Annotated in this window: 45 protein-coding genes and 1 pseudogene (1 of these 46 cut by a window edge); 29 read left to right on the forward strand and 17 right to left on the reverse strand. The window is 64.0% G+C overall.

From position 1 onward, the window contains the following. Positions 1–550, forward strand: partial view of a glycosyltransferase family 4 protein gene (locus P5W98_RS24130; RefSeq protein WP_421025609.1) — the end only. The gene continues 620 nt to the left of window position 1, outside the view; the window shows 550 of its 1170 coding nt (coding positions 621–1170); the start codon falls outside the window, past its left edge; the stop codon is at positions 548–550. 82 nt (positions 551–632) lie between these two features. Here the strand turns inward: P5W98_RS24130 and P5W98_RS24135 are convergent, their stop codons facing one another. From P5W98_RS24135 to P5W98_RS24145, 3 genes are all read right to left on the reverse strand, one after another. Beyond that, positions 633–1589, reverse strand: coding sequence for an NAD-dependent epimerase/dehydratase family protein (locus P5W98_RS24135; protein WP_421025608.1), 957 nt, complete (start codon positions 1587–1589; stop codon positions 633–635). After that, positions 1576–2619 (reverse strand): GDP-mannose 4,6-dehydratase, encoded by a 1044-nt coding sequence (gene gmd / locus P5W98_RS24140; protein ID WP_421025607.1) that lies wholly within the window; start codon positions 2617–2619, stop codon positions 1576–1578. The genes P5W98_RS24135 and gmd overlap by 14 nt, the downstream gene beginning before the upstream one ends. Before the next feature lie 65 nt (positions 2620–2684). Then, the gene (locus P5W98_RS24145) at positions 2685–3764 is read right to left on the reverse strand and encodes an acyltransferase family protein (RefSeq protein WP_421025606.1); all 1080 of its coding nucleotides are present in this window, start codon (positions 3762–3764) and stop codon (positions 2685–2687) included. 96 nt (positions 3765–3860) lie between these two features. On the opposite strand from P5W98_RS24145, the gene P5W98_RS24150 reads away from it, so the two are divergent. From P5W98_RS24150 to P5W98_RS24165, 4 genes are all read left to right on the forward strand, one after another. After that, positions 3861–4070, forward strand: coding sequence for a hypothetical protein (locus P5W98_RS24150; protein ID WP_421025605.1), 210 nt, complete (start codon positions 3861–3863; stop codon positions 4068–4070). A 111-nt stretch (positions 4071–4181) separates the two neighbouring features. Then, entirely contained in the window at positions 4182–6392 is a 2211-nt protein-coding gene (locus tag P5W98_RS24155; protein WP_421027015.1) for a hypothetical protein, read from the forward strand. A gap of 74 nt (positions 6393–6466) precedes the next feature. After that, positions 6467–7933 carry a flippase gene (locus P5W98_RS24160; protein WP_421025604.1) on the forward strand — a complete coding sequence of 489 codons (1467 nt, stop codon included), beginning with the start codon at positions 6467–6469 and terminating at the stop codon, positions 7931–7933. Next, the gene (locus P5W98_RS24165) at positions 7930–10491 is read left to right on the forward strand and encodes a glycosyltransferase family 4 protein (protein WP_421025603.1); all 2562 of its coding nucleotides are present in this window, start codon (positions 7930–7932) and stop codon (positions 10489–10491) included. The genes P5W98_RS24160 and P5W98_RS24165 overlap by 4 nt, the downstream gene beginning before the upstream one ends. A 180-nt stretch (positions 10492–10671) precedes the next feature. Here P5W98_RS24165 and P5W98_RS24170 read toward each other — a convergent pair whose 3' ends face one another. Next, the gene (locus P5W98_RS24170) at positions 10672–11835 is read right to left on the reverse strand and encodes an acyltransferase family protein (protein ID WP_421025602.1); all 1164 of its coding nucleotides are present in this window, start codon (positions 11833–11835) and stop codon (positions 10672–10674) included. A gap of 233 nt (positions 11836–12068) precedes the next feature. On the opposite strand from P5W98_RS24170, the gene P5W98_RS24175 reads away from it, so the two are divergent. The 5 genes from P5W98_RS24175 (at position 12069) to P5W98_RS24195 (ending at position 18441) form a co-directional block, all read left to right on the forward strand. Further along, positions 12069–12212, forward strand: a complete 144-nt coding sequence (locus P5W98_RS24175) for a hypothetical protein (protein WP_165976468.1) — start codon at positions 12069–12071, stop codon at positions 12210–12212. A 323-nt stretch (positions 12213–12535) separates the two neighbouring features. Then, positions 12536–13426, forward strand: coding sequence for a UTP--glucose-1-phosphate uridylyltransferase GalU (gene galU, locus P5W98_RS24180; protein WP_421025601.1), 891 nt, complete (start codon positions 12536–12538; stop codon positions 13424–13426). Positions 13427–13618: 192 nt separating this feature from the next. Next, complete coding sequence (locus P5W98_RS24185) at positions 13619–14815, forward strand: NnrS family protein (protein WP_421025600.1); 1197 nt, start codon at positions 13619–13621, stop codon at positions 14813–14815. Positions 14816–15064: 249 nt separating this feature from the next. After that, positions 15065–16735 (forward strand): S53 family peptidase, encoded by a 1671-nt coding sequence (locus P5W98_RS24190; RefSeq protein WP_421025599.1) that lies wholly within the window; start codon positions 15065–15067, stop codon positions 16733–16735. A 29-nt stretch (positions 16736–16764) separates the two neighbouring features. Continuing rightward, entirely contained in the window at positions 16765–18441 is a 1677-nt protein-coding gene (locus P5W98_RS24195; protein WP_421025598.1) for a S10 family peptidase, read from the forward strand. A 23-nt stretch (positions 18442–18464) separates the two neighbouring features. Here P5W98_RS24195 and P5W98_RS24200 read toward each other — a convergent pair whose 3' ends face one another. After that, positions 18465–18989, reverse strand: coding sequence for a nucleoside 2-deoxyribosyltransferase (locus P5W98_RS24200; RefSeq protein ID WP_421025597.1), 525 nt, complete (start codon positions 18987–18989; stop codon positions 18465–18467). A gap of 305 nt (positions 18990–19294) precedes the next feature. Between P5W98_RS24200 and P5W98_RS24205 the strand changes: the two genes are divergently transcribed. From P5W98_RS24205 to recD, 6 genes are all read left to right on the forward strand, one after another. Beyond that, positions 19295–20614 carry an MFS transporter gene (locus tag P5W98_RS24205; RefSeq protein ID WP_421025596.1) on the forward strand — a complete coding sequence of 440 codons (1320 nt, stop codon included), beginning with the start codon at positions 19295–19297 and terminating at the stop codon, positions 20612–20614. 103 nt (positions 20615–20717) lie between these two features. Continuing rightward, a complete protein-coding gene (locus tag P5W98_RS24210; protein ID WP_421025595.1) occupies positions 20718–21659 on the forward strand; it encodes a transporter substrate-binding domain-containing protein in 942 nt (313 codons plus the stop codon). Positions 21660–21848: 189 nt separating this feature from the next. After that, positions 21849–23120 (forward strand): NAD(P)/FAD-dependent oxidoreductase, encoded by a 1272-nt coding sequence (locus P5W98_RS24215; RefSeq protein WP_421025594.1) that lies wholly within the window; start codon positions 21849–21851, stop codon positions 23118–23120. A 169-nt stretch (positions 23121–23289) separates the two neighbouring features. Beyond that, a complete protein-coding gene (gene recC, locus P5W98_RS24220; RefSeq protein WP_421025593.1) occupies positions 23290–26895 on the forward strand; it encodes an exodeoxyribonuclease V subunit gamma in 3606 nt (1201 codons plus the stop codon). Continuing rightward, positions 26892–30731: an exodeoxyribonuclease V subunit beta gene (gene recB / locus P5W98_RS24225; protein ID WP_421025592.1), complete on the forward strand. Its 3840-nt coding sequence runs from the start codon at positions 26892–26894 to the stop codon at positions 30729–30731. Before recC ends, recB begins: the two co-directional genes overlap by 4 nt. Continuing rightward, positions 30728–33010 carry an exodeoxyribonuclease V subunit alpha gene (recD, locus tag P5W98_RS24230; protein ID WP_421025591.1) on the forward strand — a complete coding sequence of 761 codons (2283 nt, stop codon included), beginning with the start codon at positions 30728–30730 and terminating at the stop codon, positions 33008–33010. The genes recB and recD overlap by 4 nt, the downstream gene beginning before the upstream one ends. Positions 33011–33136: 126 nt before the next feature. Here recD and P5W98_RS24235 read toward each other — a convergent pair whose 3' ends face one another. The 4 genes from P5W98_RS24235 to P5W98_RS24250 all read right to left on the reverse strand — a co-directional run bounded on the left by P5W98_RS24235 (position 33137) and on the right by P5W98_RS24250 (position 36035). Then, positions 33137–33562, reverse strand: coding sequence for an organic hydroperoxide resistance protein (locus P5W98_RS24235; RefSeq protein WP_421025590.1), 426 nt, complete (start codon positions 33560–33562; stop codon positions 33137–33139). Positions 33563–33807: 245 nt separating this feature from the next. Next, positions 33808–34374 (reverse strand): TetR/AcrR family transcriptional regulator, encoded by a 567-nt coding sequence (locus P5W98_RS24240; RefSeq protein WP_421025589.1) that lies wholly within the window; start codon positions 34372–34374, stop codon positions 33808–33810. 104 nt (positions 34375–34478) lie between these two features. Then, positions 34479–35114 (reverse strand): LysE family translocator, encoded by a 636-nt coding sequence (locus P5W98_RS24245; RefSeq protein ID WP_421025588.1) that lies wholly within the window; start codon positions 35112–35114, stop codon positions 34479–34481. 204 nt (positions 35115–35318) lie between these two features. Beyond that, positions 35319–36035, reverse strand: a complete 717-nt coding sequence (locus tag P5W98_RS24250; protein WP_421025587.1) for a CerR family C-terminal domain-containing protein — start codon at positions 36033–36035, stop codon at positions 35319–35321. A 112-nt stretch (positions 36036–36147) separates the two neighbouring features. Between P5W98_RS24250 and P5W98_RS24255 the strand changes: the two genes are divergently transcribed. From P5W98_RS24255 to P5W98_RS24265, 3 genes are read left to right on the forward strand one after another with little or no spacing between them, the layout of a single operon-like run. Next, positions 36148–37284: an HlyD family secretion protein gene (locus P5W98_RS24255; RefSeq protein ID WP_421025586.1), complete on the forward strand. Its 1137-nt coding sequence runs from the start codon at positions 36148–36150 to the stop codon at positions 37282–37284. Further along, the gene (locus tag P5W98_RS24260) at positions 37277–38872 is read left to right on the forward strand and encodes an MDR family MFS transporter (RefSeq protein ID WP_421025585.1); all 1596 of its coding nucleotides are present in this window, start codon (positions 37277–37279) and stop codon (positions 38870–38872) included. Before P5W98_RS24255 ends, P5W98_RS24260 begins: the two co-directional genes overlap by 8 nt. An 18-nt stretch (positions 38873–38890) precedes the next feature. Then, positions 38891–40366, forward strand: a complete 1476-nt coding sequence (locus tag P5W98_RS24265; RefSeq protein WP_421025584.1) for an efflux transporter outer membrane subunit — start codon at positions 38891–38893, stop codon at positions 40364–40366. A 22-nt stretch (positions 40367–40388) separates the two neighbouring features. Here the strand turns inward: P5W98_RS24265 and kdgR are convergent, their stop codons facing one another. From kdgR to kduI, 3 genes are all read right to left on the reverse strand, one after another. Beyond that, entirely contained in the window at positions 40389–41291 is a 903-nt protein-coding gene (gene kdgR, locus P5W98_RS24270; RefSeq protein ID WP_421025583.1) for a DNA-binding transcriptional regulator KdgR, read from the reverse strand. Positions 41292–41346: 55 nt separating this feature from the next. After that, positions 41347–42117 carry a 2-dehydro-3-deoxy-D-gluconate 5-dehydrogenase KduD gene (gene kduD / locus P5W98_RS24275; protein ID WP_421025582.1) on the reverse strand — a complete coding sequence of 257 codons (771 nt, stop codon included), beginning with the start codon at positions 42115–42117 and terminating at the stop codon, positions 41347–41349. 75 nt (positions 42118–42192) lie between these two features. Next, on the reverse strand, positions 42193–43029 hold the full coding sequence (kduI, locus tag P5W98_RS24280; protein ID WP_421025581.1) for a 5-dehydro-4-deoxy-D-glucuronate isomerase: 837 nt from the start codon (positions 43027–43029) through the stop codon (positions 42193–42195). A gap of 303 nt (positions 43030–43332) precedes the next feature. On the opposite strand from kduI, the gene kdgT reads away from it, so the two are divergent. Next, a complete protein-coding gene (gene kdgT / locus P5W98_RS24285) occupies positions 43333–44349 on the forward strand; it encodes a 2-keto-3-deoxygluconate transporter (RefSeq protein WP_421025580.1) in 1017 nt (338 codons plus the stop codon). An 88-nt stretch (positions 44350–44437) separates the two neighbouring features. On the opposite strand, the gene P5W98_RS24290 is transcribed toward kdgT, so the two are convergent. Continuing rightward, positions 44438–45880, reverse strand: a complete 1443-nt coding sequence (locus P5W98_RS24290; RefSeq protein ID WP_421025579.1) for an NAD-dependent succinate-semialdehyde dehydrogenase — start codon at positions 45878–45880, stop codon at positions 44438–44440. Positions 45881–46387: 507 nt separating this feature from the next. On the opposite strand from P5W98_RS24290, the gene P5W98_RS24295 reads away from it, so the two are divergent. Further along, entirely contained in the window at positions 46388–47197 is an 810-nt protein-coding gene (locus P5W98_RS24295; RefSeq protein ID WP_421025578.1) for a DUF2092 domain-containing protein, read from the forward strand. A gap of 42 nt (positions 47198–47239) precedes the next feature. After that, the gene (locus P5W98_RS24300) at positions 47240–47764 is read left to right on the forward strand and encodes a hypothetical protein (protein WP_421027014.1); all 525 of its coding nucleotides are present in this window, start codon (positions 47240–47242) and stop codon (positions 47762–47764) included. Between the two features lie 47 nt (positions 47765–47811). Here the strand turns inward: P5W98_RS24300 and P5W98_RS24305 are convergent, their stop codons facing one another. Beyond that, entirely contained in the window at positions 47812–48165 is a 354-nt protein-coding gene (locus P5W98_RS24305) for a DUF1330 domain-containing protein (RefSeq protein ID WP_421025577.1), read from the reverse strand. A gap of 336 nt (positions 48166–48501) precedes the next feature. Here P5W98_RS24305 and P5W98_RS24310 point away from each other — a divergent pair, with 336 nt between their 5' ends. Next, positions 48502–48723, forward strand: coding sequence for a hypothetical protein (locus P5W98_RS24310; protein WP_421025576.1), 222 nt, complete (start codon positions 48502–48504; stop codon positions 48721–48723). Positions 48724–48749: 26 nt separating this feature from the next. Here the strand turns inward: P5W98_RS24310 and P5W98_RS24315 are convergent, their stop codons facing one another. Both P5W98_RS24315 and P5W98_RS24320 read right to left on the reverse strand, forming a co-directional pair. Continuing rightward, the gene (locus P5W98_RS24315; RefSeq protein WP_421025575.1) at positions 48750–50885 is read right to left on the reverse strand and encodes a tetratricopeptide repeat protein; all 2136 of its coding nucleotides are present in this window, start codon (positions 50883–50885) and stop codon (positions 48750–48752) included. 66 nt (positions 50886–50951) lie between these two features. Next, positions 50952–51164 carry a hypothetical protein gene (locus P5W98_RS24320; RefSeq protein ID WP_421025574.1) on the reverse strand — a complete coding sequence of 71 codons (213 nt, stop codon included), beginning with the start codon at positions 51162–51164 and terminating at the stop codon, positions 50952–50954. A gap of 23 nt (positions 51165–51187) precedes the next feature. Between P5W98_RS24320 and P5W98_RS24325 the strand changes: the two genes are divergently transcribed. Further along, the gene (locus P5W98_RS24325) at positions 51188–51469 is read left to right on the forward strand and encodes an aldo/keto reductase (protein WP_421025573.1); all 282 of its coding nucleotides are present in this window, start codon (positions 51188–51190) and stop codon (positions 51467–51469) included. 109 nt (positions 51470–51578) lie between these two features. On the opposite strand, the gene P5W98_RS24330 is transcribed toward P5W98_RS24325, so the two are convergent. Next, positions 51579–52631 carry an alcohol dehydrogenase gene (locus tag P5W98_RS24330; RefSeq protein WP_421027013.1) on the reverse strand — a complete coding sequence of 351 codons (1053 nt, stop codon included), beginning with the start codon at positions 52629–52631 and terminating at the stop codon, positions 51579–51581. A 280-nt stretch (positions 52632–52911) separates the two neighbouring features. Here P5W98_RS24330 and P5W98_RS24335 point away from each other — a divergent pair, with 280 nt between their 5' ends. The 5 genes and pseudogenes from P5W98_RS24335 to P5W98_RS24355 all read left to right on the forward strand — a co-directional run bounded on the left by P5W98_RS24335 (position 52912) and on the right by P5W98_RS24355 (position 57583). After that, positions 52912–53328 carry a MarR family winged helix-turn-helix transcriptional regulator gene (locus P5W98_RS24335; protein WP_421025572.1) on the forward strand — a complete coding sequence of 139 codons (417 nt, stop codon included), beginning with the start codon at positions 52912–52914 and terminating at the stop codon, positions 53326–53328. 35 nt (positions 53329–53363) lie between these two features. Then, positions 53364–53558, forward strand: a complete 195-nt coding sequence (locus P5W98_RS24340; protein ID WP_421073366.1) for a hypothetical protein — start codon at positions 53364–53366, stop codon at positions 53556–53558. 245 nt (positions 53559–53803) lie between these two features. Next, positions 53804–55932: pseudogene (locus P5W98_RS24345) on the forward strand (hypothetical protein); the annotation flags it as partial. Positions 55933–56225: 293 nt separating this feature from the next. Beyond that, positions 56226–56567, forward strand: a complete 342-nt coding sequence (locus tag P5W98_RS24350) for a glycoside hydrolase family 19 protein (RefSeq protein ID WP_421025571.1) — start codon at positions 56226–56228, stop codon at positions 56565–56567. After that, positions 56561–57583 carry a hypothetical protein gene (locus P5W98_RS24355; protein WP_421025570.1) on the forward strand — a complete coding sequence of 341 codons (1023 nt, stop codon included), beginning with the start codon at positions 56561–56563 and terminating at the stop codon, positions 57581–57583. Before P5W98_RS24350 ends, P5W98_RS24355 begins: the two co-directional genes overlap by 7 nt. Positions 57584–57671: the final 88 nt, after the last annotated feature.

Genomic DNA, 57671 nt, shown 5'->3' on the forward strand with positions numbered 1-57671 from the left:
GCTGGCTGTGCGCCGTCTCGTGCGACGCATGGGGCTGGAGGATTTGATCGACGCGATCAAGGTGGTGAAGCAGCGTCATCCTGATGTGCTGTTGCTGATTGCCGGGCGCGGGCGTCTGGAAGCGGAGTTGCAACAGCGTATCGATGAGGCAGGGTTGACCGATAACGTCAGGTTGCTGGGGTTCGTGCCCGATGCGCAGTTGCCTTCGCTTTATCGCGCTGCGACTTTGAGCGTCGTGCCTACGGTGGCACTGGAAGGTTTTGGCTTGATCACAGTGGAGTCGCTTTCGGCTGGCACCCCCGTGCTGGTTACGCCGGTGGGCGGTTTGCCCGAAGCCGTGGCCGGGCTCTCGCAGGATCTCGTGTTGCCGGAAACTGGCGCCGCCGCGATTGCCGAAGGGATCGATGCTGCGTTCTCTGGGCGCATCAAGCTGCCCGATGAAGAGGCTTGCAAGACCTATGCGCGGGAGAATTTCGATAACGCCGTGATTGCCAGGCGTGTGGCTGATGTTTATGCGGAGGCGATTGCAGCTGCCAATGGCGTGCATTGAAGCGCAGAAATGAAACCGCCGCCCGGAAGGGCGGCGGTTATTAGCAGTGCAGGGGGAAGAAGAGTAAAGCGAATCGGCGGAATCAGGCCGTATTCAACCGCTTGCGCGCCTCCTCATACATCCATCGCAACGTCCCCTCGATAGGCGTACGCGCCGCGTCCCCCACAATCGATCGCAGCTTCGCGTTCGACCCGACCAGGTGCCGAACTTCATTCGCACGCACGAATCGCGGATCGACCTTGACCTCGATCGCATAACCCGCGATACGTGAAAGCATCGCAAGCACTTCGCCGAGCGTCCAGCCGGTGCCCGAGCAGACATTGACCGTCTCGCCGCGAGGCGCCGCCGCAATGAGCTTCGCGTAAGCATCCACCACGTCGCGCACGTCGGAGAAGTCGCGGCTGACCTCGGTGTTGCCGAGCGAGATCGAGCGGTCGCCGCGTGCGTAGTGCTCGACGATCTTGGGCAGCAGAAAGTCGGTGCTTTGGCCCACGCCCGTGTAATTGAACGGCCGCGCGATCACCAGCGGCAACTGTGCGTTCCAGCGCTTCGCGACGTATTCCATCGCGAGCTTGCTCACGGCGTAATCGTTCGCTGGCTGCGGGGGCACCGCTTCGTCGATCACGCCGGGCGTGGCGTTGCCATAGACGTTCGCACTGCTCGCGAGCAGCACGGCGCGCGGCACATGACGCTGGCGCGCGAGCACGTCGAGCAGATTGCGGGTACCCACCACATTGACGACATAGGTGCGCGCAACGTCGCCATTGGCGACGTTCGCCACGGCTGCGAGATGCACGACCGCGTCGGGCTGCACCGTTTCCACTGCGTGCGCGAGCGCTTCGGGGTCGAGCAGGTCGGCGGCGAGCGGCGTGATGCCGCCCGTCACGCCCGTGGCGTCGACGGGTTCCCCGGCCCGCACGGTGCCCCAGATGCGGTAGCCGTCCGCGGCCAGGCGTGCGGCCATGTAGCGGCCCGAGAAGCCGCCCACGCCCGTGATGAGTGCACGGCGCGCGCGAGGTTGATCGTTAGAACGTGTCATGTCGCTCGTTGCGCGTGAGATCGGCGGTGACCATCATCTGGCACAGTTGCTCGAGCGAGGTTTGCGGTTCCCAGCCGAGCTTGCTGCGCGCCTTGCTCGCGTCGCCGATCAGCAGATCGACTTCGGCGGGGCGGTAGAAGCGCGGGCTCACGCGCACCAGCGTGCGGCCCGTGGCGATGTCCACGCCGATTTCGCGCTCGGCGCGGCCCGACCATTCGAGCTGGAAGCCCGCTGCCGCGAACGCCATCGTCACGAAGTCGCGCACGGTTTCGGTGCGGCCCGTGGCGAGCACGTAGGTGTCCGGATCGTCGGCTTGCAGCATGCGCCACATGCCTTCCACGTATTCGGAGGCGTAGCCCCAGTCGCGCTTGGCGTCCATGTTGCCCAGTTCGAGCACGTTTTGTTTGCCGAGCTTGATCTTCGCGACGGCGTCGGTGATCTTGCGCGTCACGAACTCGCGGCCGCGCAGCGGCGACTCGTGATTGAAGAGAATGCCGCTGGTCGCGAAGATGTCATAGGACTCGCGGTAGTTGACCGTGGACCAGTGCGCGAACAGCTTGGCGATGCCATACGGGCTGCGCGGGTAGAACGGGGTGTCTTCGCGCTGCGGCACGGCCTGCACCTTGCCGAACATTTCGGAGGTCGAAGCTTGGTAGAAGCGCATTTTCGGGTTGATCACGCGAATGCCTTCGAGCAGGTTCAATGCGCCGACGCCGGTCACTTCGGCCGTGGTCACCGGCTGGTCGAACGACACGCCCACGAAGCTTTGCGCGGCGAGGTTGTAGACTTCGCCCGCCTGGGCACGTTCGAGCAGGCGCAGCGTCGAGCCCGCGTCGGTGAGATCGTGCTCGACGAGTTCGAGCGAAGGATGATCCGTGACGCCGAGTTCGTTCATGCGCCAGAAGTTGACCGAACTGGTGCGCCGGTAGGTGCCGACCACCTGATAGCCCTTGTCGAGCAGCAGTTTGGTCAGATAGGCGCCGTCCTGGCCGGATACGCCGGTGATGATCGCTTTGCGTCGTTCGTTCATGTGTCGGTACCTTTGAAATAGCGAACGTGGATTCGGAGCACGTTTATCGTTTATCGGATCGGGAATCAGGACTGCGAGGTCGGAGCGCTCACGCTGGCCACGGTGGCCTGGTGCGATTGCCGGCGGCGCGGGCCGCGCGTGAGACGCTTTTCGAAGAGAAACCAGCTGGCGCTCGCGTAGGCGAGCGTGAGGGCGAGTGCGATGGCGGCGCTCACGGGGCGGCTGTAATGGAGCGGCCACACCGCATAGAGAATCGTGAGGTGAATCAGGTAGATCGTATAGCTGATGGTCCCGATGTAGACCAGCACCGGATTGCAGAGCAGGCGCTTGACGAAGCCCTTGGACTGCAGCGCGAACACGACTGTGGACGTGCACAGCACGAGCGACACGCTGTAGAGCAGGGCGTTCGAGAGCGGCGTGTTGGCGGCGCGAAAACGCGGGTAATGCAGATGCAGCCACGCGAGCACGGCGAGCGCGGCAAAGAACAGAATGGCCGCCGGCACTTTGAAGGGATCGAGCGCATTGCGCTCGCGCCGCACGAGCACGGCGAGCAGCGCGCCCATTGCGAGCAGGTCCATGCGGAACGGCGTGAGGTAATAAATGGGCCAGAACGAGTCGAACCATGGCGTCGCGATGGCGCGCAGCACCGGCACGGCCAGCACGAGCGCGGCGGCCACCACGGCGAGCATGCGCTGCGGCAGCAGCAGCACTACGAAGGGCCAGAAGATGTAGAACTGCTCTTCGACCGCGAGCGACCAGAGAATGTTGAGGCTGTCGTGGCCGCTTTGGCCCAGCGCGTCACCGATATTGGTTGCGAAGAACGCGTACCACGGCCAATAGTGCGCCCAGCCGAAACCGAATAGCAGCGACGAGACAATCATCAGCAGGATGTACGGCGGCAGGATGCGGCGCACGCGGCGTGCGTAGAAGTAGCTGAAGTACGACTGGCCGCGCGCCTTGCGCTCCAGCAGGATGCCGGTGATGAGAAAGCCGCTCAGCACGAAGAACAGGTCGACACCCATCCAGAGCGGCGCGCGCAATGCATGCTGCGCGAACACGGCGAGCACGGCGAAGGCGCGCAGGCCATCGAGCTGGACGATACGGTGGGAGTGTTGCGGCGGGCTGGCGAGGCTGTTTACGGTCATCGGCTATCCGGTTGTTTCATGCATGCACAGGCCGATTCATTTTAAAAAGAATTAAATGGTCAAAAAGCCGAAATATATTGGCTGGTGATTTTTAAAATGAAAGCAATTGGATTGGTTGAATATGTTCTGGGCTATTGCGACAATGCAGCGACGATGTGGCGACAATTTCGTTGCGGCGGCATTGCGGTTTCCTTTCGGAAAACGGGACGAGATCGCGCCAGGCCCGCCGCACGGGCCTTGGCGCGCGGCGCGGCGATTTATTTCGCATCCGAACAGGCAGGCCCGGCGAATACTGAATTTTTTTGAATTATTTTCGCTTTTTGTGGAGCGATTTTTCTTCATGAATGTACGGCATGATCCAGTCGGATTCACCCGACCGGAGGAATTGCCTTGCCGTTTCCGATTCCCGACCGCCGTATGCGCAGGACGCTGGCGCTCGCAGCACTCAGTGCGTTCGTTTGCACCTCTTCGGTACAGACCCTCGCCGCGCCGCAACTCAATGTAACGACATCGTGGATCGGCAACACGTTTGGCAACGGCCAGGGTACGTGGACGCAAATCAATATCACCGCCATCGCCGTGACGCCCGAGGGCAAGGTCTACACCGACGCGCCCTGGGATGAGAGTGGCGCTGAAATCAGCGCGTATCAGGACGGCAAGATGCTGGGCTTTGCTGGCGGCACCCATGGCTGGGGCGGATACGGCGGCAACGCGGTGGCAGTGAACAGCCGCTTTTTGTACGCAGCCGTGGCCGTGGGCAACGAACGCGGGCATCTGATCGGGCCCGGTATCTGGCCGGAAAAGGGGCGCCAATGGTACGGCGTCACGCGCCGTCCGATCGACGAGCCGAAGCGCGCGGCGGCCTTCCAGCCCTCGCCCGATCCGGTCAATCCGCACGCGCAGCTCGCGGGCGCCTTCCTCAAGATTGCCGATCTGCCGGCCGTCTCGCATCCCGACCTCGGCGCGCCTGCCGAGGTGGGCGGCCTCGCGGCCACCGACTCGCTGCTTTACGTGAGCCACACCACGGCCAATCGCGTTGAGATGTACGACGCGAACGCCATGCAGCGCAAGTCGGAATTCGAGGTGCACGAGCCCGGCAAGATCGCGATCGCGGGCGACGGCTCGCTGTGGGTGATCACGGACAGCGTGACCGGTTCGAAGCCGCGCATCGCGCACTATTCGGGCGACGGCAAGCCGCTCCCGAACACGATCGAGCTGCCTGCCGATTCGGTGCCCGTGGATGTGGCCGTGGATCCTGCGCAGCGCATTCTGGTGGCGGACAACGGCCCGCGCCAGCAGATCCTCATATACTCGCGCGAGGGTGGCGGCTACAAGCCGAGCGGTACGCTCGGCGAGCGCGGCGGCATTTTCTCGGGCTCGTCGAACGATGTGGGCCGGCCGGGGCCGAGCCGCTTCAATGGCCTGACCGGCGTGGGCACCGACGCGAAGGGCAACATCTACGTGTCGACCAACGGCATCGGCCCGCGCCACGGCTCCATCGGCGCGGGACTGGGCGCGACGCTCGAAAGCTATACGCCCGCCGGCAAGCGCCTCTGGAACGTGGAGGGTTTGCTGTTCGTGGACGGCGCGTGGGTGGACCCGTCGCGGCCCAATAGCGTCTATACCGGCAACAAGCGCTTCGAGCTCGATCTTTCCAAGCCGCCGGGGCAGGACTGGAAATACGTAGGGTTCCTCTCCAATCGCTTCAAGTACCCGCAGGACCCGGTGTTCAACGGCGACATGTGGCCGGGCCTGCCGACCGCGCGCCAGCTGAACGGCCGCACGTTCCTCTATCTCACCGACATGTATGCGGATCACCTGAAGATCTACCGCTTCGATCCGCAGCGCGACGGTGAGACCGCGATTCCCTCGGGATTCATCGCAGGGCGCGCGCGGCCCGTGCAGAAGGTTCCGAACGCCCCGCCAGGCGGCGACTGGATCTGGCGCGACGCCAACGCCAACGGGGCGTTCGACTCCGGCGAGTTCACGCGGTATCCGGGCCCGGGCCACCTCGCCGGTGGTTGGGGCTGGTGGATCGACACGCGCGGCGACATCTGGCGCGCGCGCGACAACAAGGGCATCACGCGCTTTCGCTTCGGCGGCATCGACGCGAAGGGCAACCCGATCTACTCGTATGACAAGAGCGATCAGTACCCGATGCCCGCGCCGTTTACCGAGGTGCATCGCGCGATTTACGAGCCGAAAACCGATTCGCTTTATGTGGCGGGCTACACCGCCGACGCGCCGCACGACCCGGGCTTCGTGAAGGAGGCGGGCCGCGTGCTGGTGCGCTACGACAAGTGGTCGAGCGGCAACCCGCAGCAGGCCTGGCTGCTGCATCTGCCCTGGGATCCCAAGGCCAGGCCGCCGGTCACGCCGGCAGGCGTCACCGTGGAAGGACAGTACGTATTCATGGTCGAGCCCGCGGGCAAGGTCCACGTTTTCGACAAGGACAGCGCGAAAGAGATCGGCACGTTCGGTCCAGGCGCGGAAGTCGGCAATACCTCGGGCTGGGTGGACGTGCCTTTCGGCATTACCGCGAGCCGTCAGCCCAATGGCGAATACCTGATCTTCGTTGAAGAAGATGCGCGCGGCAAAGTGATGATGTACCGCTGGAAGCCGGCCTGATTGGTCTGGAGAGGCCTCGACAGGCCGCACGCGGGCAGGCCATTGCACGCCGCGCCGCACGCTACGGAACACATATGGACAAAGGAATACTGCGCAACGTCGCGATCAATCTGTTTGGCCTCGTGCTGCCGACCTTCGTGTCGCTGGTCACGGTGCCGACATACATCAAGCTGCTGGGCGTCGATCGCTACGGCGTGATTGCGCTCGTGTGGACGCTGATCGGCTATTTCAGCGTGCTCGATCTGGGCATGAGCATGGCCGCGCAGAACCATATTTCGAAGGCCTATGCATCGAAAGACACCGACGCCTGCGAGCGCGTGTTCTGGAGTGCGTTCTGGCTCAACTTCATTACCGGCGCAGTGGGCGGCCTGCTGATCTACTCGGGTGGTGCGCTCTATACCGCTTACTTCACGCACGTGACGCCGGAACTGCGCCACGAGGTCTATCTCGCGCTGCCGTGGCTCGCAGTGGCGATTCCCATTGCGAATGTCTCATGGGTGTTCGCGGGCGCCATCAACGGTGCAGAGCGCTTCGGCATCTACAACACCAACCAGACGCTGGGCACCTTCCTGTTCCAGCTGCTGCCGCTCGCGGCCGCGTGGGCGCTCGGGCCGAACCTGCAGACCGTGCTGGCCGCCGCCGTGCTCGCGCGCCTGTTCGCGGGCCTGCTGCTCGGCCGCTCGGCGCTGCGCGTGCTCGGCATCAGGCATGTGCGCGGGCCGCGCTTCGACACCTCGAAGGCACTGTTCAATTTCGGCGGCTGGATGCTGGTCTCCAGCGTCACGACGATGGTTGCCGATTCGCTCGACCGCATGATGCTGGGCGCGGGCATGGGCGCGCGCTTCGTCACCTATTACACGGTGCCGCAGAACCTCGTGACGCGCCTGAACATGGTGCCCAACGCGCTCGTGCGCACGCTGTTCCCGCGTCTTTCGGCGCTGCACCGCGAGCATGCCGATGAAATCGCGGCGCAGTCGCTGCAGTTTCTCAATGCGGTCTTCACGCCTGTGGCGATCGGCGCAATCGTGGTGCTCGAGCCCTTCCTGCGCGTGTGGGTCGGCCCCGTGATCGCGGGGCACGGCGCGCCGGTCGGCCGTTTCCTGATCGTCGCCGTCTGGCTGATCGGGCAGGCGGGCGTCACGCGCATCCTGATCCAGTCGCAGAACAATCCTGCCGCCGCCGCGCGCGTGGGCCTCATCGAACTGCCGCTTTACGCCGGCCTGCTGTGGCTGGGCATCTCGCGCTTCGGCCTGCCCGGCGCGGCGGCGGCGGTGCTGTTCCGCGCCTTGTTCGACTACGTCGTGCTGCTGTGGCTCTCGCGCATTCACAGCCGCACCATCGTGGTCGACATGTTCGCACACCTGAGCTTCCTGGCCGCCGCACTCGCGATTGCATGGTGGCTGCCCGACGCGATCTATGCGATCGGCGCGGGCGTCGTGCTGGCGCTGGCCAACTGCGTGTGGTCGGTGGCCACCACGCCGCTGCTGCGCGGCTACGCCCGTTCCCTCCTGTTTCGTCTGAACCTACGGAAAAGCGCATGAGTCACGAATTGATCGACGAAGTGGCGCCGTCCGAAAGCGCCCCCGCGCCCGCTCAACGGCGCAATGCCCACACCGATATCCACGCTGATGTCCGTGGCGAATCTACTGCGAGCGCGCGGCGTCCGCGGCACGAGGCAAGTCCCGTGCGGGCCGCGACCCGCAAGCCGCGCGTGGCCATCGTGCACGACTGGCTGGTCACCTACGCGGGCGCCGAGCGCGTGCTCGAGCAGATCATCGACTGTTTCCCCGACGCGGACCTGTTCTCGGTCGTCGATTTCGTCGAGGAGAAGGACCGCAAGTTCCTGCGCGGCAAGCGCGCCACCACGTCGTTCATCCAGCGCCTGCCGAAGGCGCGCACGAAGTACCGCGCATATCTGCCGTTCATGCCGCTCGCCATCGAGCAGCTCGACGTGTCGGACTACGACGTGGTGATTTCGAGCTCGCATGCGGTGGCCAAGGGCGTGCTGACCGGCCCCGACCAGTTTCACATCAGCTACGTGCATTCGCCGATCCGCTACGCGTGGGATCTCCAGCACCAGTATTTGCAGGAATCGCATCTCACGCGCGGGCCGAAGTCGATGCTCGCGCGCCTGATTCTTCACTACATCCGCAACTGGGACGTGCGCACAGCCAATTCGGTCGATCAGTTCGTGGCGAACTCGTCGTTCATCGCGCGGCGCATTCACAAGGTGTATCAGCGCGAGGCCGAGGTGGTGTATCCGCCCGTCGACGTCGATTCGTTCGAACTCGAGACGCACAAGGAAGATTTTTATCTGACCGCGTCGCGGCTCGTGCCATACAAGAAAATCGACCTCATCGTGGAGGCGTTCTCGCGTATGCCGGGCAAGCGCCTCGTGGTGATCGGCGATGGTCCCGACATGCAGAAGGTGCGTGCGAAAGCCGGCCCGAACGTCGAGGTGATGGGCTATCAGCCGTTCTCGGTGCTGCACGATCGCATGCGCCGCGCGAAGGCATTCGTGTTCGCGGCCGAGGAGGATTTCGGCATCTCGGTCGTGGAAGCGCAGGCCTGCGGCACCCCCGTGATCGCCTACGGCAAGGGCGGCGCGCTCGAGACCGTGCGCGATTCGGGTTCGCGCCCCACGGGGCTGTTCTTCGAGGAGCAGCGCGCCGAGTCGATCATTGCGGCCGTCGAGTCGTTCGAGCGCGATCCGAAGCAGTTTCGCGCCGAGGATTGCCGCGGGAATGCCGAGCGTTTTTCAGCGACGCATTTCCGCGAGCAATTCTTCGCGCGCGTGGCGCGGGCCGTGCCGGCTATCGCCGAGGCTGGGCTGCCGCGCGCTGGCGCGCCGAAAGTTTCCGATGCGCAACATCCATCCGATACGTCCAGCTCGGGCGGTGACGATGACGAAGGCGGACACCCCGCGGCTCAGAATGCGCCCCGCGTCCTGGCGATCGACCAGAGCGGCGTGCTGGGCGGCGCGGAGCTTTCGCTGCTGGAAGTGGTGAAGGGGCTGCGTGCGCGCATCGAAGTGCTGCTGTTCAACGATGGGCCGTTTCGCGAGGCGCTCGACGCCGCTGGCGCGCGCGTGGATGTGCTCGACTCCGGCGCGCTGCGCAACGTGCGCCGGGACGGCGGCGCGGTGCCGAAATTCGGCGTGCTCGCGGGCATTGCCGCGCTCGTGCGCGAGACGCGCAGGCGTGCACGCGGCGTCGACGTGCTCTACGCCAACACACAGCGCGCGATGGTGATCGGCGTGCTGGCGGGCAAGCTCGCGCGCAAGCCTGTGGTCTGGCATCTGCGCGATATCGTGAGCGACGAGCACTTCGGGCGCGTGCAGCGCGCGGTCATCAAGGGCTGCGCGAAGCTGGGCCTCGCGCATGTGATCGCGAACTCCCACGCTTCGGCTCAGGTGTTTTCGGAGCTCACGCATTTCGACTCGCGGCGCATCGACGTCGTGCACAACGGCGTGGACGAGTCGCCGTTCCGCGCGCTCGCGCGGGTGCCGCAGGCGCAGTTGCGCGCGCAGATCGGTTTGCCGGAAGACGCGTTTCTGGTAGGGGCGTTCAGCCGGCTTGCCCGCTGGAAGGGGCAGCACGTGCTGCTCGAAGCGCTGCTGCTCGAGCCGCGCGCACATGCTGTGTTGGTCGGCGCGCCGCTGTTCGGCGAAGACGCCTATGCGCAGGAACTGCGCGAATTCGTGGCCGCGCGCGGGCTCACCGGCCGGGTTCACTTCCTGGGCTTCCGGCACGACATTGCGGCCTGCATGCGCGCGATGGACGTGATCGCGCATACCTCGATCACACCGGAGCCGTTTGGCCGCGTCGTGGTGGAAGGCATGCTCGCGCAGCGGCCCGTGGTGGCCTCGCGCGATGGCGGCGTGAAAGAGATCGTCGAGCATGGCAAGAGCGGCTTGCTCTGCACGCCGGGCGACGCGCAAGAGCTTGCGCGCACGCTTTCCGCGCTGCGCGATGACGAGACGCTGCGCGAGCGGCTTGCGCAAAATGGCCTTGCCGTGGCGCGGGAGCGCTTCGGTAAGGAGCAGTATGTGGAGGCGGTCGGCCGCGTGCTGGATGGGGTTGTGACGCGCGCGCGATAGGTTTCGCGAAAGCGCTGCAGCGCCGTTGAAGAACGACGACAAGAGCGGGGCCATGGAAGTGGCCCCGCTATTTTTTTGAGTGTGGCTCCGGGCGTGGGTGAAAGAAAACGGGCCGCTTGTATAGCGGCCCAATATTCACGAGATGGCTATGCGCGATCTAAAGCGTGCTTTCTGCGTTCCTCATGCAGCCCGTTTGCGCAGGCGCGCAGCAACATTCAGCGCCGGCAGCTCAAAGAGCCGATAAAACACCCACGCAACCGGCAGCACGGCGAGCGTGAAGCCGAACGAAGCCCAGATTGAGGTTTGCAGGGCCGAACGGAACAGCAGCGAGCCGAGCAGCACGAAAAGCGGCAGGTGAATCAGGTAGAGCGAATAGCTGAATGCGCCGAGCTTCGAAAACACTTGCATGATCACGCCGCCCGGCGCGCCCGGCCGCGCAAGCGCTTTCACGAGGTAGCACGCGAAAGAGCAGGCCCAAAGCTGGAATGCGCCGTATTGCCCGAAGTGGAACGCCACGCAGCCCGCCACCGCGAACAGCGCCGAGGCCGCATAGGCAAAGCGAAAGCCCTCCGAACCGCGCAAACGCGCTTCGGCAATCCACGCGCCGAGCATCCACGAGAACCAGTACGACGTGAAGAAAACGATCTCACGCGGCGCGAGCGTGAGTGCCGAAACCACGTTGATCGCCGCAATGCCGATGAGCACCGCATTGAGCCCGACGCGCCGGCGCACGGCGAAAAGCAGCGGATAGAGCAGGTAGAACTGCACTTCGAGCGAAAGCGTCCAGAGCGCGCCGTTCGAGCCGTAGGTCGGGCCCGCTACGCCTTGCAGCGAGAACAGGTTGACGAGGAACGCGCGCGGCCCGATGTCGAGAATCTTGTGGCTCACGGGCGTCATCGTGAGACTGAACGAATCGGCCACGAAGGTGAGCACGAGCGCGGCGAGCAACACGGGATAGATCCGCACGAAACGGCGCAGCCAGAATTGCCCGGCGTCGAGCCGGAAGTCGGGGTTCTTCAGCAGGCGCGCCGCGCCGCTGCGGTGAATGCAATAGCCGCTGATGACGAAGAAAATCGGCACGCCGGCCGAACCCCACGCGACCGGAAGCGTGAGCCACGCGGCGATCGTGCCGGGGTTCGCCAGGCTCGCGTGGGTCTGGTGGAACGCGCCCATGCCAATCCAGGTGACCTGGCGGCAATGGAAATACGCCACCAGCAGGGCAGCAAAGCCGCGCAGCGCGTCGATCAAGTGGTCGCTCGCGGCGGCGCTGGCCACTGCTGGCCGCGCGGCGGCGGGCATGGCGGTTGCTCGGGGTACGACGGTTTCGAGTGCGGGATCGCTCATTGGGGCGTGGCGTGCGTGATAGTGGGAGGCTACCTGGCGATCATAGGGGCTTCGAAGGGGGAAATTATGCGAAATTTTTTCAAAAAGTATTCGGGGCAATTATCTGAAATGGCGTAAAAAATCTGCAATCCCGCCGAAATCGAAAAATAAAATCTTGTAACGCGAAAGCGATTTATTTGTGTGATTTGAAATGCTAGTTTGATGGGGATCGCCTTAGGTCGATGGAGATTTCGATGAACCTGCATTTGCTGGCCGGCATTGCCGTGCTGTTGATTCTCGTCGCGGTGTCGGCGTATCGCGAGGCGCTGCGCAACGAGCCTATCAGACGTTCGCGCACGCAAACGGGCGGCTTGCCGCCCGCGGACGAAGTCGAGTAGACTGCGCGGCCATGCAATATCTGAATTGCGTCGCTCATATAGCGCCATGATTGCAAATCGCTTGAATCTGCTTGCCTGGCAGATGGAAATAATGGCAACCAGGTCAGGAAATTCATGCCGATTATCCGGACTGCATGGTAATCAATCAGGCAATAATTTCCGCAAGTCTGTTTGACTTTCGCAAGCGGAATTTCGTCCGATTTTTTTCATGCTGGACGGACCCGACCCTTTTGAAAATAAAAACTGCCCCATAGACCCTCGGGGACGCCGGCTTGCCTTGCTGCGAGACCGTTACTCAAACGATCGAAGTGGGAATGAACATCATGCTCAAAGTTACCAAAGCGGTATTTCCTGTTGCGGGCCTCGGTACGCGCTTCTTGCCTGCCACCAAGGCCAGCCCCAAGGAGATGCTGCCGATCGTCGACAAGCCGCTCATTCAATACGCGGTGGAAGAGGCGATTGCCGCGGGAATCACCGAAATGATTTTCGTGACCGGCCGCAGCAAGCGCGCGATCGAGGATCATTTCGACAAGTCGTACGAGATCGAAGCCGAACTCGAAGCGCGCAACAAGCAGAAGCTGCTAGATCTGGTGCGCAGCATCAAGCCGGCCAACGTGGACTGCTTTTACGTGCGCCAGGCTGAAGCACTGGGCCTCGGCCACGCCGTCATGTGCGCCGAAAAGCTCGTGGGCGGCGCGCCGTTCGCCGTGATTCTCGCCGACGACCTGCTTTACAGCCCCAAGCCGGTCATGAAGCAGCTCGTCGACACCTTCAATCACTATCACAGCTCGATCGTGGGCGTGGAAGCGATCGCGCGTGAAAACAGCGCTTCGTACGGCATCGTCGATGGCCGCGAGTGGGAAGAAGACGTGTTCAAGCTTTCGGGCATCGTGGAAAAGCCCGCGCCGGAAGTCGCGCCGTCGAATCTGGGCGTGGTCGGCCGCTATGTGCTGATGCCGACGATCTTCAATCACCTGCGTTCGCTCAAGCCGGGCGCGGGCGGTGAGCTCCAGCTCACCGATGCGCTGCAATCGCTCCTCACGGAAGAGCAGGTTCTCGCGTATCGCTACATGGGCACGCGTTTCGACTGCGGCAGCAAGATCGGCTACCTGAAGGCCACGGTTGAATTCGCGCTGCGCCACCCCGAGGTGAAGGACGAGTTCGAAGCGTATTTGCAGAACCATCTGCCGCAGGCATTGGCTGCAGCGGCCTGAGTCACCTGTAGCTGAACGTTAGCTATCCTTAAAATGCACGCTGCGCACGTTGGAGTGCAGCGTGCTTTTTTGCGCATATTTGTACGAGTTATCACGATTTCCGGTCCGCTGCGAGGAAATGTCGCATCAGCACGAACGCTCCGGCGCATATAAGATGTAAATAAAATGCATCTTTGATGCCGGAGAGCGAACATGGATCTGTACCGGATTGGTGGGCCGCCCGCGCGTGCGCCGCGTGGCTTTGCGTTGTGGGCGCTCGGTTTTCGTCCGTTCTATCTGGGCGGCGCGCTGTTCGGCACGGCGGCCATGCTGGTCTGGCTGGCCGAACTCGGCGGGCATCCGCTGCCGGGTTTGCATCCGTATTTACCGGGCATGCTTTGGCATGTCCATGAAATGATCTTCGGCTTCGCCGCCGCGATCGTCGCGGGTTTTCTGCTGACCGCGGTGCGCGCATGGACCGCCATTACGCCCGCGCAGGGCAAGTCGCTCGCGGCGTTGTGGCTGTTGTGGCTCGCCGGGCGCCTGGCCGTGGGGTATGCGCCGCTGGCGGTCGCCATGGCCGTCGACGTGGCGTTCTTGCCGATTTGCGCACTCGTGTTGCTGCGCGTGCTCGTGCATGCGAAAAACCGCCACAACAACTTTCTGCCCGTTGCGTTGGGGCTGCTTGCGCTGACCAACCTGGTCTTTCATCTGGCCGCAATTCTGGAGCGCCCCGACTGGGCCCTGCATGGCGCGTATATCGCGGTCGGCTTGCTCGTGATGTTCGTCACGATCATCGGCGGGCGCATCATTCCGTCCTTTACCGTAAACGCCGTTCCCGGTTATGCGTTCCGCCGCTGGCGTTTTGTTGAGGCGGCCGTGCTGCCGTTGACCGCGCTCGCGTTCGTGCTCGATGGGTTCGGCGCGCCGGGTCCTGCCATTGCTATCGCCGCCGCGCTCGCCGCGTGTGCGCAAGGCGCGCGCATTTTGGGCTGGCGTTCGTGGCGCGTCGGCAATCGTCCCATTCTTGCCATCCTGCATATCGCCTACGCGTGGATACCGCTTGGCTTTGCGATGCTCGCGCTCGCGGCGCTGGACCTGGTCGGTCATTCGCTAGCGATTCATGCGTTCACGGTGGGCGCGGTCGGTTGCGCCATCGTGGCGATGATCACGCGCACCGCGCGCGGCCATACGGGCCGGCCGCTGAAAGCGGGACACGCCGAGCACGTGTGTTACGGCTTGCTCGTGCTTGCTGCGATCCTGCGCGTGCTGGTTCCGGCGCTGTGGCCGCAGCAGATGCTGCTGGCGATCGAAGTTTCGGGTGCTTGCTGGATCGCCGCATTTGCCGTGTATTGCGGGCGCTACGCTGGCTGGCTTTGGAGTCCTCGCCTGGACGGTAAGGAAGGCTAATAAAATTCGATTTGAAGAGCATGGTCTGGTCAAGGCTAGCCAATCGCGAGTGACGGGCATGGGCACGCGGCATGCTTGACGGCGTGCTTTCCCATGCGTGCCGCATGTGCGCTCGACGCGCTGCAAAGGATGCTCGATGCATCGGTAACCATGGGATGGAGGTCGGCGATGCACGCCGCGCGTGGAACTCGCATAATCGATTGCGTGTCCGAACGCGAACGGTTACGTGTTCATCGAGGAGATCCGTCCATGACCAGGCATCCCGTATCAGATTCCGGCGCAGGCAGTGAACATCCGGTGCCCGCCGGCGCGCAATGCATGGGTGCGTGTGATCCCACGGAGCATTTCAACGTCGTTGTGATCGTGCGTCGCCAGTCCGAGCGTGCATTTCGCGAGCTGGTCGAACGGATCGCGACGGGTGCGCCCGGCGCGCAGCCGATTTCCCGCGAGCAATACGAGCAGCGCTTCAGCGCCGATGCCGCCGACGTCGCGCGCGTGGAGGCATTCGCAAAGACGCATGGCCTCGCGGTCGTGAAGGCCGATCGCGATACGCGTCGCGTCGTGCTCTCCGGGACTGTGCAGCAGTACAACGCGGCGTTCGGCGTGGACTTGCAGCGCTTCGAGCATCAGGTCGGCACGCTCAAGCAGCACTTTCGCCAGCCCACCGGCCCCGTGCATCTTCCCGAAGACCTGCATGGGGTGGTCACGGCCGTGGTCGGTCTCGACAGCCGTGCCAAGGTGCAGCCGCATTTTCGCATCGATTCCCAACCGCCCGCGACGAACCCCGAGAAGGCCTTGCAACCGGACGATGGCGCCGTGCATGCGCCGATCCGCGCCGCGCGCGCGGTGAGTCGTTCGTTCACGCCGCTGCAACTCGCTGAGCTCTACGATTTTCCGCCCGGCAACGGCAAGGGCCAATGCATCGCGCTGATCGAGATGGGCGGCGGCTATGCGCAATCCGATCTCGACGCCTATTTCGGCGCGCTGGGTGTGACGCCGCCGCGCGTGGAGGCCGTGTCGGTGGATCAGGCCACCAATGCGCCGAGCGGCGACCCCAATGGACCCGATGCCGAGGTCACGCTCGACGTGGAGATCGCCGGCGCGCTCGCGCCAGGGGCGCTGATTGCCGTCTACTTCGCGCCGAACAGTGAAGCCGGTTTCGTCGATGCCGTAAGCGCGGCCCTGCACGACAGCCAGCGCAAGGCATCGGTCATTTCGATCAGCTGGGGCGCGCCCGAATCGGTATGGTCGCAGCAGACCCTGGGCGCGCTCAACGATGCGCTGCAAACGGCCGTGGCGCTGGGCGTGACGGTATGCTGCGCGTCGGGCGACAGCGGCTCATCGGACGGCGTGGCAGATGGCGCCGACCATGTCGACTTTCCCGCGTCCAGTCCGTATGCGCTCGGCTGCGGCGGCACGCAACTCACTGCCGCGAATGGCCAGATCACGCGCGAGACGGTGTGGGGCACCGGTACGAACGGCGCGACCGGCGGCGGCGTGAGCGCGGCCTTCGCGCTGCCGGCGTGGCAGAAGGGCTTGACAGTATCGCGCGGTGGCGGCGCGGCTCGCGCGCTCGCGCAGCGCGGCGTGCCCGACGTGGCCGCCGACGCCGATCCTTCCACCGGCTACGAGGTGCGCATCGGCGGCACGAATACCGTGGTGGGCGGCACGAGCGCCGTCGCGCCGCTCTGGGCCGCGCTCATCGCGCGCATCAATGCGGGTAACAGCGCGGGTAACAGCGCAGGCGGCGCCAAGGCGGCTGGCTTCATCAACGCGAAGCTCTACGCGCAACCTGGCGCGTTCAACGACATCACGAGCGGCAGCAACGGCGACTACTCGGCGCGGCCTGGCTGGGACGCATGCACGGGGCTGGGCACGCCCGTGGGCACCCGGGTGGCGGCCGCGCTCGGCTCGGCGTAGCATCGGCGTACCACGGGCAAGGAGACGATATGAACGACGAAGCTCAGTCCAACGGCGGTAAAAGCAAGACGGCAAGCGGTAAAAAAAACAACGGTGGCAACGGCAAGCACCGCAGCCCGAACGACCAGCCGTGTTTCGATCCCACTGCCTACGGCAACGGTCCAGACGACTTCGTGACCGACATGACCGAGAGCGCCGCGGTCACGCATCATGCAATTCAGATCGGCGGCGAGGCGATTGCCTATACCGCAACCGCGGGCCATCTCGTCACGGTCGACCCGAGCAGCTCGCAGCCCAACGCGAAGATTTTCTACGTGGCGTTCACGAAGGACGGCGTGCAGGCGCAGGACCGCGCCGTAACGTTCTTTTATAACGGCGGCCCGGGTTCTTCCTCGGTATTCGTGCTGCTCGGCTCGTTCGCGCCCAAGCGCATCAAGACTTCCATGCCAGGCTTCACGCCGCCCGCGCCGTACACGCTCGAAGACAACCCCGACAGCCTGCTCGACAAGAGCGATCTGGTGTTCATCAATCCGGTGGGGACGGGCTACTCGGCGGCCATCGCGCCGCATCACAACCGAGACTTCTGGGGCGTGGACCAGGACGCCGACTCGCTCAAGCAGTTCATCAAGCGCTACCTGAGCGCGAACGACCGCTGGAATTCCCCGAAGTTTCTTTTCGGAGAATCGTATGGCACGGCGCGCAGTTGCGTGCTCGCGTATCGGCTTCACGAGGACGGCGTGGATCTGAACGGCATCACCTTGCAGTCCTCGATTCTGGACTACACGCAAAGCGGCAATCCGGTAGGCGCGCTGCCCACGGCGGCGGCCGACGCGTGGTACCACAAGCGGCTGGACGTGAAGCCCGCACCCAGGGACTTGCAGACGTTCGTGGCCCAGGTCGCGCAGTTCGCACGCACGGACTATCGCGTGGCGCTGGAACATTTCCCCGATCCGAAAAATCGGGCGATTCCTGCCGCGCTCAAGAAACTTTCGCAATTTACGGGCATCGATACGCAGACGCTCGAAGCATGGAATCTCGATATCGCCGCCTATGACAGCCGTGGCAACTCGCTGTTTCTCACCACGCTGCTCAAGGACAAGGGCGTGGCGCTCGGCGCGTACGACGGCCGCGTGACCGCGATCGACACGGGCATTGCGGGCAACATCGACCCGAATGCGGGCGGCAACGACCCCACCATGACGGCGGTGAGCGGCGTGTACACGGCCATGTGGAACAGCTATCTGAACGAGACACTCAAGTTCCGCACCAACTCGTCGTTCACGGACCTCAACGACCAGGCGTTCAAGAACTGGAACTTCGGCCATATCGACCCGACGGGCGCGCAAAAGGGCGTCGATGCACAGGGCAACATCGTGCTCTACACGGCGGGCGATCTGGCTGCGGTAATGGCGCTGAATCCGGATTTGCGCGTGCTGTCCGCGAATGGTTATTACGATTTTGTCACGCCGTTCTACCAGACCGTGATCGATCTGCAGAAGATGCCGCTAGTGGACCAGAAGGTGCGCGACAACCTGAGCGCGCGGTTTTATCCCTCGGGACACATGGTGTATCTCGACGGCGCTTCACGCACGGCGCTCAAGGCCGACCTTGCGAAGCTCTATCAGAGCGCGGTGGCAGACCAGCCGGCGATCGCGCGCATTCGTGCGCTGCAGCGCATGAGCACGATGAGCGCCATGCACCACTGACCGGCGATGCCGGGGGCGTGCGGTTAGTCCACGCGCCCCCGCGCCATTGCCGAGAGGCATGCGCGCGCATCGCCCTGCACGATGCGCGCCGCGCACGCGATCATGAGGTTCTTCGACAGGCCGAAATCCTCGACGAGAAAGCCGCGCTCGCATAGCCGGCCCTGTGCGCCCGGTTGCGAAGGCACGCGCTCGATCAGCGTGCCGGTGTCGGCTGTGTAGGCCCAGATTTCCTTGCCAAGAGCGGCGGCAAAGCCAATCTCGAATGCGGTGCCAGAGTCGGGTTCGCCCGGGCCGCGAAAGTCGTTGACATTCGCCATCACGATGTCCGCGCTGCGGATCGCGTCGATATTGGCGCGATAAATCCACGCGGCCTGTCGCGGGCCGTCGAGGTTTTCGGGCACGTGAACGTCGAGCGGGTACAGGCCTTCGAAGCCGAATTCGCCGCAGGTGGCGACCAGATGGGCGCCATACGCGAGCGCATCCGTGCGAAACACGTCGAAGCCGGCGAGATAGACGCGCGGGCGACGAGGCGAGGCGGCATGAGTCATGGCTCCTCCATGCAATGTGTCCGATACGAAACTCACTGACGATTCTAGCCAGGTGCCTGGCCCGACCGCAGATTCGTCATGCTTACATAAAGTTGACAGTGCCGATTGCGCGCCGCTACGATTATGCGCCCTGCGGGTGTTGCATGGCGGAGGCGTGACCGATAACGTTCGAGCCGGAAACGCCCGGCATAAGGCCACCGGCATAAGGCCCGATTTTTGTCGGCCCGCCTTGGGCAGCGTTTTGGCCTGTGCCGCTTGAACGAGTGTGAACCGCCCCAGCACGCCAGACCCATGACGTGGAGACCATGAATACAACGACCAGCGCGACGACCAGCGGCCTTGCGAGCGCCGAACGACAAAATATCGAAGCACGGGCCTATGCAAAAGCCACCCTGCGCCTGTTGCCTTTTCTGTTTCTTTGCTACGTTGCGGCTTATCTGGATCGCGTCAACGTCGGCTTTGCCAAACTGCAGATGCTGAGCGACCTGCAATTCAGCGAGACTGTTTACGGTCTCGGTGCGGGCATCTTTTTCATCGGCTATTTCTTCTTCGAAGTCCCAAGCAATATCCTCATGCACCGCGTGGGAGCGCGCAGGTGGATCGCGCGCATCATGCTCACGTGGGCGGTCATCTCGGCGGCTTCGCTGCTCGTGAAGACGCCCACCCAGTTCTATATCGTGCGCTTCCTGCTGGGCGTGGCCGAAGCCGGCTTCTTCCCCGGCATCGTGCTCTATCTCACCTACTGGTTTCCCGCCGCGCGGCGCAGCCGTATGAACGCGCTCTTCATGATCGGCATTCCGGTTGCCGGCGTGTTCGGCGGCCCGCTTTCCGGGTGGATTCTCGCGGCCTTCGACGGCAAGGGCGGCTGGGCGAACTGGCAATGGCTGTTTTTCATCGAAGCGCTGCCTTCGCTCGTGCTGGGCGTGATCACGCTGTTCTATTTGCCCAACAGCATTCGTGCGGCGAAGTGGCTGTCGAATGAAGAGCGCGCCGTGCTGGAGGAAAACATCGAGCGCGACCAGGCGGGCAAGGGCCATGCGTCGATTGCCTCGGTGTTCGGCAATGGCCGCGTGTGGCTCATGTCGGTGATTTATTTCTGCTGCATGATGGGCCTCTACGGCATCAGCTTCTATTTGCCCACGCTCATCAAAGCGAGCGGCGTGAAGGACGCGCTCGACGTGGGCTTGCTGACCGCCATTCCCTACGCGTGCGCCGTCGTCAGCATGCTGTGGGTGGCCAAAAGCGCGGACCGTCACGGCGAACGCCGCTGGCATTTCGCGGTCGCCTCGCTTGCGTCCGCTCTCGGGCTTTACTTCAGCACCGTATTCGGCCATAACGTGCCGCTTGCGATGCTCGCGCTGTCGGTTGGCGCTGCCGGCATGCTCGCGACCATGCCGGTGTTCTGGACCTGGCCGAGCGCGATACTCGCGGGCGGCTCGGCTGCGGCGGCCATCGGCATGATCAATTCGATTGGCAATCTCGCGGGCTTCGTGAGCCCGACGATCATCGGCTGGATGAAGGACGTCACGCATAGCACCAACGCGGGCATGTACTGCGTGGTGGCGGCGATGGTCCTCGGCGCAGCGCTTTCGCTGCTGCAGCCGAAAGAGATCGTCAACGGCTGAACCCGGGGCGGGACATGTGGCTCGCGCACGCCGTGCCCCGCGCTTCACTTCGTTTATCATCGAAACCGCATTGGAACGGACATCGGCAATGGGGGAGCGAGTCATGAACCGGCTCAAGCGTGTGGCGCAATGGCGGGGGGCGGCGTGGTGCGTCGGTCTGGCCGGTGCAGCAACGCTCGTTTTGCCGCTGTTGCTGGCGCAAGCCGCTCGCGCCCAGGTGGCGCAGCCCACGCTCGAAAAAATCCAGGCGGCGAATGCGATGGCGATCGGCTATCGCGAGACTTCCGTGCCGTTCTCGTATGTGGATGAGAACGGCAACGTGACTGGTTTTTCGCAGGACATCTGCAACCGTGTCATCGACGCCGTGAAGGCGAGGACACATCGCCCGAATCTGGCGGTGCGCTTCATTCCCGTCACTTCGCAGAACCGCATTCCGCTCGTGCAAAACGGCACCGTCGATCTCGAATGCGGCGTCACCACCAATCTCCGGGCGCGCCACAGTCAGGTGACGTTTTCCGATACGTTCTTTGTCGCCAGCACGCGACTCCTGACGCACAAGAATTCTGGCATTCGCGATTTCCCGGACCTCGCCGGCAAGACCGTGCTCACCAATCAGGGCACGACATCCGAGCGCATCCTGCGCCGCATGAATCTCGAGAAGCATATGAACATGCGGGTGCTCAGCGCGAAGGATTACGGGGAAGGGCGCGCGATACTCGAATCGGGCCGCGCGGTCGCATACATGATGGACGACGTGCTGCTCGCGGGCACGAGATCGTTGACCGCGCATCCATCTGACTGGGTGATCGTCGGCACGCCGCAATCCTGGGAAGCCTATGCATTCATGCTGCGCAACGGCGATCCGGCTTTCCAGCGGCTCGTGAACGACACGATGAGCGCACTCATGAAAAGCGGCGAGATCGATGCGCTCTACACCAAGTGGTTCAACCAGCCGGTGCCGCCCAAGGGCGTGAACTTCGGGTTTCCGATGAGCGACATGCTGCGCGCGCTCTACGCGGCACCTAACGATCGTGCGTTCGACTGACGGGTGGCAGCCGCGCGGGCCGGCTGGTGGTTGGGCAGGCGCGAACGGGGCTTTGCCGTTCGACGCGCGGACGTGAGATGATTCCGGTCCCGGCGCGCAGGCCGTGTGCGGCGCAAGCCCGGGTTGGCAAGGCGCCGTGCTCAATGAGCATGGCCCATGCGCGCGGCGAATCAACGAACGGGAGCGGACATGCAGGAAGCAGGCAACACGGTAGTGATCGTCGGGGCAGGGCATGCGGGCGGCAACGCGGCAGCGCTGCTGCGGCAGTATGGTTTCGAGGGACGCGTCGTGCTGGTGGGCGAAGAGCCGGTGCCGCCGTATCATCGCCCACCCCTGAGCAAGGCCTACCTGAAGGGCGAAACGGAGCTCGAGCGGCTTTGGCTCAAGCCGCGCCAGTTTTACGACGACCAGCGCATCGAGCTGAAGCTCGGCGCGAGCGCACAGTCGCTCGACTGCGGGAACCACACACTCGCGCTCAGCGACGGCACGACGCTGCAATACAGCAAGCTCATTCTGGCAACCGGCTCGACGCCGCGTGCGTTGACGCTGCCTGGGCACGAGCTCGCGGGTGTCATGGCGCTGCGCTCGCTCGCCGACGCCGACGTGCTGCGCGAGCGCGTGAGGCCCGGCGAGCGGCTCGTGGTGATTGGCGCGGGCTATATTGGTCTCGAGGCCGCCGCCGCGGCGCGCCAGCTCGGACACGAGGTGACCGTGCTGGAGGCCGCGCCGCGCGTACTCGGGCGCGTGACCGGCGAGACCGTTTCCACCTTCTACGAGAACGAGCATCGTGCGCAAGGCGTCGATCTGCGCCTGAACGCGAAGATCGAGGCGTTCGTGGGCGAACAGGGCAAGCTTACGGGCGTGAAGCTCGCAGGTGGCGAAATCGTGCCGGCCACGCTCGCGTTGATCGGCATCGGCATTACGCCGAATGTCGGGCTGGCGCAGGCGGCGGGCATTGCGTGCGTGAACGGCATTCAGGTCGATGAAGATGCGCGCAGCTCCGACGCCGACGTGTTCGCCGTTGGCGACTGCGCGAGCCGGCCGCTCGCACACTACCGCCGCACGGGGCGTCTCGAGAGCGTGCACAACGCGGTCGAGCAGGCGAAGCTCGCCGCATCGGCCATCGTCGGCAAGGCGCGTCCCGCGTGCGATGCGCCGTGGTTCTGGTCCGATCAGTACGACCTCAAGCTCCAGACCGTGGGCCTGAACGAAGGCTATGACGAGACGGTCGTGCGCGGCGACCCGGCTGCGCGCCGCTTCGCGGTCTACTACCTGAAAAACGGCGCGCTGCTGGCGGTCGACGCGGTGAGCTCGATGCCGGATTTCCTGTTCGGCAAGAAGCTCGTGGGTTCGGGCAAGCGGCTCGACGTGGGCGCGCTGCGGGATCCGGCCACGGACCTCGGCAAGTTCGCGGCGGCGGCGCTGGCATTGCGCGCTTCGACTGAAATGCCAATGTCGTAACATGTTGCCTCGGGCCGGCTCACAGAGCCGGCCTGCACAGTGTTTCTTATCGGCAACAAACACCATCAGGCGACATGGCCGCATTTTTCACGCTTCTCACGCTTCGACTCCGCCCCGGACCCTGCTCGTCTCCTGCTGCAATTTCCTCCACGGCTCGCGGAGGCCGCGTTTGAGCGCGCGCGAATTGCCCGCGGGGCTGATGCTCGTCCACGGCAACGAGCCGGAGCGGCTTCGCGACCTGATCGTGCAATGGATCAGCCAGCACCCGATCGCACCGCTCGAAAAGGAAATGCTGCTGGTGCAGAGCAACGGCATTGCGCAATGGCTCAAGCTCGCCTTTGCGGCCGATCCCGAGGACGGTGGCTGCGGCATTGCGGCCGCGCTCGAAATGTCGCTGCCGTCGCGCTTTCTCTGGGCGGTCTACCGCGCCGTGCTGGGCGAGGACGCGGTACCGCCGGTTTCGCCGTTCGACAAGTCGCGCCTCGTCTGGCGCCTCATGCGTATGTTGCCCGCGTTGCTCGATACGCCCGGCTATGAACCGCTCAAACGTTTCATGGCGAGCGACGAAGAGCAGCGCAAGTGCTTCCAGCTCGCGCAGCGCGTGGCCGATCTGTTCGACCAGTACCAGGTTTATCGCGCCGACTGGCTCGCCGCATGGGCCGCGCACGACGATGTGGTGATCGACGCGCGCAACAACCGCATTCCGCTGACTGACGACGCGCGCTGGCAGGCTGCGCTCTGGCGCGCGCTGCTCGACGACGTGAGCGCGAATGCGCCGCAAGGCAGCGCGGCGGCGCTCACGGGCCGCGCCGCCGTGCACGAGCTTTTCATGCAGCGCGCGCAGGCGTGGCAGGAGGGCGATGGGCGCCCGCGCGGGCTGCCGCGCCGCCTCGTCGTGTTCGGCATTTCGAGCCTGCCGCGCCAGTCGCTCGAAGTGCTCGCGGCGCTCGCGCGCTGGAGTCAGGTGCTGCTGTGCGTGCACAACCCGTGTATGCATTACTGGGCCGATATCGTCGCCGACCAGGATCTGCTGCGCGCGCGGCACGCGCGCCAGCGCCGTCGTGCGGGCACGCCCGTGGTGCTCGACGAGTCGCAACTGCATCTGCACGCACAGCCCTTGCTGGCGGCGTGGGGCAAGCAGGGGCGCGACTTCATCGGCCTGCTCGACGAATACGACAGCGACGAAGCGCGCGAGACCTACGCGCCGCATTTCACGCGCATCGGCCAGCGCATCGACTTGTTCGACGGCGGCGACGCGCACACGTTGCTTCAGCAATTGCAGGACGACATACGCGATCTGCGGCCGCTGGCGGAGACACGCGAGCACTGGCCCGCCGTCGATCCGCAAATGGACGAATCGATTCGTTTCCATGTCGCGCACAGCGCCCAGCGCGAAGTAGAAATCCTGCACGACCGGCTGCTTGCGGCGTTTGCGGAGGACCCCGCTTTGCGGCCGCGCGACGTGATCGTCATGGTGCCCGATATCGAGGTCTACACGCCGCATATTCAGGCCGTGTTCGGGCTCGTCGATAGCGACGACCCGCGCTATATCCCCTTCAGCATCGCGGACCGCGCGCAGCGTACGTTCGACCCGCTGATCGGCGCACTGGAGATGCTGCTTTCGCTGCCGCACGCGCGCGTGACGGTCAGCGACGTGCTCGACCTGCTCGAAGTGCCGGCCGTGCGTGCGCGCTTCGACATCGACGCCGAGGACGTGCCCACGCTGCGCAACTGGATCGATGGCGCGAACATCCGTTGGGGCCTGCATGGCGAGCAGCGCGCGAGCCTCGGCTTGCCGCAGGGTGAAGACGCGAGCGCGCCCAATAGCTGGGCCTTCGGGCTGCGGCGCATGCTGCTCGGCTATGCAGCGGGCGATCGCTCGGGCACGTGGCGCGGCATCGAGCCGTATGCGGAAATCGGCGGGCTCGACGCCGCGCTGCTCGGGCCACTCACGCGTCTTGTCGATGCACTCGATCACGCGTGGCGTTCGCTGCGCGAGCCGGCCACCGTGGACGTCTGGTGCGAGCGCCTGCGCGAATTGAAGACGACGTTCTTTGCGGCGGGCGAAGGCGAGGACGCCTATACGCTCGAACGCCTCGACAACGCCCTGGAAACGTGGCGCGAAGCGTGCAGCGAGGCGGCGCTTGCGAATGCGCTGCCGCTCGCGATCGTCGCGGAGAACTGGCTCGGGCAACTCGACGGCGGCGGCCTTGCGCAGCGCTTTTTCGCGGGCGCGGTGACGTTCGCGACGCTTATGCCGATGCGTGCGATTCCGTTTCGTCACGTCTGTCTGCTCGGCATGAACGACGGCGACTATCCGCGCAGCCGCACGCCGCTCGATTTCGATCTGATGCGGCGCGACTATCGGCCTGGAGACCGCTCGCGCCGCGAAGACGACCGTTATCTGTTTCTCGAAGCGCTGCTTTCCGCGCGCGATCATCTGCATATTTCGTGGGTGGGCCGCAGCGTGACCGATAACACGCCGCGTCCGCCCTCGGTGCTCGTCGGCCAGTTGCGCGACCATCTGAAGACCGGCTGGCGCCTCGAACACGACGAGAACGATGTGCATCGCGCACCGCAGGCGTTGCTCGATGCGCTGACGATCGAGCATCGTTTGCAGCCATTCAGCGCGGACTATTTTCCCGCCGACCAGAACGGCGCAACGCTCTACACCTACGCGCATGAATGGAGCCGCCCCGCGCCGCTGGCCGGTGCGGCGCAAGCGGATGCGCCATTGCCCCCGTCCGAGCGCGACGAGCCGCTTTCCGTGCGCGAACTCGGCGAATTCCTGCGCGATCCGGTGCGCAGCTTCTTTCGTCAACGCCTGCGCGTAGGACTCGAAATGCAGGACGAGGCGAGCGAGAACCACGAGCCCTTCGAAGTGGATGCCTTGCAGGCGTGGCAATTGCAGGGCGAATTGATTCGCGCGCAGATGACGGCCATGGAGCGCGGCGAGGAGAATCTCGATGCCGTGGCGCGCGCGCGGCTCGATCGCATGCATCGCAGCGGTGATTTGGCGGCTGGCGGCTTTGGCGAAGTCATCGGCGAGGAACTGCTCGCGCCGATGCAGGACCTGTTCGACGCGTGGCGCAAGGCGCTTGCGCGCTGGAGCACGCCGCTCGCGCGCCAATACGAAATTCGTCTCGATGCGCAGATCGATGGCCGCGCGTTAGTGCTTCAGGACTGGATCGACGACGTGCGCGAAGGCGAAGGCGGCGCACTGGGGCGCGTCATTCTCGATGCCGGCACGCTGGTGAAGGACAACAAGTATCGCGGTGATCGTCTCGTCGCCTATTGGGTCGCGCATATCGCCGCGCAACTTGCGGCGGGTGCCGTGACCACGGTGATCGTGAGCAAGGTGGGCGTGGTGGAGTTCGCGCCCGTCGCGCCGGAAATCGCGCGCCCGTGGCTGCTCGCGTTGCTTGCAGCGTGGGACGAAGGTGGGCGCAGGCCATTGCCGCTTGCCGTGAAGACCGCGTTTGCCTGGCTGCGCAAGCTGCCGGTGGATTTCGATCCGGCGTCCTCGATGGTGCCGCCGCAAGCGTGGGACGCTGCGCGCACGGCGTATGAGGGCGCGGCGCGCCTGGCGGGCGAGCGCGATACCAATCCCTATTTGCGCAGGGCGTTTGCCGATTTCGACCGGCTAGTGGATGGCGGAGAATTCGTTGCGCTGGCAACGTCATTGTTGCTGCCGGTACAGCGCGCTCCGCTTGCTTCATCGAAGCCGGGGCGCGTCGCGCCGGATGTTGCCGATACCGCTGGAGAAGCCGAATGACCCCGCACACGACCCCGCCGGACGACATGGTCGCCGACGTGCTGGAGCCGTTGCGCTTCCCGCTTCATGGCAGCCGCCTGATCGAGGCGAGCGCGGGCACCGGCAAGACGTTCACGATTGCGATGCTGTACGTGCGGCTGGTGCTCGGCCATGGCGGGCAAGACGCGGACGCCGAGCAGAACGAAGCGATGAGCGCGCCCGAGGGGATGCGCCCTTTGACGCCACCCGAGATTCTCGTGGTGACCTTCACGGATGCCGCCACGAAGGAACTGCGCGAGCGCATTCGCGCGCGGTTGATCGAAGCGGCCGAGTATTTTCGCGCGCTGCCCGAAGACATTGCGCGGTGTTCGCCCGGTGCTGATCTGTTGCATGATCTGCGGGAAGAGTACGCGCCAGAGCAGTGGCCCGCATGCGCCCGACGCTTGCAGCTTGCCGCCGAATGGATGGACGAGGCCGCCGTTTCGACGATCCACGGCTGGTGCAATCGCATGCTCAGTGAGCATGCGTTCGACAGCGACAGCCTCTTCTCGCAGACGTTGGAAACCGACCAGACCGAATTGCGTGCCGAGGTGGTGCGAGACTATTGGCGCACCTTTATGGCTGCGCTCGATGCACAGAGCGCTGGAGAAGTGCGCGCATGGTTCGCGAGCCCCGATGACTTGCATGGCGCGATTCGCGGCTTGCTTGCGCACACGGAGCTGCTGCCCGACGCGCCGGCGCCCGAGGTGGCATTGCGCGATGCCCGCGAGCGGGCCCAGCAGGCGCTCGAAGCACTCAAGGAACCATGGCGGGCCGGCGTCGACGAAGCGCAGGCGCTGATCGCCGCCGCGCGCGCAAAGAAGCAGTTCGACGCGAAGAAGCTGAATACGCGGCACAGCGAAATGTGGTTCGACAAGCTGCGCGAATGGGCAAACGATCCGTTGGGCACGCATCCCGGCTTCAAGGACGACGCGGCAGTGTGGACTCGTCTCACGCCAGCCGGGCTTGCCGAAATCTGGAAGGACGGCGAGCCGCCCGCTCACGCGTGTTTCTCCGCGATGGAGGCGTTGCGCGAAGCGCTCGCCGCGCGCCCCGAGGCGAAGCTGCCCATTCTGTGCCACGCCGCGCGCTGGATCGCGCAGCGCTTCGAGCAGGAGGAAGCCCGCCGCTCGCAAATGGGTTTCGACGACTTGCTCACGCGTTTGCTTGCTGCGTTGAAGAAACCCAACGGACCGCGTCTTGCCGAGATCATTCGCAAGCAATATCCGGTTGCGCTGATCGACGAGTTTCAGGACACCGATCCAGTGCAGTATCGGATCTTCGATTCCATCTACGACATCGAAGCGAATCGCAGCGAGACGGCAATCGTCTTGATCGGCGATCCCAAGCAAGCGATCTATGCGTTTCGCGGCGCCGACATTTATACCTATCTGCGTGCGCGGCGCGCGTGCACGGGGCGTCTTTATACGCTGAAGAAAAATTTCCGCTCCACGCGAGCGATGGTCGATGCGGTTAATCGTTGCTTCGAAGCCGCGGAGTCGCGACCGGAAGGCAGTGGTGCGTTTTTGTTTCGCGGCGGGCAAGGCAAGACGAACGCGTTGCCGTTTGTCGCGGCGGACGCGCATGGTCGCGCCGACGAACTGGTTGCGGACGACCGCGCACTCGCGGCGCTCAATATATGGTGGCTGCCCGCCACGGAAGACGGCAAACCGTTGAGCAAGACTGCATATTTCGCCAGCATGGCTGCGAGTTGCGCGAGCGAAATGGTGCGGCTGCTGAATCTGGGGCAGACGCAGGCAGCGGGCTTCGATGGTGAACATGGCATGAAGCCCTTGCGGCCGGCTGATATGGCCGTGCTCGTGAACAATCGCGACGAGGCGCGGGCCATTCGTGAGGCGCTTGCGCAGCGTGGCGTGCGCAGCGTTTATCTGTCCGATCGCGATTCCGTTTACCAGACGCCGCAGGCGGAGGAGTTGCGCTACTGGCTGGGCGCTTGCGCGGAACCCGACGACGGCCGCCTCGTGCGCAGCGCGCTTGCAACGGCAACGCTGGGCCTCGCGTGGGGCGAGCTCGATGCGCTCGGTCGCGACGAAATCGCCTGGGAGGCGCGCGTGCTGCAGTTCCGCGGCTATCGCGAGGTGTGGCGCAAGAAGGGCGTCCTGCCGATGCTGAGGCGTTTGCTCAACGACTTTCATGTGCCGCAGCGTTTGCTCAGGCAGAGTGCGGCCTCGGGTCTCAACGGCGAACGCGCGCTCACAAATCTGCTGCATCTGGCCGAACTGCTCCAGCAGGCCAGCACGCAACTCGATGGCGAGCATGCGCTGATTCGCTATCTCGACGAGCAGCGCGAGGACGAAAGCGCGGGCGGCGGAGGCGACGCTCGCCAACTGCGCCTCGAAAGCGATGCGGGGCTCGTGCAGGTGGTGACGATACACAAGTCGAAGGGGCTTGAATACCCGCTCGTGTTTCTGCCCTTCGCATGCGCCCATCGCGCCGTGAAGGACGACGACGTGCCGCTCAAATGGCACGACGAGAACGGCGATCTGCATGTCACGCTCGAAGCGGACCCGCACGTGCTCGTGCAGGCCGACCGTGAGCGGCTTGGCGAGGACCTGCGCAAGCTGTACGTCGCGCTCACGCGCGCGCGTTACGCGACGTGGATCGGCTATGCACCTGTGCAAAGCGTGGAGGCGAGCGCGTTCGGCTACCTCGTCGGGGGCGGGGCGACGTTGCCGGTGGACCAGAGCGAGACGCTGCTCGAGACATTGCGTGGATCGTGCGCCGACATTGCCGTGACGCAGGCACCGAAGCCAGGCAACGAAATATTCGCCTTGCAAGCGCCGGACGAGGCGCGCGGACAAGCTCGCGTGTTCCCGCGGCGCGCGCGCATGCCGTGGTGGATCGCGAGCTATTCGAGCCTGAAGACGGTGGAGGGCGCGCAGGATGCCTACGCCGCGCGCGCGGAAGAGGATGCGCGCACGGCCCCCGATACGCGTGGCGAAGACGTGTTCCTCGAACTGCTGGGCGCAAGCGCGCCCGTTGACGAAGATGCCGAGCTTGTCGTCCCCGAGGCCGCCGCAATCGCGCCGATGCACGGTTTCGAGCGCGGCGCGGATGCAGGCAGCTTCCTGCATGAACTGATGGAGTGGGTCGCAAACGAGGGCTTCGCGGAAATCGCGCAAGACCGCGACACGGCGCGTTTGCGCGACATGATCGCGCGCCGTTGCAGCGTGCGCGGCTGGGATCGCTGGATCGACACGCTCACGCTGTGGATGCTGGAATTCATCAGCATGCCTTTGCATTTGCCGCCGATCGGCGGCGAGGCCGTGTCGCCCGTCGAGCTTTCGTCGCTCGACAAGCCGTCGTATATGGCCGAAATGGAGTTTTGGGTCGCCGTGCACAAGGTGGACACGCAGGAACTCGATGCGCTCGTCACGGCAATGACATTGGATGGCGCGGCCCGTCCGCCACTCGATGCGGCGCGGCTCAATGGCATGCTCAAGGGTTTCATCGACCTCGTGTTCATCCACGAGGGCCGCTATTACGTGGCCGATTACAAGTCGAACTGGCTCGGCCCCGACGACGCTTCCTATACGCCTGCAAGAATGCGCTCGCAAATTCTCCACTCGCGCTATGAATTGCAATACGTGCTGTACCTGTTCGCGCTCCACCGCCTGCTCAAATCGCGCCTGCCCGAGTACGATTACGATCGCCACGTGGGCGGCGCGGTCTACCTGTTCCTGCGCGGCGGCCACTCGCCGAGTCAGGGCCTGCATTGCGAACGCCCGCCGCGCGAACTGATCGAGCGACTCGATGCGTTGTTCGCGCATCGCGGCATGTTGGAGGGCGCAGCATGACGAAGCGGCGTACCACGGCGGCGCGCGGGCCGAAGGACGGCATCGGCGTGACTGGGGATCTGTTCGCGCAGTTCGACGAGCCACTCGATGCCGGCCAGGACGGGAGGGCGAATGAGCCGGCACCAATCGCTGGTCAGGTCGATATGGTTGCGCATGCAACGTCATATGAGTCGTCCGCGCGGATGCTCGGCACGCTCGGCCGTTGGGTTGAGCGCGGCTGGCTGCGCACGCTCGATGGCGCCTTTTCCCGTTTTCTGCTCGACGAAGCGCCCGGCGCGCCGCCGCTCTTGTTGCTGGCGGCAGCGCTTGCGAGTCATCAATTGGGACGCGGACATGTTTGTCTCGACTTGCAGGCGACGCTCGACGATCCGGCGTTCGCGCTGTCCTTGCCACCCGACGGTCCGCAGTTGCCCGCCGACGAGCCGCCGCTGCCGCCTGCCGAAGTGCTGGCTGGCGTGACGCTCACGCAGTGGCTGGCCGCACTCGACGTACCCGACCTGGTCGGACGCGAGCAGGGCACCACGCCGCTCGTGCTTGCCGGCACGCGCCTCTATTTGCGGCGCTACTGGCAGTACGAGCAGGACGTGCGCGCGGGCATCGAGGCGCGGCTTGCACTGGGCACACGGCTCGAGGCCGGGTTGCCGGCGTCGCGCGCGCGCGACGCGCTCGACATCCTGTTCGAGCCGCGCCGCGCCAATGCGAAAGGCGCGGACTGGCAGAAACTCGCCTGTGCGCTCGCGGCGCGCAGCGCCTTCGGCATCATCACCGGTGGTCCCGGCACGGGCAAGACCACCACAGTTGTGAAATTGCTCGCGCTATTGCAGACGCTTGCGCTCGGTCAGGCCGCAGAGGGCGGGCGGCCGCTGCGGATTCGTCTCGCCGCCCCCACCGGCAAGGCGGCGGCGCGGCTGAACGAATCGATTGCCAGCGCCGTCGCGCGGTTGCCATTCGAGGCGCTCGCGCAGCAGCTTGGCTCGCATCAGATGGACGCCGCCATGCTGCGCGGCACAATCCCCACCACGGTGACCACCTTGCATCGCGTGCTCGGCACGCGGCCGGGCAGCCGGCGCTTTCGTCACGATGCGGGTAATCCGCTGCCCGTGGACGTGCTCGTGATCGACGAGGCCTCCATGGTCGACCTCGAGATGATGGCGGCCGTGCTCGACGCCTTGCCGCCCACGGCGCGTCTCGTGCTGCTCGGCGACAAGGACCAACTGGCCTCGGTGGAGGCCGGCGCGGTGCTGGGCGAACTTTGCAACCGCGCGCGTGAAGGCCACTACACGCAAGCGTCGCGTGCGTGGCTCGAAGCCGCGACGGGCGAACGAATCGATGCCGGGATGCTCGACGCGCACGGCACGCCGCTCGATCAGGCGGTGGCCATGTTGCGCGAGAGCCACCGTTTCGCATCGCAAAGCGGGATCGGCGCGCTTGCCGAACTCGTCAACGTGGGCGACGCCACAGGCGTGGCGAAGATCTGGCGACACGGGTACGCGGATCTTGCACGGCTCATCTGCCCCGCGCACGACGATGCGCCGCTGCGCGCGCTGATCGTCGATGGCATCGTGAGCGAGACACTGGATGAAGGTGCACGTGAGCGGCACGAGAACGCTGCACAGCGGCGCGGCTACCGGCATTACCTGCTCACCATGGGCGTCTTGCGTCCCGCGCCGGGTGCATCGCCCGAGGCTTTGTCCGTCTGGGCGGCCGAGGTGCTGAAGGCGCACACCGAGTTCCAACTGCTGTGCGCGCTGCGGCGCGGGGCGTGGGGCGTGGAAGGGCTCAACCGGCGCATCGCGCGGATTCTGCAGGAGGAGGGGCTGATCGAGCCGCTCGGCGACTGGTATGCAGGCCGGCCAGTGCTCGTCACGCATAACGACTACGAACTGGGCTTGATGAATGGCGATATTGGCATCGCGCTGGATTTGCCGGTGGCGGCCGGCACGCCCCCAGTGTTGCGGGTGGCATTTCCGGCCGGCGACGGCACGGGCGGCGTGAAATGGGTGTCGCCGAGCCGCTTGCAGGGGGTCGAAACCGTGTTCGCGCTGACCGTCCACAAGTCGCAGGGCTCCGAGTTTACGCATGCAGCCCTCGTGCTGCCCGATACCTACAGTCCGATTCTCACGCGCGAACTCGTCTACACCGGCATCACCCGGGCGCGCGCGTTTCTCACACTGGCGCTTCCCGAAGGGCGTTCAGTGCTCGACCGCGCAGTGCAGGCCAAGGTTCAGCGTGCGAGCGGCTTGATGGCGGGTCTTGCCCACAATGTAGCGGCCGCCTGAAGCTGAAGCGCCGGATCGCCGGGCCGGAGTTTCTCATCCGATAACGGGAAAATAAAAGGTCGAGCCGCGCAGGCCTGCGCGGCTCGACCGTTCCGATCGGAAATCGAGAAAATAACCGGCGCGTCGTTAGACGATCGTCAGCGTGACGTCGATGTTGTTGCGCGTGGCGTTCGAGTACGGGCACACGATATGGGCCTTGTCGACGAGTGCCTGGGCAGCGGCACGGTCCATGCCGGGCAGGGAGATGCGCAGTTCGACTTCGATGCCGAAGCCGTTGGGAATCGCGCCGATGCCCACACGGCCAGTAATGGAGGCGTCGGCCGGAATGGCGATCTTGTCGCGTGCAGCGACGAACTTCATCGCACCGATGAAGCAGGCGCTATAGCCAGCGGCAAACAGTTGTTCGGGGTTGGCGCCATCGCCGCCCGCGCCGCCCAGTTCGCGCGGCGTGGTGAGCTTGAACTCGAGATGGCTTGCGGGCACCACTGCGCTGCCATCGCGGCCCCCGGTGGCGGTTGCTTCTGCAGTGTAGAGAACTTTTTCGATCGACATGGCTGACTCTCCTTGGTGAGCTTTGCAGCAAATGGCGCTGCGGGTGTGAATCGGCTGAATCATTAGTCGTCCAGACCGAGGGCGGTCTTCGCGACGAACTGCGCTACAACGTTACAGCGACAATATCGACCATTCGTGGCGTTCGCATGATCATAGTCGCCTACTCGCTATCTATTGATAGATAGATAAATACTGCCATAAAAAGGCGGCACGCCGCCTTCGTTCAAACATTTCCGATCGTCCCATCAGGGAACGGCTTTCCACATTGCTTCCACGTCTTCGAGCCGCGCCTTCGTATGAAACAGGCGGCTCGCCAGCACGCTGCCCTGCAGCGCCGCGAACAACGTGCGTGCCGCGCTTTCCGGCTTGCCGCGCGCAACTAGCGTGCCTTCCTTTACGCCTTGCGCCAGTACTTTTGCCAGCCACGCTTCGTTGGCGCGGAAGAATGCTTGCACGGCCTCGCGCACCGTCTCTGGCAGTGTGCCGATGTCGGCGGCCAGCATGCCGCACAGACAGATCTGGTCACCGTCGCCAAGCGTCTTGCCGAACATCCGCGTGTACCTTGTGAGCTTCTCGTTCGCGGGTAGCGCCGGGTCTACTGCCTGCAGGGCGCGCATGACTTCGCCGCTGTACTGATTCACCGCTTCGAGCACCAGGTCGTCTTTCGACGGAAAGTAATAGTGGATGCTGGACGTTTTCACGCCCACGAGTTCCGAAAGGTCGCGATAGCTGAAGCCGTTGTAGCCGCGCAGCATCATCAACGTGATGGCGTGGTCCAACACCTGCTCGCGTACTGTCAACTTCGTTTCCATGGGTTGGAATTTATCTACTGGAAGATAGGTTGTCAAGTGCGGAAACGAAATTTTGTTTCCTTCGCTCATCTTCGCTCCTTGTTGCTCCGCGGATCAACCGTGCTTCAGAGCCCTCGCCGGCCCGCGCTGAGGATCAGCCGCAAGCCGAGTGCGGCGATCGCGCCCGCCGCGATGCGGTCGATCCAATGCTTCGCGCGCAGATAAATATCGCGCGGGCGCTGGCTCGAAAAGCAAAGCGCGACTACGGTGTACCAGCCGGTTTCGATCGCGAACACGAGCGGCGGCAGCGCGAAATAGCACCAGAGCGGCGGATGCTGCGGGAGCAGCGCCACGAAGATGCTGCCGTAAGCCACGGCCGTTTTCGGGTTGCTCAATTGGGTCGTCAGGCCGGTCCAGAACGATTTGCCCGGACAGGCTCCCTGCGCTTCGCCCTTGCTCATGATCACAGGCTGGCCCGCGCCGCGCCAGATGCGCGAGGCAATGTAGAGGAGGTAGAGGCCGCCAGCGATCTTGAGTCCGGCGTAGAGCCACTCGACGGTGGAGAGGAGTGTATAGAGACCCGCCAGCGCAACGCCGGCAAAGCAGATCGCGCCGATGCCCATGCCGAAAGCAGTCGCGACACCGTCCCGGCGCGACAGGCCGATCGCGTTGCGCGCGACCATCACGAAGCTGGGGCCGGGGCTCATTGCGCCGAGCAGGACGGCGGCGAGAATGCTGACGACAGCAGTAGTGGGAGACATGGCGGGGCCGAAAGCACGGAATAAGTTTTTAACACTAGCACGCGCATAGACGCTTCGCACGAGCCAATTGGCGATGTTCGAATGTCAAAGTGTCCATGCCGATCGGGGTTTCCGAAGCGAATCCAAATGCTGGTTTGGTTCCGGATTGGAAACTCACGCGGGCGTCCGCTGCCTTTCGAGCCTCAAGCCGGCGTCAAGCAGGCTTCAAGCCCCGTGCGCGTCACGCTCCCGGCTCCAGTGTTCGAGCAGCACGCGCGTTTGTTCGCCGATGTTCGCCTTGAGGAACTCGGCTTTTGCGGCATCGATGTCTTTCCATTCGAGCATCGTGAGCGTCGAGCGACGCGCGACGTAGAAGAGCAGAAATTGCCCGTAAAGACTGAACATGCGCACGATGGTGAGCGGATCATCGGCGGCGAGGCCCGTGATGCGGGCCAGCAGCGCCGAGTTCACTACGTTCAGCGGCATGCGCACACGCTCGCGCAGCACCTCGGTGCCGATTTCGGGCTCGCCGCCGCCTTGCTCGCGCGCGAAAAAAAGCCGCTGGTCCGGCTCGCAGTGCTTTACGAAGGTGCGGTCGGCCACGCTGCGCTGAATGTCGAGAAACGCTTCGATGAGCACGGCGGTGTCGGCGTAGCGCTCGAGCGCCGTGCGGGCGCGCAGCACGGCGGGCTCGAAGGCCTCCCACGAAGCGTCGGCGAGTGACTCGGCACACGCGCGGTAAAGCCCTTCCTTGTTCTCGAAGTAGTACTGCAGCGCCGGTGCGTTGACGCCGGCGCGCGCTGCGATGTCCCGCGTCGAGGCGCCCTCGAAGCCGTGCTGCCCGAACAGGCTGATGGCGGCTTCGATGATCTTGCGGCGCGTTTCGTCTCCGCGCGCATAGCCGCCCGCCGCCGGGCGGCGCAGTCGTTTCGGTTCGTTCATAAGCATCCGGTTAGCACCCAGGTTTTCAGAAATATATCACTTGACACAATTTTTCCGAATGGAATAATTTTGCCAGCTGGAATAATTCCGATCATTTAAGGTTCAGGCAAACATGTCTACGACTGCGGGGGCATCGGGGCGCGAAGCGTCGAGCGATGCCGTTTCGGCTGAAAAGCGTGGCACCCGGCGCATCGTGCTGGCGGGGCTCGGGCTCGTGGCGCTCGTTGCTTCGGTGGCATGGGGCGGCCACTGGTGGCTCGTCGGGCGCTTCATCGAGAGCACCGACGACGCTTATCTGAAGGCCGATAGCGTGACAATCGCGCCGAAGGTGAACGGCTATGTCACGGATGTTTATGTGGCCGACAACCAGGGAGTGAAGGCCGGCGACCCGCTCGTGAAACTCGACGCACGCCAGTACCAGGTCGCGCTCGATCAGGCGAACGCGACTGTGGACGCACGCAACGCGGACATCCAGCATGCCGAGGCGCAACTCGCGCAACAGCATGCCAACATTGCCCAGACCCAAGCGCAGCAGGAAGTGGCGCGCGTGGGCCTGCACCACGCTCAAGACGAAGTCGCGCGCTATGCGCCCCTTACCGCAATAGGCGCGGAAACCGCCGATCGTCTCGCGGAACTCAAGAGCCAGCGCGAACAGGCTCAGGCCAAGCTGGCCGCCGACACCGCCGCCGTGGAAGCCGCGCGCTCACAGATTGCCGCGCTCACCGCACAGATCGCACAGGCCCGCGCGCAACTCGAGGCGGCGCGCGCCAATGCTGCACAGGCGCAACTCGATCTGGACAACACCGTGGTGAGGAGCGCGCTCGCGGGGCGCGTGGGCGACCGCACGGTTCGCGTGGGCCAGTATGTGCAGCCCGGCACGCGCATGCTCACCGTGGTGCCTGTGCAGCAGACTTACCTCACCGCGAATTTCAAGGAAACGCAGATTGGCCGCATGCGCGTGGGCCAACCTGTGGAGATGCATGTCGACGCACTGCCGGGCCATACGCTGCATGGGGTGGTGGACAGCTTTTCGCCGGGCACCGGCGCGCAATTCGCGCTGCTGCCGCCAGAAAATGCCACTGGCAATTTCACCAAGATCGTGCAGCGCGTGCCGGTGCGCATCCGTGTCGAGACCGGTCCCGAAACGCGCGGCGTGCTGCTGCCCGGCATGTCCGTGACCGTGGACGTCGACACCCGTTCCGCTCGCGAGGACGACCGCCGCATCGACGCCGAGAACCATCGTGGCTGAGCACGCCACTGGACAGGCGGGCGCCGCGCATCCGCCCGGCGAGCGCGCGAGCGTGGCCGACTGGATCGCGGTGGCGGCCGGCGCGCTTGGCGCGCTGATGGCGACGCTCGACATTTCCATTACGAACTCGGCGCTGCCGCAGATTCAAGGCGAGATTGGCGCGACCGGCACCGAGGGCACGTGGATCTCCACGGGCTACCTGATGTCCGAGATCGTGATGATTCCGCTTGCTGCGTGGCTCACGCGGGTCTTCGGACTGCGAAATTTTCTGCTCGTCAATTCCGCGCTTTTTATCGGCTTTTCGATGATGTGCGGCTGGTCGAACTCGCTCGGTCTGATGATTGCAGGGCGCATCGGCCAGGGCTTCACGGGCGGCGCGATGATTCCCACCGGCCAGACCATCATCCGCACGCGTCTGCCACTCTCGCAGTTGCCGATCGGCATGACGGTGTTCGGCCTCATTGTGCTGCTCGGGCCGCTGCTTGGTCCGGTCGTGGGCGGCTGGCTTGCGGAAAACATCAGCTGGAGCTGGTGCTTCTTCATCAACCTGCCCGTGTGTCTCGCGCTCATCACGCTGCTGATCGTCGGTCTCGAGCCCGATCGCCCGCATTGGGAAGCATTTTTCAAGGCTGACTGGCTCGGCATCGCCGGGCTGGCGGTGGGACTGAGTTCGCTCACCGTCGTGCTCGAAGAGGGGCAGCGCGAGCGCTGGTTCGAATCGAACATGATCGTCACGCTCTCGTGGGTGACGATTGCAGGCATGGTGCTTATCGCGCTTTCGCAGTTCATGGCCAAAAAGCCGATCCTGCGCCTTTCGCTCATGCGCAATCCGCGCTATGCGAGTGTGATCGTGATCGTGTTTGCAGTGGGTGCGGGGCTCTACGGCATTTCGTATTTGCTGCCGCAGTTTCTCTCGCTGGTCGCGGGCTATAACGCGGAGCAATCGGGCGCGATCATGCTGCTTTCCGGCTTGCCCGCGTTCGCGATGATGCCCGTGTTGCCGCGCCTGCTGGGCAAGGTGGATTTTCGCGTGCTGGTGGTGAGCGGGCTGTTGCTGTTCACGCTCAGTTGCATGCTCGATATTTCGCTTACCGCACAGAGCGTGGGTCACGATTTCGTGTGGTCGCAACTGGTGCGCGGCACGGCGCAGATGCTCGCGATGATGCCGCTCAATCAGGCCTCGATGGCCGCCGTTTCGCGCGAAGACTCGGGCGATGCGGCAGGGCTCTATAACATGGCGCGCAATCTGGGTGGGTCGGTGGGGCTTGCGATCATCGGCACGCTCATCGACCGCCGCGAGACGTATCACACCGCCGTGCTGCGCGAGTCGATCAGCGCCAACTCGCTGATCGGACAGGAGCGCCTGGCGGCGGGCGCGGCGAACTGGTTCACGCAAACGGGCGACATGGCTTATTCGCAGATGCGCTCGCTCGGTCAGATCGCCCTGCAGATCCAGCAGCAAGCGCTGGTTATCACGTTTTCCGAAACATTCTGGGTGCTCGGCATCGCACTGGCGGCATGCGTCCCGCTGGCGCTTCTGCTCAAGAAACCGCAGCCCGGCGTGGATACGTCGTCGGCCGGCCACTGACGCTTCAACTTCTGACTCATGACGGCAATTCGCTCTTCCCGATCCGCAATCGCGCCGCTTACGGTACTGACGGTGCTGGCTGCCGCGTGTGCGCTCGCAGCTTGCACCGTGGGCCCCGACTATCGCGGTGCTCCGGCGGTCGAGCCGGAGGCGGTCAGCGCCGCCACCTTCGTTCGCATGCCTGCGCGGGGCGTGACGCCCGAACGCGCGCCTAGTGAATGGTGGCTCTCGTTCGACGACCCTCAGTTGAATGCGCTGGTTGCCGCTGCCTTCGAGCACAATCCCGATCTGCGCGCCGCCCAGGCGCGGCTGCGCCAATCGCGCGCGCAGTTGCAGCAGCAGCGCGCTGCGGAGCTGCCCAAGATCTCGGCCAACGCCGCCGCGCCGCGCTTGCGCGAACCCAATCTCAACGCATTCTCGCCGCAGCCCGGGAGCTCCGGGGCGGGGCGCGGCCCGCTGCAGTTTTACACGGCCGGCTTCGACGCATCGTGGGAGATCGATCTGTTCGGCGGCACGCGTCGTGCCGTCGAGGCGGCAAGCGACGAAGCCGATGCGGTGCAGGCCGATCTCGCCGATGTGCAAGTCTCGCTCGCGGCCGAAGTGGTTCAGGCTTACGTCGATCTGCGCGACGAACAGCAGCGCCTCGCGATTGCGCAGCGCAATGCGGATTTGCAGCAGCAGATGCTGACGTTGACCGAGCAGCGGCGCGCGGGCGGAACCGCGGCGGAGGTGGATGTCGAGCGATTGACCACCCAGGTCGAGACCACGCGCTCGACGCTCGCACCGCTTGCGGCACAGGTGGAAATGTCGCTCGACCAGTTGGCGGTGCTCACCGGCAAGGCGCCCGGCGCGCTCGATGCCGAACTGGCCGCGCCGCGTGCGCTGCCGTCGCTGCCTGCTTCGGTGCTCGTGAGCGACCCCACGACGATGCTCGCACAGCGCCCCGATATCCGCGCGGCCGAGCGCCGGCTGGCATCGAGCAATGCGCAAATCGGCGAGCACGTGGCCGACTTTTTGCCCAAACTCACGCTATTCGGCAGTCTGGGCTTCACGGCGGCCGACCCGGGCCATCTGATGCGCAAGAACAACTTCAGTTGGGCGGGGGTGCCGTATCTGCAGTGGAATGTGTTCGACTTCGGCCGCACGCTGGGCGCAGTGCATGGCGCCGAGGCCGCGCGCGACGAAGCAGAGGCGCGCTACGAAAAGGCCGTGCTCGCCGCGCTGCAGGACGCGAACGGCGCGCTTTCGCGCTATGGCTACCAGCGCGAGCATCTGCTGACGCTGCAAAAGGTGCAGAACTCGGCGCAGCGTTCGGCCACGCTGATGCGCGCGCGCTATCGTGCCGGGGCGTCGACGCTCGTCGATCTGCTCGACACGCAGCGCGCCGAATTCCTCGCGCAGCAAGATGTGATTGCGGGGCAGGCGCAGTTGCTCAAGGATTTTGTTTCGCTTCAGAAAAGCTTGGGGCTCGGCTGGCGCAGCAACGCAAGCTGAGCGCGGTGGCGCTCATCGGAAATCAGCCGGGCTCGGCGGCGGTGTGTTCGCGCGCCGCCGGCTCGTGATAGCCCAGTCGCGCCGAGATCGCCGCGCCCGCGCGTTTGAGCAGCGCGACGTAATGCGGTTTCGTATCGGCACCGCAGCGCATGGTCGGAAACGAAATCGACAGCCCTGCGGCGGCACGCCCGAACCGGTCGAACACTGGCACGGCGAGACACTGCAAGCCTTCCTCCTGTTCTTCGTTATCCTCACCAAAGCCTTGCTCGCGCACGTGCGGAAGAATGCTCAGCACCGCATCGGCACAAGAAAGCGTTTTCTGCGTCGACTTCCGGAATTCCACGTGCGAGAGGGTTTCCGCTGCCTCCTTGGGGTCCATCCAGGCGAGCAGCACCTTGCCGATCGCGGTGCTGTGCAGCGGATTGCGCCGGCCGATGCGCGATTGCATGCGCAGCCCGTAGTCGGCATCGATCTTGTGGATGTAGATGATCGCGTCCTCGTCGAACGCGCCCAAATGCACGGCTTCGCGCGTCATGGCCGCGATGCGGCGCATCTCGATGTCCGCTTCGCGCACGAGATCCACGCTCTCCAGCGCCTGCGCGCCGAGTTCGAAGAGGCGGATCGTCAGGCGGTAGCGGTCCGTTTCCACCTCTTGGGCGACATAGCCGAGTGCCTTCAAGGTTTGCAGCACCCGGTGCACCGTGGTCTTCGAGAGCGCGAGCCGTTGCGAAAGCTCGCTGATGCCGATCGGCCCGCGTTCGCCGAGCGCGCCGAGAATGGCAAAGACGCGACCGATCGACGAGGCCGATTCGCCTTTCTCGCCGCCGGCGTCGAGTTCGTTCATTGCGCCCGTCGTATTGCTGTGCGCACGCGCCGTGGCGCGCTCGCCTTGCTCGCTGCGTCGGCCTTTGCCCGTTGCTGCCATTGTTCCTGGTCCGTGTCGATGGGTGGTGCGTCAAGCATACCGCGTCCCGCGCCCGCTAGCGGGTCAGCCAACCGCCGTCCACCGCGAGCGTATGTCCGTGCACGTAGTCCGACGCGTTCGAAGCGAGAAATACCACTGGCCCCGCGAGGTCTGCGCTCGTGCCCCAGCGGCCAGCCGGAATTCGTCCGATGATTGCCTCGTTGCGCTCAGCATCTTCGCGCAGTGCCGTGGTGTTGGCGGTGGCCATGTAGCCTGGCGCGATCGCGTTCACGTTGATGCCGCGAGGCGCCCATTCGTTCGCGAGCAGGCGCGTGAGGCCGAGCACGCCGCTCTTGGCGGCCGTGTAAGAAGCCACGCGGACGCCTCCCTGAAACGACAGCATGGAAGCGATGTTGATGATCTTGCCGCCGCTTTGCTGCTTGACGAACTGACGTGCAGCGGCCTGGGCGAGGAAGAACACGCTCTTGAGGTTGACGTCCATGACGGCATCCCAGTCGTCTGGCGCGAACTCCAGTGCGTCGCAGCGGCGGATGATGCCGGCGTTGTTCACGAGCACATCGATGCGCCCGCAGGCTTCGAGCGCGGCCCGCACGATGTCCTCGACAGGCGCGATGGAGGCGAGGTCGTCACGCACGTCGATGAAGCGGCGTCCGGTTGCTGCCACGCTCGCCGGCGTGTTTCCCGGCCCGCGCCGGCTCACGCCGACGATATCGCAACCCGCCTGTGCGAGTGCGGTGGCCATGCCGGCGCCGAGGCCGGCGTTGCAGCCGGTGACGATCGCGACCTTGCCGCTGAGGTCGAATGGATTGACGGTGCTGAATACCATGGGCTCGGTGCCTTGCGAAAGACGATGCGGCGGACGAAAGTTTTCCTGATTTCCGATGAGAAAGCGTGCGTGCGATCAGCGCAGATCGCGCACGCCGATATGGTCCATGTCGCTGAATACCTGGTTTTCGCCGGCCATCCCCCAGATGAACGTATAGGCGCGCGTGCCGACACCCGAGTGAATCGACCAGCTCGGCGAAATCACGGCCTGTTCGTCGTGCACGATCAGGTGCCGCGTTTCACGCGGCTCGCCCATCATGTGAAACACAGCTGCGTCGTCGGCGAGGTTGAAATAGAAATACACTTCCATGCGCCGCTCGTGCGTGTGGCACGGCATGGTGTTCCAGAGGTTGCCGGGTTCTAGCTTCGTCACGCCCATTGAGAGCTGGCATGTGGACAGAACTTCCGGCACGAGGAATTTGTAGATCGTGCGCCGGTTGCTCGTGGCGCGGTCGCCCAGCATCTGCGGCGACGCTTGTGCAAGCGTGATCGTGCGGGTGGGGTGCGTTTCGTGCGCAGGCACGCAGTTCAGATAAAACTTCGCCGGGCGCGCGGCTTCGTCGCTGCCGAAGGCGAGATTCCGCGCGCCTTTGCCGATATAGATCGCTTCCTCGTTGCGCACGGCGTGGCGCGCGCCGTCCACGTCCACCCAGCCATTCCCGCCGATATTGATCGCGCCCAGTTCGCGCCGCTCCAGCAGATGGCCCACACCGATCGACTGGCCGAGCGACGCTGGCACTTCCACGGCGCGTGTGACGGGAAACGCTCCGCCAACGATGATGCGATCGACATGGCTGTAGGTGAGGCGCAACGCGTCGCGCTCGAAAACCCGCTCGATGAGAAATGCCTTGCGCAGTCCTTCGGTGTCCAGCGTCCTTGCATATTCGCTGTTGATGCTTTGTCGCACTTCCATGCAGGCTCTCCGTTGAATGGAAAGGCGCGCTCGCGCCCGATTGGATTGACTATAGTGCAGATCTAAATTTTCGGAACATCGGTCCGAAACTGTTCGCTGCCATAGCGAGCAAGCAAGCAGCCCAGATAATGGGAAAATCCAATAAATACGCGGGCATACGTTGACGAAAGCTGCATGAGAAACCGGAACGGTGTTCCTTTTACGCTGCTATTCTTTTCTCGAAGGGAGCATCTCGACCACAAGCCGGACGCCATGCACTTGAGTGCCGATCCGGCGAAGCGATGTGAAGTTCAAGGAGGAGGCATGAAGCTGAAGAAGGCCATCGATCGCATACCGGGCGGCCTGATGCTGGTGCCGTTGCTGCTCGGCGCCTGTGTTCACACGTTCGCGCCCGGCGCCGGCAAGTACTTTGGTTCATTCACCAATGGATTGATCGCGGGAACCGTGCCGATTCTCGCGGTCTGGTTCTTCTGCATGGGCGCGACCATCGACCTGCGCGCAACCGGCACAGTGCTGCGCAAATCGGGCACGCTGCACGTGACGAAGATGGCAGTGGCGTGGGTCGCCACGCTGATTGCAGCGCGCTTCATTCCGGTGGATGGCGTCAAGGCCGGTCTTTTCGCGGGGCTATCGGTGCTCGCGATCACGACTTCGATGGATATGACCAACGGCGGTCTTTATGCCGCCGTCATGCAGCAGTACGGCACCAAGGAAGAGGCGGGCGCGTTCGTGCTCATGTCGATCGAATCGGGGCCGCTCGTCAGCATGATCATTCTCGGCGCAACGGGCGTGGCGTTCTTCGAACCGAGGCTCTTCGTGGGCGCGGTGCTGCCATTCGTCGTGGGCTTCGTGCTTGGCAACCTCGATCACGAGTTGCGCGACCTGTTCGGCCGTTGCGTGCATCCGCTGATTCCGTTTTTCGGTTTCGCGCTCGGCAACGGCATCGATCTCAACGTGATCGTGAAGAGTGGCTTTGCGGGCGTGGTGCTCGGGCTTGGCGTGATCGTCGTGACGGGCATTCCGCTGATTTTCGCCGACCGCTGGATCGCGGGCGGCAACGGGGCGGCGGGACTCGCGGCGTCGTCCACGGCAGGCGCCGCAGTGGCGAATCCCGCGATCATCGGCGAAATGATTCCCCGCTTCAAGCCGCTCGTGCCCGCGGCCACGGCAATGGTCGCTACCGCGTGTCTGGTCACGGCAATACTCGTGCCCATTCTCACGGCCCTCTGGGTGCGCAGGAGGAGTGCGCGAGACGCCTTGCGCGAGGAATTCATGGGGCCGGCGGTGCCGCCGATCGCGGGGCACGATGCACATGTTTAGGTGCACGAACTAATGCGCTAGCACGCTAACGCATTCATGTACTGCCGCGCGCCGCGCGCGAAATCCTCGTGCGCGGCGCGTTCGTCTATCACCGATGCTCGGTGACGAACTTGGTCACGAGATACGCTTCCATGGCTTCAGTGCCGCCTTCCGAGCCATAGCCCGAGTCCTTCACGCCGCCGAACGGCACCTCGGGCAGGGCGAGCCCATGGTGGTTGATGGACAGCATGCCCGTCTCGATGTCTTCCGAAAGCGCCGCCGAGGTCGCGCTCGAGCGCGTATAGGCATACGCGGCGAGGCCGTAGGGCAGGCGGTTCGCTTCCGCCACGGCGTCTTCGTAGCGCGAGAAACGCGTCACGGGCGCGAGCGGGCCGAACGGCTCTTCATTCATGATGCGCGCGGAGAGCGGCACATCGGTCAGCACGGTGGGCGCGAAGAAGTAGCCTTCGCGGCCCACGCGCTCGCCGCCGGTCAGCACCTTTGCGCCGTGCTCGCGCGCGTCGGCCACGAGGCGCTCCATGGCGGCAAGGCGCCGGTCGTTCGCGAGCGGACCCATCTGCACGCCTTCGGCGAGGCCGTTGCCCACCTTGATGGCCTTGGTGGCCGCCACGAAGTGCTTGAGGAACTCGTCGTACGCGGCGTCTTCAATCATGAAGCGCGTGGGCGAAATGCATACCTGGCCCGCGTTGCGGAACTTGGCTCCTGCGAGCAGCTTCGCGGCGCGCGGGATATCCGCGTCGGCGAACACGAGGGCGGGTGCATGGCCGCCGAGCTCCATCGTCGCGCGCTTCATGTGCTCGCCGGCCTTGGAGGCCAGCAGCTTGCCCACGGGCGTGGAGCCCGTGAAAGAGATTTTGCGGATGGCCGGGTGCGCGATCAGATACGACGACACTTCCGAAGGCACGCCGAACACGAGATTGAGCGCGCCCTGGGGCAGGCCCGCGTCGATGAACACCTGCACCAGCGCCGCGCAGCTCGCGGGCGTTTCTTCCGGTCCCTTGAGCACGACGGTGCAGCCCGATGCGAGCGCGGCCGATACCTTGCGCACCGCCTGATTGAGCGGGAAGTTCCAGGGCGTGAAGCAGGCGACCGGGCCCACGGGTTCGCGCGTGACGATCTGGCGGACCGCGTCGGTGCGGGAGGGCACCACGCGGCCGTAGGTGCGGCGGCCTTCTTCGGCGAACCAGTCGATGACGTCGGCGCCCGCGAGCGTTTCGCCCTTTGCTTCGACTAGCGGCTTGCCTTGCTCGCGCGTCATGATCGCAGCGATGTCGCCGGCGCGCTCGCGCAGGATATCGGCGGCGCGGCGCATCAGCTTGCTGCGTTCGAGCGGCGAGACTTTGCGCCAGGTGGCGAAGGCGCGTGCGGCGGCGGAAGCGGCGTCCGAGAGGTCCTGCTCGCTGGCGAGGCTCAGGCGGCCGATCTCCGCCTCGGTGGCGGGGTCGATCACGGCAATCGTCTTTGCGCCGGCGCGCCACGCGCCATCGACGTAAATCTGGGTATCCGGATAAGGCTTCACGCTGGAACTCATGATCGAACAATCCTCTTCAACGGTGCAACGGTGGGAAGCGGGCGCCGCGCACGGCAACGCGGAAGGCGCCGTGGCCGGGAACTGCCTGAGAGCCGTCCATTCTGCCATCGCCGCGCGCATTCTGCAGTCTCGTGTCCCCCCGGACCGCGGGCATTCTGCCCTGCGCCAGTTCGATAGCGTGACGCAAGCGACAGCGGGCCTTGCTCGACCGCCGCTTCATTTGAGTCGACGCAAACCCGTGGAATGACTCAGACGCTATGCTTGCGGCCGGCATGCATATTCGCGCACCGGCACAGATGTATTTGCGGTTCGAGTGCGAATCTTTACAGTAGCGCCGATTAATTAAATACGTGCTCGCGTGCCTGAGACTTGCCCGAATGCATTGGTGATGAAATTCACGAAACGGAAGTAAAGTTACACTGTTGTTCCGCGGCACAAACGACTATTCAGGGGTTGAAGCTCAACGTTGCGAAATCGGCCTGCCAGGCCAATTAAAGGAGAAGAAGCGTGACGCAAAAGTTTACCAGGTTGGCACTTGCCGCTGCGATTGCTGGCGCATTATGTGCTTCGGGAGGTGCCGCAATGGCGGCATCGAAGGCGGCATCAAAGGCAAACGCACCGTCTGCCGCGCATAAGCCGGATCCGGCGGCAATCGATGCGCTGGTCAAAATGAACAATTACTTGCAAACCGTCAAGCAATTCGCTCTCGATGTCGATTCGACGACGGACCAGATCATGGTCGATGGTCCGACGACGCAACTGATCCAGATGTCGCACAACACGAAGATGACCGTGAGCCGCCCCGATTCCCTCAAGGCGGATATCGTTGGCGGCGCGCCCGGCAACAGCCGCCACGCGATTTATGACGGCAAGACCTTCACGCTCTATACGGAGCCGGCCAACTATTACGCAACGGTCCCCGCGCCGTCGACGATCAAGGAACTGATCGGCGATCTCGAGTCCAGGTATGGCGTTGAATTGCCGCTGAACGACATCTTCTCGCTGGGCGCGGATCCGGCAGCCTTTGCCGATGTGATTTCAGCGGTATATGTAGGCGACGAAGTGGTAAGCGGAAATACCTGTTCGCATTACGCTTATCATCAAAAGCATATCGATTGGCAAATCTGGATTCAGAAAGGCGAGCAGCCGCTGCCATGCAAGTTGAATATCGTGACGTCGGCGGACAAGGAGCGACCCCAATATACGGCTGTGTATCGCTGGAATCTCAAACCCGAGATCACGCCGGCGACATTTAAATTCAAGCCACCTGAAAATGCACATCAGATCAAATTTGTGCAATCCAGCGCCGCCCAATAATATTTTCATACAGGGATCACCATGCACTCGAAAAAATTCTTGATGACAGCGGTCGCCGCGCTGTTAGCGGCGGGAGTGGCAACGACCGCCGGCGCGTTTCAGACTCGAGGCGGCGCGCGGACATCGGTGAGCGGGGCTAACGGAGGAGGCGCGAATCCGGCCAATGTCCAGACCCGGCAAGAGAACCGCACCGCGCGCTCGGCCGATCGCCAGAACACCATGCAGCAAACCAGTGCGAACCGGGCCAACGCGGCGACGAACATCAGCAACAACCGCGCGAATGTCGCGAACAACGTCAGCAATAACCGGGCCAATGTCGCCAATAACTACAACGACAACCACAACAGCTGGTACAACGACCATCCGGTGGCAACGGCGGCTGCCGTGACCACGGCGGTGGTCGGCACAGCGGCCGTGATCGGTTCCATCGTCCACACTTTGCCGCCTAGTTGCTCGGCCATGACCGTCAACGGCGTGACGTACCAGCAATGCGGCTCGACGTGGTATCAGCCGCAATACTCGGGCACTACGGTGCAATACGTGGTGGTCAACGCGCCGCCGCACTAAGGAGCGCGCGGGCGCCTGTGCCTGAACCGTGTCGCCCCGGCAGGGCATCAGGGGGCGACGCCGGTTGCGGGCATGGGCACGCCCGCGAGCACGTCGGCGGCGCGGTGCGGCTGCGCAACCTGGTCGACGATGAACACCTCGCCGCTCGAGTGCTGCGTGCGCAACGGCAAGATGGCCTGATAGGCTTGCGAGCAATACCACGCTCGTGCGCGCTTGCGGTCGTCGAATTCGATCACGATCAGATTGCCCCTGAACTTTCCTTCGAGCCGCTCCACGGGGCCGCCGTGGATGATGAAGCGCCCGCCGAACGGCGCGAGCGTGGCGTCGATCTTCTCCAGATATTCGACGATATCGGCGCACAGTTCGGTCTGGTGCAGATGGGCGATGGCGTAGGCGGTCATGATGTCCTCGCGGAGGCTGGGAAATGGGTGGGAGCTGCTTGCGAGAATAGGGCGGCGCGCGAGGCGAATCGATTACCTCTGGGGTAATGCAAAAAAGTGCTTGCAAATGCCTGGGGAAAACCCTAGAATGGTCTGGTCTCCTCCATGTCTCCTCCTGATATGGATTTAGCCCGCCTGCTCAGGCGGGCTTTTTCTTTTCCGGCGTTGGAAATGCGCCTCTCTCGTGTCCGGTCCGGACCTGTCCCCATTCACTTGCGGTCAAGCTTCGAGCGTAAAATTGACTCATCGGCGTCCCAGCCGGGACGCCCAGGCGCTCAACGCAGCACTCAAGCCCCAATGAAATCGTCTCCCGCGCAAGACCCGAACAAGCGCAAGCAGCCGCCCACCTGGGTGCTCAACACGCTAACCGTGCTCGTTGGGTTGCTCACGCTCGCCGTAGGCCTGGGCTGGCTGATCTACAGCTGGGAAGTCGACCGGGAGATGCCTTATTTCGCGATCCCGCTCGTGCTGTGCGTGCCGGTGATCGCGGCCGTGGCGTTCCGCAATATCTGGGACTGACGCAAGCGGGCCGGGTGCGGGTGGCGCTACCGGCCGAAGAGCTCCACGCACGCCTGCCGCACGCGCTCGACCGGCGCGTGCCATGTTTCGTCGACGGACTGGCGGAACAGCCGCACCGTCTGCGGATACCACGGCGAATCCTCGCGTGCGTGAAGCCAGCGCCAGTCGACGTCGCGGCGCGGCAGCATCACCCAGCAGGGCGTGCCGAGCGAGGCGGCCAGATGGGCCGTCGAAGTGTCCACGCAGATCAGCAGATCGAGCTGCGAGACGATAGCGGCCGTATCCACGAAATCGGCAATTTCTCCCCCCAGGTGCAGGATCGGCCGCTGCGCTTCATTCGCCTCGTCCGCTTCGTTTTCTCCCGCGCCTTTTTGCAGGCTCACGAATTTCAGCCCCGGCACGCTCCAGAGCGGCGCGAGCACCGCGAGCGAGGGAATCGAACGATGCGTGTCGTTGTGATGCTGCGGATTGCCTTTCCACACGAGCCCGATACGCGGGCCGGCGCCGAGTGTCGCGAGGCGCCCCCCCCATTTGCGTACGAGCCCGGAGTCGAGCACGAAGCGGGTGGGCGGCGGCGTCGTGTCGAGGGTGGTGGCGAGATGCAGCGGCAGGCTCAGCGGACTCGCCCAGTAGTCGAACCCGGCGGCGCGCGCGACGGCTTCGGCGTGAGTGAGCACGGCGTCGATGCCTTCGACGCCCGCGAGCACGCGATGCAGGGCGTCGACGCAGCCGAACGCCACCCGCGTCGCGCCGCGTGCCTTGACGAGGCGCGCGTAGCGGGCGAACTGGAGCATGTCGCCGAGGCCGTCTTCCTGCCACAGCAGCAGCGATTTGCCGGCCAGCGGCTGGCCTTGCCAATGCGCGCAGCTGAGCATCCCGCGCGAGGCGAAATGCACGAAGCCGGTGTTTTCGTAGCGCCGTTCGTAGAGGCGCCAGCCTTCCTCGTAGCGGCCCATGGCGATGAGCAGCGTGGCGAGGCGAAACATGGCATCGCCGTAAGCCGGTGCGAGTGCAATTGCGCGGCGATATGCGGCTTCGGCTTCTTCCAGCGCGCCCAGCTCCTTCAGGACGCCGCCCAGATTGAAATGGGCTTGCGCGAGATGGGCGTCGCATTCGAGCGCCTGCCGAAGTGTCGCGAGCGCTTCGGGCAGACGGCCTAGCGTGCCCAGCATGCAGCCGAGATTGTTGAGCGTTTGCGCGTGCGCCGGGGCGAGCCGCAGGGCCGTGCGCCAGGCCGTTTCGGCTTCGGGGTAGCGTTCGAGCTGTTGCAGCGCGACGCCGAGGTTGTAATGCGCTTCGACATGGTCGGGGCGCAACGCGAGCGCTTGCCGATAAAGCCGCTCGGCTTCGGGCTGGCGCTTGAGTTCCGTGAGCACGCAGCCGAGGTTGTTGAGCGCATCGACATAGTCGGGCCGTATCTGGATCGCGAGGCGGCATGCGAGCTCCGCCTCGACGAGCCGGCCGAGCGACTTGAGCAGCGCGCCGTAGTTGTTCAGCGCCTCGGGGTATTGCGGCTCGGCGAGCAGGGCCTGACGCCAGGCCTCTTCCGCGGCTTCGAGTTGGCCGCGCTCGCGCAGCAGCGTGCCGAGATTGTTGTGCGCGCGCGCATGGCGCGGGTTGTGCTCGAGCGCCGCGCGCCAGGACGCTTCGGCTTCGTCGCGGCGGCCCGCGTCGTGCAGGACCACGCCGAGGTTGTAATGCGCGTCCACGTGCCCCGGCTCGCGCGCGAGCGCCATGCGGCAGGCAAGCTCAGCTTCCTGCGTGCGCCCGAGCCGATGCAGCACGATGCCGAGATTGCTGTGCGCATCCGCGTTATGGGGGGCCACGGCGGTCAGTTGCCGCCAGACCATTTCGGCGGCAGCCCACTGGCCGAGCGCGGTGAGCATCGCGGCCAAGCCGTGCCAGGCATCGACGAACGCGGGCTTTGCGTCGATGCAGCGCTGCCACAGCGCATGCGCGGCATCGGTCTTGCCGGCGCCCAGTGCGCATAGCGCCGCGAGATGGAGCGTGTCGGCGAGATCCGCGTCGTCCGCGCGCGCGCGGTCGCCGACGAGCGGCGCGAGCATGGCGAGCGCTTCGCAGAAGCGGCCTTGCGCGCTCAGTGCGCTCGCTTCCTGCTGGCGGTCGGCGTGGAGGGGCGAGTCGGTGGGCGTCGGGGTCACGGTGGGCTGAGAAACAGAATGGGATGCTCCGAGCTTACGGCAGGCGGTGCGCGGGCAACGGCGCGATTAGAGCGGGACGGACCGGCCTGTTCGGGGAATCGCGTGCTTGCGGCTGCCTGCGGTTGGCTGCGATTGCCTGCGGCTGATCGCAATGGCCACCACACACAAGGTCGGCTCGGTGCCTTCCTCCACTACGGCAATGCCGAGTGTGACGGGACAGCGCAGGCCATTGAGCTTGATATCGTCAGCCAGTTCTGCGAGTTCATCGTCACTGTGCATCGGGAACATCGCAAAGCGCGGGCGTGGCCGGGAGGATGTATCACGAGCGCTACTGGCATGCGCGCGAGTTCGAGACCATCGAGACGCTGCGCGGCATCGTCGCGCAGGCCGGGCAGTCGCTCACGACCGCGTCGGTGGCGTGGGTGCTGGCCAATCCGCTCGTGACGTCGGTGCTCATTGGCGCGAGCCGGCCCGAGCAGCTTGACGCGTCGATCGCAGCAGTCGACCTCGCACTCGATCCCGCGCTGAAAACGCAACTCGACGAGGCGAGCGCTGCGTATCGTCTGGGCGATGCCGCGCGCTAAGCCGGCATTGATAATCCATAAATGATTTGCGATCCGAAATAAATCGTGGATGCAGAGAAGGGGCGCTTTGTGCGCCCCTTGCTTCATTACCGCAACGCCCGGACGGCCTTCAGGGTATCAGCACCTGACGCCCCACCACCTTCCCTTGCGCAAGCGCTTCGAGCGCCGCGTTGATTTCGCCGAGTGGCCGACTCGACACCGGTGAGGGCTGCATCTTGCCCTCGCGCATCAGTGCGACCAGCTCGCGCAATTCGGGCAGCGTGCCCACATAGCTGCCCTCGATCTTCAGCGGCCGCATGGGGATGATCGGCAGCGAGAGCGTGATGTCGCCGCCCATCAGCCCGACGATCACCACATGCCCGCCGCGCGTGCACGCATCGAGCGCGAGCTTCACCGTGGGCGTCGCGCCCACGAGGTCGAGCACGGCGCGCGCGCCGCCGCCGGTGGCCTTGACGACCTGCTCGACGGCGTCGGGTGCGCGCGCATCGATGACGGCAAGCGCCCCTTCCTTGAGCGCGGCCTCGCGCTTGGCGGCGTCCACGTCCACCACGATCGCGCCTTTCGCGCCCAGCGCCTTCAGCACCTCGATGGCCATCATGCCGAGCCCGCCCGCACCGATGATCACGACCGGCTCGTCATGAATGCGCGCGCCGAACTTCTTGATTGCCGAGTACGTGGTCACGCCCGCGCATGCGAGCGGCGCGGCCTTCACCGGGTCGAGGCCGCCGAGATCGACCAGATAGCGCGGATGCGGCACGATCACGTAATCGGCAAAGCCGCCGTCGCGCATCACGCCGAGCGACTGCGGCTTCGTGCAGATGTTTTCCTCGCCGCGCAGGCAGGCCACGCATTGCCCGCAGCCGATCCACGGATGCACCACCGCCATCGTACCGGTCTTCACGTCGCCGGCCTCGGGGCCGGCGCTCACCACTTCACCGCATATTTCATGACTCATCGTGAGCGGCAGTTTGATGCCGCGGTCGGCGAGCGAGAGCTTCTTGCCGCCGCCCAGGTCGTAGTAGCCCTCCCAGATGTGCAGGTCTGAATGGCAGAGTCCCGCGGCTTTCACGCGCACAAGCACTTCGGTGCCCGTGGGTTGTGGCGTTTCACGCTGCACGAGTTCTAGCGGCTGGCCATGGTGGGTCACGCAATAACAACGCATCTGCATGGATGTCTCCGTTGGAGTGGTGTGAGGCGATGTCGATTGGCTTCCATCATAACGGATCTGCAAATAATTCGTCCGGTCGTTCGATTTTATGGGAAGGCCGTCAGGCGCGCGCAGATGGGCGGTTAAACAGTTCGTATAACGTATTAAGTGTGAAGTGAGGGGTGCTACGACCGAAGCCGAACATCGCATCGAAAGAATTCGAAAATAGCCTGAATCAGGGACCTATCGTGTCGGATTGATTGCATGGCTAACGATAACCGTTTATCCTGTAGCCATGTTCGATCAGTGTCTTTACTTCAATACGTCGGCGCTCGCGCGGCGGCTGGAACGGGAATGGTCCGAGGCCTTCGAGCCTTTTGGCCTGACGCCGCCGCAAGGTTTCATGCTGCGCGCGGTGCTCGAGCGGCCCGGCTCGCTGCAGCGCGAACTCGCGGATCTGCTCTCGATTGCGCGGCCCACGGCCACGCGCGTGCTCGACGGGCTCGAGGCGCGCGGCTACGTGGCGCGCCAGCGCACTGCCGGCGACCAGCGCGAGGTGGCGATCGTGCCTACCGCACAGGCGACCTCGATACGCGAGGCGCTCAATCACGCGAGCGCGCAGGTCACCGGCCGCATCAAGCGCTCGCTGGGCGGCGAGGCCTTCGTGGATACCGTGAGCCGGTTACGCACGGTGCGCGCGACGCTCGGCTGACGCGCCGCGCACATCATGGGTTGGGGAGTTTCAACATGCGGCGCATGGCTGCTTTCTGTATTTCGACGTGGCTCGCTGCCGCAATTCTGTATCTGGGCCGCCATTCGGTGCCGATGATGGCGCTAAGCGGCGTGGTGGTGTTTGCGGGGCTCGATCTGTGCCGCCCCGACCGCGCGGGCGCGGAGGGCGCACAAGCGCGCGACGATGGCGAGCGGCACGGGCGTTCGTGACGCACCGGATCTTCCCAGGATGTTCAATCCAACCTCATCGGTAATTGGCGCCAGCATGTCAGCTGCTACCCAAGCCGAGTTCTTTTTGCGGGTTTCCTTGGCCACGTATCAGCGTGCATAACGTCCGAGGGCCGTTCAGTAGTTCACGCTCATCCACAATGAGGTAGAGGCTCGTCAATATTCGGGGGCAGGGACCCGATTACGATGTTGAACCCGGTCGCACTGCGGCCACAGGTTCAAAATCCATGAGCACGCGCGTTCCTCCTGTACCCACAGCATCGCCAGCACCCGCCTATACCCCGCTGAACTGGGCCTTTCCATTCACGCCGTCCGGCAATGGTGGCGCCACCGATCCGATGACGTACATGAAGGCGCTGGCGAAGGCCGGGGACGGTTTCTATCCGCTTGGCGTCAGCGGAATATGGCACGGCGGCGTGCACTTCGACCGCAACACCGCCGCGATGCTCAAGCAGGATGAAGGCGTGCGCGCCATCGCCGACGGCGAGATCGTGGCCTACCGGCTAGACAGTAAGTATTCCGAACAGATCTGGCGCGACAATCGCAAGGCACTCTACTCGACGGGCTTTGTGCTGATCCGTCACAGGCTGCCGCTGCCGCCGGCGTCTGGTGCCACGGGCAAGCCCGCGTCGGACGAAACGCTGACGTTCTTCAGCCTGTACATGCACCTGATGGACTGGAACAGCTATCAGGCCGCGAAGAAACAACCTGATCCGGCCACACCGCACCTGGAGCCGATGCCGTTCTGGGAAGGCGAGCGCTACTACCGCGTGGGCGACAGGTCGAACGACATGCAAACGCTGCCGAAGCCAAAGCCGCCGCAGCCCGTGCCGGTGGACATCGCGAACCGGGACCTGCTTGGCGAATTCATCGATGCGGATTTCGTCGTTCCACCCCAGCCGCCCGTAGTCCAGCCGGTTGACAACACGCCGCCCCCCGCGCCCGTGAAGGGCATCCACTTCGCGACCTGGCGAATGGCAGAATCATCGGCATCCTGCCCCGTGGCGCTGAACTCCTGCTGTCCGAATCGGACCCGAGACATCCCGGCTGGCGAAAGATCAAGGCGCTCAGAAGCGGCGAGCCGGTCGCCCCGATTGCCGGCCAGCGGGTATCGGAGCATGCACGGTGGAGCTGGGTGTATGCGAAGGAACTCGATGCGGTTCTCGATCCGAAACCACTCGATACGGTGGTGGTGCTGAAACAGCCGTATCCCGTGAAGGCCGGCGACGTGGTGGGCCAGATGGGCCACTACGTGCGTTACACGGAAGCGAAGCTGCTGCCCCCGAAGCCGACCCGGCCGCTGCTGCATCTCGAGGTATTCGCGGGCCCGGAATTGCCGGCGTTCATCGAAAAGAGCCGCGCACGCGCAAAAGCGTTGCCGGCGGTGAAGACGTTTCTGGAGATTTCGCCCGGTGCGCGACTCGTCATGGAGATCCCCGGGCCGGACCGGACGCTGCCCCAGAGCGCAGGTGGCCTGAAGCTCGTGCCGGTGGGCAAGGCGGCGGGTTCGCGCTGGGTCAGGGTCCAGCCGAAGACGGTGACGATGCCCGCACGTGGAGGACACCGTGGCCAGCGCCCAACCCCGACGCTGACGAACGCCGGTTCCCCGGTGTGGGTGGAAGCCCAACTCGCGAACACAACGGCAACCGGTGTCGTAAAGGGATGGTCGGATTTCCCGCTGAATATCTCCAATGCGAAAGGCCCGGGCGCGGACTTCCGCGACGTATTCCGGCGCACCGATCTGGACCGGCTGGGCGCAGGTAATGTCGCCGTCGACGACAAGGGGCTGCACTGGTGGAACATCACGATCGGGACGAAGGATGGCTCAACCCTGCAAGGCTGGGTGTGCGAGGCACATCATCCGCTCGCGCGCCTGTGTGGCCAGTGGGACTGGCCGGGGTTCGAACTCGTCGACAACATCAGCTTCAGACCGGTCGACCTGTTCAAACGGCACCTCCATGTCACGGACCAGTATCTGGCCGACGAGGACAAGACGGCGTTCGAGCCGAGCGCGCTGAAGGTGAATGCCGGCGATCTGATCGTCAAATTGGAGAAAGCGATCGATGCGAACCACGACGGCAAGGTGACGGCATACGAGTTGCAGCAGGCGCGGGAAACCCCGTGGATGGCCGAAGCGATCACGCATCTGGTGGTGCGCTCGGAAACCGAATGGGGCGGCGGGATGGGCAAATGGGAAGAGATGTCGCCGCTGATGAAGAATCTGCTGTGGCTGTGGCAGTCCGAGATAGAGCGGATCGGGAAACTGCAGTGGTGGGAGCAGGTGACTTCCGTCGAGGGATTTCCGCAAGAGCCGACGCCGTGGCATTTTCATCCGGTGGGGGTGGTGGGGAGTTTTGTGTGTAACTGCAATTGCATCAATATCGATGCGTTTTTGCAGGCCTACGAGGCTCAACATACCTCGTTTGAATCGGGTACGCATCCGCTGGATGCTACGTCGAAAGAACATCTGAGAATCCTCATTCAGGGCATCCTTGATTACTACAAAAAATACCAGAGTGGCAAATGCAACATTCCTTACATTGCCTATACGCTGGCTACCGCTCGACTTGAAACAAAGAAATACCACAAAGACCTGAAGATGTTCATTTACTTCGAACCTACATCTGAGAGCAGCGCAGGGAAAGAGCAGTGAGCAACGGCAATACGGAACAAGGTGATGGTTACAAATACCGTGGCCGAGGATATGTTCAGGTTACATGGAAGAACTCATATCGGGCCGTTGGAAAAAGGGTGGATGTCGACTTGGTCAACAATCCCGATCGTATGCAAGAGCCAGCCATCGCAGCCTGGGCAACCGTATACGGTATGGAAACGGGGCTTTTCACCGGTAGGAAGTTGTCTGACTACGTGAGCGACGAAAAGCAGGATTACTACAACGCAAGGAAAATCATCAACGGCCACGATCAAGCAGAAACGATTGCAGATTTTGCTGTTCGATTCAAAAAAATACTCGAGTCAACGAAATGCTGAGAAGCTTGGTAGTTATATTGATGATGGTCGTCACGTCCGGGTTGGTTTCGGCAGAAACACTTGTCGTTGATATCGGCCATGATGGTCACGCCGATAAGGCGATCGTGTCTCAGCAGGGGCATGCGGGCACGGTGGCGATTTATGAAGACGCGAAGCTGGTGGGGAAATTCGATAATTTGATTGTCGACCAGCCTGCGCTGTCTTCAAACGTGATCACCCTGACGGGTGGTGGTCTGGCCATCGAAATAGATTCAGACGGGTCGCGAAACAAATTTCACATGATTGCGCCTATCAGAAAAGCTGACGGACGTTTTTACGTTGATTGCATATATAAATCCATATATGACTCCGTAGACGAAACGATATCCGTTGGGACTTCCTGCGCAAAGCTGGACCTGGGCAAGTTGGATGTCTCCTCGGCCATCAACGACAACGGATTAAAGCACTATGGTGCAGATCATGTGTGGCTGAAAGAAATCCCTGCTGCAACTTGCTCGAACGCGGTTGGGTTTGAGTACAGCAACTATCGAATCGCCAGATGTGCTGCAGATGGTGCGTCCGACACGCGGAAGCAAAAGATTGTGGCTTATGACAAGCAGGGCAAGACACTGTTTTCCGTCGCTGGCTATGAACTGATTCCTGGAGCAGATGGCAAGCGCTTCTTGCTGACTGGCGACCTGCAGGCGAAAACAGTAGTGTTTGAAGGAAATTTTGACTGCTTCGCTCAAGATACAATTCCTACTAGTGATATTTCCGGTAAGGCACGGGTGGCTCACAGGCTCAACATCAATTTCACGCTGGGCAGCGTTGGTGGCTGTCTGATCGGCCACTACTCATATGCAGGAAGGGGCGAAGATATTGTTCTCAGGGGATTAAAGCGGGACGGTCTGACCTATTTGCTGGAATTGGGTGCGAACAACGTTTCGACCGGGATGTTTGTGCTTGATAGATTGGACAGCGGCGCCCGCGGCGGATGGATTAGCGTCCCCCCAAGGCGTTATTTTCCCGTCGATTGAGTCCGGACTGCTGCGTCAATTCAGGTCGCGATGGCAAGCACTGTATTTGATCCGAAGGGGGGGTGTCAGAATTTCCGTGTTCAAGGCG

It is taken from the genome of Paraburkholderia sp. A1BS-2L, from assembly GCF_051125205.1.
Lineage (GTDB): Bacteria > Pseudomonadota > Gammaproteobacteria > Burkholderiales > Burkholderiaceae > Paraburkholderia.

Bases quoted from the DNA above. Each gene is read 5' to 3' on its own strand.
- P5W98_RS24135 (WP_421025608.1), bottom strand. From the start codon at position 1,589: ATGACACGTTCTAACGATCAACCTCGCGCGCGCCGTGCACTCATCACG.
- P5W98_RS24215 (WP_421025594.1), top strand. From the start codon at position 21,849: ATGCAGGAAGCAGGCAACACGGTAGTGATCGTCGGGGCAGGGCATGCG.
- kduD (WP_421025582.1), bottom strand. From the start codon at position 42,117: ATGGTATTCAGCACCGTCAATCCATTCGACCTCAGCGGCAAGGTCGCG.
- P5W98_RS24210 (WP_421025595.1), top strand. From the start codon at position 20,718: ATGAACCGGCTCAAGCGTGTGGCGCAATGGCGGGGGGCGGCGTGGTGC.
- P5W98_RS24355 (WP_421025570.1), top strand. From the start codon at position 56,561: ATGCTGAGAAGCTTGGTAGTTATATTGATGATGGTCGTCACGTCCGGG.
- P5W98_RS24240 (WP_421025589.1), bottom strand. From the start codon at position 34,374: ATGGAAACGAAGTTGACAGTACGCGAGCAGGTGTTGGACCACGCCATC.
- recB (WP_421025592.1), top strand. From the start codon at position 26,892: ATGACCCCGCACACGACCCCGCCGGACGACATGGTCGCCGACGTGCTG.
- gmd (WP_421025607.1), bottom strand. From the start codon at position 2,619: ATGAACGAACGACGCAAAGCGATCATCACCGGCGTATCCGGCCAGGAC.
- P5W98_RS24330 (WP_421027013.1), bottom strand. From the start codon at position 52,631: ATGCGTTGTTATTGCGTGACCCACCATGGCCAGCCGCTAGAACTCGTG.
- P5W98_RS24310 (WP_421025576.1), top strand. From the start codon at position 48,502: ATGAAATCGTCTCCCGCGCAAGACCCGAACAAGCGCAAGCAGCCGCCC.
- P5W98_RS24175 (WP_165976468.1), top strand. From the start codon at position 12,069: ATGAACCTGCATTTGCTGGCCGGCATTGCCGTGCTGTTGATTCTCGTC.
- P5W98_RS24265 (WP_421025584.1), top strand. From the start codon at position 38,891: ATGACGGCAATTCGCTCTTCCCGATCCGCAATCGCGCCGCTTACGGTA.
- P5W98_RS24300 (WP_421027014.1), top strand. From the start codon at position 47,240: ATGACAGCGGTCGCCGCGCTGTTAGCGGCGGGAGTGGCAACGACCGCC.
- P5W98_RS24290 (WP_421025579.1), bottom strand. From the start codon at position 45,880: ATGAGTTCCAGCGTGAAGCCTTATCCGGATACCCAGATTTACGTCGAT.
- P5W98_RS24185 (WP_421025600.1), top strand. From the start codon at position 13,619: ATGGATCTGTACCGGATTGGTGGGCCGCCCGCGCGTGCGCCGCGTGGC.
- P5W98_RS24155 (WP_421027015.1), top strand. From the start codon at position 4,182: ATGCGCAGGACGCTGGCGCTCGCAGCACTCAGTGCGTTCGTTTGCACC.
- P5W98_RS24160 (WP_421025604.1), top strand. From the start codon at position 6,467: ATGGACAAAGGAATACTGCGCAACGTCGCGATCAATCTGTTTGGCCTC.
- P5W98_RS24335 (WP_421025572.1), top strand. From the start codon at position 52,912: ATGTTCGATCAGTGTCTTTACTTCAATACGTCGGCGCTCGCGCGGCGG.
- P5W98_RS24255 (WP_421025586.1), top strand. From the start codon at position 36,148: ATGTCTACGACTGCGGGGGCATCGGGGCGCGAAGCGTCGAGCGATGCC.
- kduI (WP_421025581.1), bottom strand. From the start codon at position 43,029: ATGGAAGTGCGACAAAGCATCAACAGCGAATATGCAAGGACGCTGGAC.
- P5W98_RS24305 (WP_421025577.1), bottom strand. From the start codon at position 48,165: ATGACCGCCTACGCCATCGCCCATCTGCACCAGACCGAACTGTGCGCC.
- P5W98_RS24245 (WP_421025588.1), bottom strand. From the start codon at position 35,114: ATGTCTCCCACTACTGCTGTCGTCAGCATTCTCGCCGCCGTCCTGCTC.
- P5W98_RS24340 (WP_421073366.1), top strand. From the start codon at position 53,364: ATGCGGCGCATGGCTGCTTTCTGTATTTCGACGTGGCTCGCTGCCGCA.
- P5W98_RS24200 (WP_421025597.1), bottom strand. From the start codon at position 18,989: ATGACTCATGCCGCCTCGCCTCGTCGCCCGCGCGTCTATCTCGCCGGC.
- P5W98_RS24150 (WP_421025605.1), top strand. From the start codon at position 3,861: ATGAAAGCAATTGGATTGGTTGAATATGTTCTGGGCTATTGCGACAAT.
- kdgT (WP_421025580.1), top strand. From the start codon at position 43,333: ATGAAGCTGAAGAAGGCCATCGATCGCATACCGGGCGGCCTGATGCTG.
- P5W98_RS24320 (WP_421025574.1), bottom strand. From the start codon at position 51,164: ATGCACAGTGACGATGAACTCGCAGAACTGGCTGACGATATCAAGCTC.
- P5W98_RS24235 (WP_421025590.1), bottom strand. From the start codon at position 33,562: ATGTCGATCGAAAAAGTTCTCTACACTGCAGAAGCAACCGCCACCGGG.
- P5W98_RS24205 (WP_421025596.1), top strand. From the start codon at position 19,295: ATGAATACAACGACCAGCGCGACGACCAGCGGCCTTGCGAGCGCCGAA.
- P5W98_RS24190 (WP_421025599.1), top strand. From the start codon at position 15,065: ATGACCAGGCATCCCGTATCAGATTCCGGCGCAGGCAGTGAACATCCG.
- P5W98_RS24170 (WP_421025602.1), bottom strand. From the start codon at position 11,835: ATGAGCGATCCCGCACTCGAAACCGTCGTACCCCGAGCAACCGCCATG.
- P5W98_RS24250 (WP_421025587.1), bottom strand. From the start codon at position 36,035: ATGAACGAACCGAAACGACTGCGCCGCCCGGCGGCGGGCGGCTATGCG.
- kdgR (WP_421025583.1), bottom strand. From the start codon at position 41,291: ATGGCAGCAACGGGCAAAGGCCGACGCAGCGAGCAAGGCGAGCGCGCC.
- P5W98_RS24195 (WP_421025598.1), top strand. From the start codon at position 16,765: ATGAACGACGAAGCTCAGTCCAACGGCGGTAAAAGCAAGACGGCAAGC.
- P5W98_RS24145 (WP_421025606.1), bottom strand. From the start codon at position 3,764: ATGACCGTAAACAGCCTCGCCAGCCCGCCGCAACACTCCCACCGTATC.
- galU (WP_421025601.1), top strand. From the start codon at position 12,536: ATGCTCAAAGTTACCAAAGCGGTATTTCCTGTTGCGGGCCTCGGTACG.
- P5W98_RS24165 (WP_421025603.1), top strand. From the start codon at position 7,930: ATGAGTCACGAATTGATCGACGAAGTGGCGCCGTCCGAAAGCGCCCCC.
- recD (WP_421025591.1), top strand. From the start codon at position 30,728: ATGACGAAGCGGCGTACCACGGCGGCGCGCGGGCCGAAGGACGGCATC.